This is a genomic window from Sporosarcina quadrami, from assembly GCF_014836615.1.
In the GTDB taxonomy this organism is placed as follows: domain Bacteria; phylum Bacillota; class Bacilli; order Bacillales_A; family Planococcaceae; genus Sporosarcina; species Sporosarcina quadrami.
The window spans coordinates 1-57,671 of the sequence record NZ_JACSQN010000013.1; the positions used below are offsets into that span (position 1 = coordinate 1).

The 57,671-nt window shown below is 40.7% G+C and carries 62 protein-coding genes and 1 pseudogene; 23 read left to right on the forward strand and 40 right to left on the reverse strand.

Features of this window, described 5'->3' with window-relative positions; translation table 11 throughout:
* Positions 1-140: 140 nt before the first annotated feature.
* Positions 141-536 carry a hypothetical protein gene (locus H9649_RS13655; protein ID WP_191695463.1) on the reverse strand — a complete coding sequence of 132 codons (396 nt, stop codon included), beginning with the start codon at positions 534-536 and terminating at the stop codon, positions 141-143.
* Between the two features lie 211 nt (positions 537-747).
* On the opposite strand from H9649_RS13655, the gene H9649_RS13660 reads away from it, so the two are divergent.
* Entirely contained in the window at positions 748-942 is a 195-nt protein-coding gene (locus H9649_RS13660) for a CsbD family protein (RefSeq protein WP_191695464.1), read from the forward strand.
* Between the two features lie 56 nt (positions 943-998).
* Here H9649_RS13660 and H9649_RS13665 read toward each other — a convergent pair whose 3' ends face one another.
* Positions 999-1,481 carry a general stress protein gene (locus tag H9649_RS13665; RefSeq protein ID WP_191695465.1) on the reverse strand — a complete coding sequence of 161 codons (483 nt, stop codon included), beginning with the start codon at positions 1,479-1,481 and terminating at the stop codon, positions 999-1,001.
* Between the two features lie 154 nt (positions 1,482-1,635).
* Here H9649_RS13665 and H9649_RS13670 point away from each other — a divergent pair, with 154 nt between their 5' ends.
* A complete protein-coding gene (locus H9649_RS13670; RefSeq protein ID WP_191695536.1) occupies positions 1,636-1,863 on the forward strand; it encodes a hypothetical protein in 228 nt (75 codons plus the stop codon).
* 112 nt (positions 1,864-1,975) lie between these two features.
* Here H9649_RS13670 and H9649_RS13675 read toward each other — a convergent pair whose 3' ends face one another.
* From H9649_RS13675 to H9649_RS13685, 3 genes are read right to left on the reverse strand one after another with little or no spacing between them, the layout of a single operon-like run.
* Positions 1,976-2,758 (reverse strand): ABC transporter permease, encoded by a 783-nt coding sequence (locus tag H9649_RS13675; RefSeq protein ID WP_191695466.1) that lies wholly within the window; start codon positions 2,756-2,758, stop codon positions 1,976-1,978.
* Positions 2,755-3,657: an ABC transporter ATP-binding protein gene (locus H9649_RS13680; RefSeq protein WP_191695467.1), complete on the reverse strand. Its 903-nt coding sequence runs from the start codon at positions 3,655-3,657 to the stop codon at positions 2,755-2,757. The genes H9649_RS13675 and H9649_RS13680 overlap by 4 nt, the downstream gene beginning before the upstream one ends.
* The gene (locus tag H9649_RS13685) at positions 3,654-3,854 is read right to left on the reverse strand and encodes a PLD nuclease N-terminal domain-containing protein (RefSeq protein WP_191695468.1); all 201 of its coding nucleotides are present in this window, start codon (positions 3,852-3,854) and stop codon (positions 3,654-3,656) included. Before H9649_RS13685 ends, H9649_RS13680 begins: the two co-directional genes overlap by 4 nt.
* 141 nt (positions 3,855-3,995) lie before the next feature.
* Between H9649_RS13685 and H9649_RS13690 the strand changes: the two genes are divergently transcribed.
* The 6 genes from H9649_RS13690 (at position 3,996) to H9649_RS13715 (ending at position 8,337) form a co-directional block, all read left to right on the forward strand.
* Complete coding sequence (locus H9649_RS13690) at positions 3,996-4,904, forward strand: EamA family transporter (protein WP_191695469.1); 909 nt, start codon at positions 3,996-3,998, stop codon at positions 4,902-4,904.
* 101 nt (positions 4,905-5,005) lie between these two features.
* Positions 5,006-5,539: an RNA polymerase sigma factor gene (locus H9649_RS13695; RefSeq protein WP_191695470.1), complete on the forward strand. Its 534-nt coding sequence runs from the start codon at positions 5,006-5,008 to the stop codon at positions 5,537-5,539.
* Positions 5,539-6,276: a hypothetical protein gene (locus tag H9649_RS13700; RefSeq protein ID WP_191695471.1), complete on the forward strand. Its 738-nt coding sequence runs from the start codon at positions 5,539-5,541 to the stop codon at positions 6,274-6,276. Before H9649_RS13695 ends, H9649_RS13700 begins: the two co-directional genes overlap by 1 nt.
* 15 nt (positions 6,277-6,291) lie before the next feature.
* Positions 6,292-6,585, forward strand: a complete 294-nt coding sequence (locus H9649_RS13705; protein WP_191695472.1) for a hypothetical protein — start codon at positions 6,292-6,294, stop codon at positions 6,583-6,585.
* A 134-nt stretch (positions 6,586-6,719) separates the two neighbouring features.
* Entirely contained in the window at positions 6,720-7,079 is a 360-nt protein-coding gene (locus H9649_RS13710; RefSeq protein WP_191695473.1) for a hypothetical protein, read from the forward strand.
* A 64-nt stretch (positions 7,080-7,143) separates the two neighbouring features.
* Positions 7,144-8,337, forward strand: coding sequence for an alanyl-tRNA editing protein (locus H9649_RS13715; protein WP_191695474.1), 1,194 nt, complete (start codon positions 7,144-7,146; stop codon positions 8,335-8,337).
* A 47-nt stretch (positions 8,338-8,384) separates the two neighbouring features.
* Here H9649_RS13715 and H9649_RS13720 read toward each other — a convergent pair whose 3' ends face one another.
* Positions 8,385-9,353 (reverse strand): c-type cytochrome, encoded by a 969-nt coding sequence (locus H9649_RS13720; protein WP_191695475.1) that lies wholly within the window; start codon positions 9,351-9,353, stop codon positions 8,385-8,387.
* 360 nt (positions 9,354-9,713) lie between these two features.
* On the reverse strand, positions 9,714-11,150 hold the full coding sequence (proS, locus tag H9649_RS13725; RefSeq protein ID WP_191695476.1) for a proline--tRNA ligase: 1,437 nt from the start codon (positions 11,148-11,150) through the stop codon (positions 9,714-9,716).
* Positions 11,151-11,564: 414 nt separating this feature from the next.
* Between proS and H9649_RS13730 the strand changes: the two genes are divergently transcribed.
* On the forward strand, positions 11,565-11,903 hold the full coding sequence (locus H9649_RS13730; RefSeq protein ID WP_191695477.1) for a zinc ribbon domain-containing protein YjdM: 339 nt from the start codon (positions 11,565-11,567) through the stop codon (positions 11,901-11,903).
* Positions 11,904-11,935: 32 nt separating this feature from the next.
* On the opposite strand, the gene H9649_RS13735 is transcribed toward H9649_RS13730, so the two are convergent.
* The 3 genes from H9649_RS13735 to H9649_RS13745 all read right to left on the reverse strand — a co-directional run bounded on the left by H9649_RS13735 (position 11,936) and on the right by H9649_RS13745 (position 15,457).
* Positions 11,936-12,739, reverse strand: coding sequence for a cytochrome c oxidase assembly protein (locus H9649_RS13735; RefSeq protein WP_225229897.1), 804 nt, complete (start codon positions 12,737-12,739; stop codon positions 11,936-11,938).
* 125 nt (positions 12,740-12,864) lie between these two features.
* The gene (locus H9649_RS13740) at positions 12,865-14,610 is read right to left on the reverse strand and encodes a GMC family oxidoreductase (RefSeq protein WP_191695479.1); all 1,746 of its coding nucleotides are present in this window, start codon (positions 14,608-14,610) and stop codon (positions 12,865-12,867) included.
* Between the two features lie 16 nt (positions 14,611-14,626).
* Positions 14,627-15,457: a gluconate 2-dehydrogenase subunit 3 family protein gene (locus tag H9649_RS13745; protein WP_191695480.1), complete on the reverse strand. Its 831-nt coding sequence runs from the start codon at positions 15,455-15,457 to the stop codon at positions 14,627-14,629.
* 204 nt (positions 15,458-15,661) lie between these two features.
* On the opposite strand from H9649_RS13745, the gene H9649_RS13750 reads away from it, so the two are divergent.
* Positions 15,662-16,087: a GatB/YqeY domain-containing protein gene (locus H9649_RS13750; RefSeq protein ID WP_191695481.1), complete on the forward strand. Its 426-nt coding sequence runs from the start codon at positions 15,662-15,664 to the stop codon at positions 16,085-16,087.
* A gap of 71 nt (positions 16,088-16,158) precedes the next feature.
* On the opposite strand, the gene H9649_RS13755 is transcribed toward H9649_RS13750, so the two are convergent.
* Positions 16,159-17,049 (reverse strand): LysR family transcriptional regulator, encoded by an 891-nt coding sequence (locus H9649_RS13755; protein WP_191695482.1) that lies wholly within the window; start codon positions 17,047-17,049, stop codon positions 16,159-16,161.
* A 121-nt stretch (positions 17,050-17,170) separates the two neighbouring features.
* Between H9649_RS13755 and H9649_RS13760 the strand changes: the two genes are divergently transcribed.
* Positions 17,171-17,875 (forward strand): YczE/YyaS/YitT family protein, encoded by a 705-nt coding sequence (locus H9649_RS13760; protein ID WP_191695483.1) that lies wholly within the window; start codon positions 17,171-17,173, stop codon positions 17,873-17,875.
* A 262-nt stretch (positions 17,876-18,137) separates the two neighbouring features.
* On the opposite strand, the gene H9649_RS13765 is transcribed toward H9649_RS13760, so the two are convergent.
* The 12 genes from H9649_RS13765 to H9649_RS13820 form a co-directional block, all read right to left on the reverse strand.
* Positions 18,138-19,346, reverse strand: a complete 1,209-nt coding sequence (locus tag H9649_RS13765; RefSeq protein WP_191695484.1) for an MFS transporter — start codon at positions 19,344-19,346, stop codon at positions 18,138-18,140.
* Between the two features lie 11 nt (positions 19,347-19,357).
* Entirely contained in the window at positions 19,358-20,632 is a 1,275-nt protein-coding gene (locus tag H9649_RS13770; protein WP_191695485.1) for a helix-turn-helix domain-containing protein, read from the reverse strand.
* 177 nt (positions 20,633-20,809) lie between these two features.
* Complete coding sequence (locus H9649_RS13775; RefSeq protein WP_191695486.1) at positions 20,810-21,040, reverse strand: hypothetical protein; 231 nt, start codon at positions 21,038-21,040, stop codon at positions 20,810-20,812.
* 573 nt (positions 21,041-21,613) lie between these two features.
* Complete coding sequence (locus tag H9649_RS13780) at positions 21,614-22,159, reverse strand: isochorismatase family protein (protein WP_191695487.1); 546 nt, start codon at positions 22,157-22,159, stop codon at positions 21,614-21,616.
* Between the two features lie 214 nt (positions 22,160-22,373).
* The gene (locus H9649_RS13785; protein ID WP_191695488.1) at positions 22,374-23,156 is read right to left on the reverse strand and encodes an aminoglycoside 6-adenylyltransferase; all 783 of its coding nucleotides are present in this window, start codon (positions 23,154-23,156) and stop codon (positions 22,374-22,376) included.
* 107 nt (positions 23,157-23,263) lie between these two features.
* Positions 23,264-23,683: an RND transporter gene (locus tag H9649_RS13790; protein ID WP_191695489.1), complete on the reverse strand. Its 420-nt coding sequence runs from the start codon at positions 23,681-23,683 to the stop codon at positions 23,264-23,266.
* A gap of 131 nt (positions 23,684-23,814) precedes the next feature.
* Positions 23,815-24,594, reverse strand: a complete 780-nt coding sequence (locus H9649_RS13795; protein WP_191695490.1) for an SDR family oxidoreductase — start codon at positions 24,592-24,594, stop codon at positions 23,815-23,817.
* Positions 24,595-24,729: 135 nt separating this feature from the next.
* Positions 24,730-25,749, reverse strand: a complete 1,020-nt coding sequence (locus H9649_RS13800) for a serine hydrolase domain-containing protein (protein WP_191695491.1) — start codon at positions 25,747-25,749, stop codon at positions 24,730-24,732.
* A 154-nt stretch (positions 25,750-25,903) separates the two neighbouring features.
* The gene (locus H9649_RS13805) at positions 25,904-26,380 is read right to left on the reverse strand and encodes a DinB family protein (RefSeq protein WP_191695492.1); all 477 of its coding nucleotides are present in this window, start codon (positions 26,378-26,380) and stop codon (positions 25,904-25,906) included.
* 20 nt (positions 26,381-26,400) lie between these two features.
* Complete coding sequence (locus H9649_RS13810; protein WP_191695493.1) at positions 26,401-27,174, reverse strand: Cof-type HAD-IIB family hydrolase; 774 nt, start codon at positions 27,172-27,174, stop codon at positions 26,401-26,403.
* Between the two features lie 34 nt (positions 27,175-27,208).
* Positions 27,209-27,619, reverse strand: a complete 411-nt coding sequence (locus tag H9649_RS13815; RefSeq protein ID WP_191695494.1) for a hypothetical protein — start codon at positions 27,617-27,619, stop codon at positions 27,209-27,211.
* A 995-nt stretch (positions 27,620-28,614) separates the two neighbouring features.
* Positions 28,615-28,995, reverse strand: coding sequence for a hypothetical protein (locus H9649_RS13820; protein WP_191695495.1), 381 nt, complete (start codon positions 28,993-28,995; stop codon positions 28,615-28,617).
* A 367-nt stretch (positions 28,996-29,362) separates the two neighbouring features.
* Between H9649_RS13820 and H9649_RS13825 the strand changes: the two genes are divergently transcribed.
* The 7 genes from H9649_RS13825 to H9649_RS13855 all read left to right on the forward strand — a co-directional run bounded on the left by H9649_RS13825 (position 29,363) and on the right by H9649_RS13855 (position 36,187).
* Positions 29,363-30,898: an AbgT family transporter gene (locus H9649_RS13825; protein ID WP_191695496.1), complete on the forward strand. Its 1,536-nt coding sequence runs from the start codon at positions 29,363-29,365 to the stop codon at positions 30,896-30,898.
* 93 nt (positions 30,899-30,991) lie between these two features.
* Complete coding sequence (locus H9649_RS13830; RefSeq protein WP_191695497.1) at positions 30,992-31,444, forward strand: SRPBCC family protein; 453 nt, start codon at positions 30,992-30,994, stop codon at positions 31,442-31,444.
* Between the two features lie 286 nt (positions 31,445-31,730).
* Complete coding sequence (locus tag H9649_RS13835) at positions 31,731-32,240, forward strand: sigma-70 family RNA polymerase sigma factor (RefSeq protein WP_191695498.1); 510 nt, start codon at positions 31,731-31,733, stop codon at positions 32,238-32,240.
* Entirely contained in the window at positions 32,233-33,591 is a 1,359-nt protein-coding gene (locus tag H9649_RS13840) for a hypothetical protein (protein ID WP_191695499.1), read from the forward strand. The genes H9649_RS13835 and H9649_RS13840 overlap by 8 nt, the downstream gene beginning before the upstream one ends.
* Before the next feature lie 197 nt (positions 33,592-33,788).
* Complete coding sequence (locus H9649_RS13845; RefSeq protein WP_191695500.1) at positions 33,789-34,286, forward strand: PH domain-containing protein; 498 nt, start codon at positions 33,789-33,791, stop codon at positions 34,284-34,286.
* The gene (locus H9649_RS13850) at positions 34,286-35,767 is read left to right on the forward strand and encodes a PH domain-containing protein (protein ID WP_191695501.1); all 1,482 of its coding nucleotides are present in this window, start codon (positions 34,286-34,288) and stop codon (positions 35,765-35,767) included. Before H9649_RS13845 ends, H9649_RS13850 begins: the two co-directional genes overlap by 1 nt.
* 129 nt (positions 35,768-35,896) lie before the next feature.
* Complete coding sequence (locus H9649_RS13855) at positions 35,897-36,187, forward strand: hypothetical protein (protein WP_191695502.1); 291 nt, start codon at positions 35,897-35,899, stop codon at positions 36,185-36,187.
* Positions 36,188-36,606: 419 nt separating this feature from the next.
* Here H9649_RS13855 and H9649_RS13860 read toward each other — a convergent pair whose 3' ends face one another.
* The 5 genes from H9649_RS13860 to H9649_RS13880 form a co-directional block, all read right to left on the reverse strand.
* Entirely contained in the window at positions 36,607-37,260 is a 654-nt protein-coding gene (locus H9649_RS13860) for a PadR family transcriptional regulator (RefSeq protein ID WP_191695503.1), read from the reverse strand.
* Positions 37,261-37,279: 19 nt separating this feature from the next.
* Positions 37,280-38,488 (reverse strand): MFS transporter, encoded by a 1,209-nt coding sequence (locus H9649_RS13865; RefSeq protein WP_191695504.1) that lies wholly within the window; start codon positions 38,486-38,488, stop codon positions 37,280-37,282.
* 325 nt (positions 38,489-38,813) lie between these two features.
* On the reverse strand, positions 38,814-39,530 hold the full coding sequence (locus H9649_RS13870) for a class I SAM-dependent methyltransferase (RefSeq protein ID WP_191695505.1): 717 nt from the start codon (positions 39,528-39,530) through the stop codon (positions 38,814-38,816).
* Positions 39,531-39,669: 139 nt separating this feature from the next.
* The gene (locus H9649_RS13875; protein ID WP_191695506.1) at positions 39,670-40,542 is read right to left on the reverse strand and encodes a class I SAM-dependent methyltransferase; all 873 of its coding nucleotides are present in this window, start codon (positions 40,540-40,542) and stop codon (positions 39,670-39,672) included.
* Between the two features lie 116 nt (positions 40,543-40,658).
* Positions 40,659-41,522: an aminoglycoside phosphotransferase family protein gene (locus H9649_RS13880; protein ID WP_191695507.1), complete on the reverse strand. Its 864-nt coding sequence runs from the start codon at positions 41,520-41,522 to the stop codon at positions 40,659-40,661.
* Between the two features lie 551 nt (positions 41,523-42,073).
* On the opposite strand from H9649_RS13880, the gene H9649_RS13885 reads away from it, so the two are divergent.
* Positions 42,074-42,580, forward strand: a complete 507-nt coding sequence (locus H9649_RS13885; protein WP_191695508.1) for an RNA polymerase sigma factor — start codon at positions 42,074-42,076, stop codon at positions 42,578-42,580.
* Entirely contained in the window at positions 42,573-43,514 is a 942-nt protein-coding gene (locus tag H9649_RS13890) for an anti sigma factor C-terminal domain-containing protein (protein ID WP_191695509.1), read from the forward strand. The genes H9649_RS13885 and H9649_RS13890 overlap by 8 nt, the downstream gene beginning before the upstream one ends.
* A 107-nt stretch (positions 43,515-43,621) precedes the next feature.
* Here the strand turns inward: H9649_RS13890 and H9649_RS13895 are convergent, their stop codons facing one another.
* Together H9649_RS13895 and H9649_RS13900 are read right to left on the reverse strand one after the other, a co-directional pair.
* Positions 43,622-44,035 (reverse strand): universal stress protein, encoded by a 414-nt coding sequence (locus H9649_RS13895; RefSeq protein WP_191695510.1) that lies wholly within the window; start codon positions 44,033-44,035, stop codon positions 43,622-43,624.
* Positions 44,036-44,059: 24 nt separating this feature from the next.
* Positions 44,060-45,469 (reverse strand): SulP family inorganic anion transporter, encoded by a 1,410-nt coding sequence (locus H9649_RS13900; protein ID WP_191695511.1) that lies wholly within the window; start codon positions 45,467-45,469, stop codon positions 44,060-44,062.
* A gap of 356 nt (positions 45,470-45,825) precedes the next feature.
* Here H9649_RS13900 and yedE point away from each other — a divergent pair, with 356 nt between their 5' ends.
* The 3 genes from yedE (at position 45,826) to H9649_RS13915 (ending at position 47,507) form a co-directional block, all read left to right on the forward strand.
* On the forward strand, positions 45,826-47,034 hold the full coding sequence (yedE, locus tag H9649_RS13905; protein WP_191695512.1) for a selenium metabolism membrane protein YedE/FdhT: 1,209 nt from the start codon (positions 45,826-45,828) through the stop codon (positions 47,032-47,034).
* A complete protein-coding gene (gene yedF / locus H9649_RS13910; RefSeq protein ID WP_191695513.1) occupies positions 47,024-47,263 on the forward strand; it encodes a sulfurtransferase-like selenium metabolism protein YedF in 240 nt (79 codons plus the stop codon). Before yedE ends, yedF begins: the two co-directional genes overlap by 11 nt.
* A gap of 67 nt (positions 47,264-47,330) precedes the next feature.
* Entirely contained in the window at positions 47,331-47,507 is a 177-nt protein-coding gene (locus H9649_RS13915) for a hypothetical protein (RefSeq protein ID WP_191695514.1), read from the forward strand.
* 75 nt (positions 47,508-47,582) lie between these two features.
* Here H9649_RS13915 and H9649_RS13920 read toward each other — a convergent pair whose 3' ends face one another.
* The 10 genes and pseudogenes from H9649_RS13920 to H9649_RS13960 form a co-directional block, all read right to left on the reverse strand.
* Positions 47,583-48,809: an ABC transporter permease gene (locus H9649_RS13920; protein ID WP_191695515.1), complete on the reverse strand. Its 1,227-nt coding sequence runs from the start codon at positions 48,807-48,809 to the stop codon at positions 47,583-47,585.
* Complete coding sequence (locus tag H9649_RS13925; protein WP_191695516.1) at positions 48,802-49,734, reverse strand: ABC transporter ATP-binding protein; 933 nt, start codon at positions 49,732-49,734, stop codon at positions 48,802-48,804. Before H9649_RS13925 ends, H9649_RS13920 begins: the two co-directional genes overlap by 8 nt.
* Before the next feature lie 21 nt (positions 49,735-49,755).
* Positions 49,756-50,277 (reverse strand): DUF2812 domain-containing protein, encoded by a 522-nt coding sequence (locus tag H9649_RS13930; RefSeq protein ID WP_191695517.1) that lies wholly within the window; start codon positions 50,275-50,277, stop codon positions 49,756-49,758.
* Entirely contained in the window at positions 50,274-50,594 is a 321-nt protein-coding gene (locus H9649_RS13935) for a PadR family transcriptional regulator (RefSeq protein WP_191695518.1), read from the reverse strand. Before H9649_RS13935 ends, H9649_RS13930 begins: the two co-directional genes overlap by 4 nt.
* Positions 50,595-51,290: 696 nt before the next feature.
* The gene (locus H9649_RS13940) at positions 51,291-51,857 is read right to left on the reverse strand and encodes an NADPH-dependent FMN reductase (RefSeq protein ID WP_191695519.1); all 567 of its coding nucleotides are present in this window, start codon (positions 51,855-51,857) and stop codon (positions 51,291-51,293) included.
* 12 nt (positions 51,858-51,869) lie between these two features.
* On the reverse strand, positions 51,870-52,928 hold the full coding sequence (locus tag H9649_RS13945) for an LLM class flavin-dependent oxidoreductase (protein ID WP_191695520.1): 1,059 nt from the start codon (positions 52,926-52,928) through the stop codon (positions 51,870-51,872).
* 14 nt (positions 52,929-52,942) lie between these two features.
* Positions 52,943-53,884, reverse strand: coding sequence for a ring-cleaving dioxygenase (locus H9649_RS13950; RefSeq protein WP_191695521.1), 942 nt, complete (start codon positions 53,882-53,884; stop codon positions 52,943-52,945).
* A 50-nt stretch (positions 53,885-53,934) separates the two neighbouring features.
* Positions 53,935-54,378 (reverse strand): MarR family winged helix-turn-helix transcriptional regulator, encoded by a 444-nt coding sequence (locus H9649_RS13955; RefSeq protein WP_191695522.1) that lies wholly within the window; start codon positions 54,376-54,378, stop codon positions 53,935-53,937.
* Positions 54,379-54,433: 55 nt separating this feature from the next.
* Positions 54,434-54,608, reverse strand: a pseudogene (locus H9649_RS17875) (nicotinate phosphoribosyltransferase); the annotation flags it as partial.
* A gap of 13 nt (positions 54,609-54,621) precedes the next feature.
* Positions 54,622-57,303, reverse strand: coding sequence for a DEAD/DEAH box helicase family protein (locus tag H9649_RS13960; RefSeq protein WP_191695523.1), 2,682 nt, complete (start codon positions 57,301-57,303; stop codon positions 54,622-54,624).
* Between the last annotated feature and the right edge of the window lie 368 nt (positions 57,304-57,671).

The following is a 57,671-nucleotide window of genomic DNA, read 5'->3' on the forward strand; positions in this document are numbered from 1 at the left end:
AAATCATCCGTATATTTAACCACAATAAAACACCCCAAAAGTTAGATTTTCTACTCTAACTTTTGGGGTGCACTTCAAAAATGGATTTCTATGTATACGTAATAGAAAAGGAAGCGGTCAAATTTCTCCGCTTCCTTTCATCATTCCTCAAAACCTAGTATTGGTACACGGTCTTCTAAAACCGTAATTTCATCGAATGGAATTTCAATGTGAAAACCGCCTTTGCCATGCGGGCTTACATTTACCTTCTTTGCCGCATACGGGTTATTTGTCACGAGCGTGATTTTTCCATTTTTCTCATTAAAACTTTCCATTGCAAAACGATAGCCTGATAGAATTGCATAAGGAAAAATCTCGTAAGCATCTTCTAATTCTTCCAGAATGACTTCCTTGAAAAACACATCCTCTCTATCTAAACTTGAAAACCCTTTTTCTATATCATTCTCATTATCTGATTGAAGATAGTATTTTCGTTTTTGGGATACAACAGGATATTCTTTTCCATTCCAAATTGCAAAGCGACCTTTTCTAAACATATTCATCTCCTCCAAAAAATTCATGTCTTTCAAATCATTATAGTAAATACCCGTTTCAAATGAACATATTCGTTTCTTCACATTTACATACTTGTAGACTAAGGCTTTTCTACTTAAATGCATTTGTGAATTAACCTTATAAATTCATTTGGTTTATCCTTTTTACCTATTGGGTATCCAATAACTACTACTAGATGAGGAGGCTATAATTATGAAAGAGAATGGTTACTCAGATAAGGTAAAAGGTGCAGTGAATAAAGTCAAAGGTGAAGCAAAAGATCAGTACGGAAATGCTACTGGTAATACAAAGCTTCAAGCAGAAGGTAAATTAGATAAGATGAAAGGCAATATGCAAGATAAAATTGGTGATTTCAAAGAACGACATAACGACGAAAAATACGATTGAAAGCCCTCTATTTTTGAAAGAGGTTGTCCCAATTAGGGACAGCCTTTTTTTGCACTCTACAAATTATCCGTATTTAAACGCGGCATCGTTTCTTCGGTGTTATCCAGAGTATTACTATCTGATAATAGTTCGCCACTATTTGTCATGGAAGTGCTACTATCTCTGCTTACATCCTCGCTATTAGACAATCCCACAATGTGAGAAACAGGTTCAACATCTTCCACAAACAATGCGATACCTCCATCTTTCATTTCCTGATAGATGTTTTCAGATTCTTCCTTTGAAAACCCCATCTCTTCAAACATATTCTCTCTCTTCAGATCGTTATCCATAAACATACTTGTAAACCGACTATGGAAGTCCTCTTTTTCTCTTCCTTCTACAGGGACAGCAGTCTGTTCCCGCAGTTGCGCCATGTCATCCTCCGTATGAGCTACTGCTGTAATCTGTTTTTCACTATAGCCTTGTGACAGCAATTCCGTGATTTTATACAATGCTGAATCAACGGAAAACAATGTACCGACATAACGATTCTTCATTTGTAAAAACACTCCTATTCTTCATGTCTTTAGTGTACTTTACCCAGAAAGCTAGCATAAAACACATTTTGCAACGCTTGCTGTATATGTTTACTATTCCCTGAAAGCGTGAATATGATGTAGACAAGCTTCATTTAGAAAGGAGATGTTTTCATTGACTGAGAAAAAGCATTTTACGGAAAACGATCGAAAAGATGCACAGGGACCCTTCATGGATAATCCTGAAAATCTACCGACTGACAAAGAAAGCATCTATGATATGCATGAAGATATGCAGACAGTAGATGCGATTCCACTTGAAGATGTTCGGTTGGAAGAAGAAGAGGAAGATCATCATCGGGAAACGAAAAGCTCTTCATCCAGTGAAGAGAAATACAAATAAATAAAAACAGCGTCTCTATGTGGAGACGCTGTTTTTATTTGTCGCTGTTTGTCGATAATTGCCCGGGAAATGACAGATAGTTATATAAGCTTGCAGTAAATACTTTTCTTGATCAAACGGTAGTCTTCGAGGCATTACGTTTTGACATGTATGCTCCCAAGATGAAAAGTAACACGATTAAGACGACCGTAAGTGTAAGGCTCATCCAATATCCAGTTGGAACGGAGTCCCCTTGCAGCGGATATGTCGCATATATCGACAACTTCCACGGAGATACCGTCCAAAACGCACCAATAACTGAATCAAGCACTTGAAAAACGAACAAAATTAGAATCGACAGACCCGCAGCAGCCCCTGTTGAAAGCGAAGCACTTAACGTCAAGACGACTGTGACCGCAAAGACAATCCACAAACTGTATGTTCCAACAAACTTCAAGATGTCACCAAAAGCCACCGGACCGAATAAAATCCTTATATAATACGAGGCAGCAAGAAAACCTGCCCACAGACTGCCAAGTACAATTGCGTTAATAACAATCCACTTGCTAAAAAAGTAACTCACAAATGACATAGGTCGTACATACAGCAGCGTTGCCGTACCGCTTTTCCGTTCACCCGATATCGAACCCATGAACGCAAGGATGATAATGAGGATACCAATCAACTGATATTGCCCCATTAAAGAAACGAAGATGTCTGTACCTTGGAATTGTGGCCACATGAAATCGGACCCTTCCGGCAAATTCCCGACACTTTCCATAATCTGCGGTAGGTAATGATTTGTGACAGGCTCCACTATGCCCAGGATAATGAATACAATCGGTATCCAGTACAGCTTAAAATTCCGGCTATGTTCTCTGAACTCTTTTTGCACGAGTACACCTGTATTTTTCATGACGACATCACCACTTTCATGAAAATTTCCTCTAGATTGGCGGTTTGCCATTCCACTTTTCTTATGCGGAAAGAATCTGCATGCAACGCAGCAAGTACTTCTGTCATTCCTATTTGCTGATGTGAAGGGTCAATGCTTACAAAATTGTTTTTTGAAGCCAATGTCCATGTCGAAATAGACAAAAACCTCGCTGCTTCCTCTACGGATTCAAATTCAATGAGTATTCTTGGATTCGCATACTTTTCTTTTATGGAACTAAGCGATCCATTTTCCACAAGTTCCCCTTTCCTAAGAAACAGTAACTGATCCGTCATTTCCTCTGCATCGTTCAATATATGAGTAGAGTAGAGAATCGTTGTCTGTTGCTGTAGCTCCTTTAACAGATTCATCACTTGCCTTCTTCCTACCGGATCGAGTGCTGAAACTGGCTCATCAAGCAATAGTAGTTTTGGTTTATGAACAACTGCCTGCGCCAAACCAAGCCGTTGTTTCATACCTCCAGAGAAAGTACCAATCCGCTTTTTCATTGCATCGCCAAGCCCGACGAATTCCAATGTCTTCTGTGCCTCACTTTGGACAATTCTCGAATCCACTCCACTCAGACGAGCAGCCATTTCCGTGAATTCAATTGCGGTCAGCCATGGAAAAAACTTTGGATATTGCGGTAAAAAACCAATGGAAGCTCTACTGTCCTTATTTTCTTCCTCTTTAAGAAGAACCGTTCCTTCTGTCGGCGTTACAAGTCCTGCCATCATGGACAATGCCGTCGTCTTCCCCGCTCCATTCGGTCCAATCAAAGCGGTAGACGTCTTTTCTACCAATTCAAACGTCATGGAGTCCACGACTTTATTGTCTCCGTAAATCTTTGATAGCTGACTTACTCGTAGAAGTTCCGTCATGTCTGTCGCCTCCCGAAAACGAAATAGAGAATCGGCCCTATTGTTCCTACCAAAAGAATAATAAGCACCCACATGATTATCGGTCCATTGGTTCTTTTATTTCGAATAACGTCTATTAAAGCTACTACCGCTAAAATTAGTTGAAGCACCAGTATTGGCATGATGAGATTCCAAGGTATGTTTGCCAATTCCTCCATACTATCCACTCCCTTAATTTTTGTTCTATTAAAAGTATAACACATTCTGTTATACATTGTATAGAACATAATGCGAAATTATTCGTCTGTTCTCTAATGTTGTTTATCCATGCTATACTATTTTCAATTGGAGGACTTAACATGAAAAACTGGATGTACCCGCTGTTTGTCATTATCGGGGCAAGCAGCTATGGAATTCTTTCTACGATTATTAAATTGGCCATACTGGATGGGTTTACTGCTGCCCAGGCAGTGACTGGCCAGTATTATATCGGATTTTTACTGGCTGTCGTTCTGTTCATTGTTTTCAAACGAAGACTTCCGAAGTTTGGTGGCGGGTATACGTTGCTCATCGCAGGGTTGTTCACCGCATTAACAGGGACGATGTACGGAAAAGCGGTCAGTTATATGCCAGCCTCCCTCGCCGTCGTTATGCTGTTTCAATTTACATGGATTGGCATGCTTTTCGACTGCATCGCACGCAAACGGTTTCCTCAGCGGATTGAAATTATTTCGCTGTTCTTTTTATTTGGAGGAACGATTTTCGCTGCAGGGGTCATTGATGCTGATTTAAGCGGCATTCCCTGGCAAGGATGGGCGTGGGGAATGGCAGCGGCTGTGAGTTTTTCCGCATTTCTAATGTCGAATTCCCGACAGGTCGAAGGAATGGATATGCTGACGCGTTTGTTGTTCATGTCCTTTTTCGCAGCGATTGCCATCACATTTTTCCAGGAACCACAAATTCTTTGGAACGGCACGTTACTGGATGGGCTATGGATATACGGTTTGATTTTAGGTGTATTCGGCATTGTCCTTCCCATTCTGCTGTTCTCAATCGGCATTCCGAAAGTCGGAGCGGGGACAGCTTCTATCCTGAGCGCAATCGAATTGCCGGTGGCGGTAACGGCCTCCGTCATTTTATTGCACGAGCATATGACGATTTTGCAGATTGTGGGCATTGGGATTATCCTCGTTGGTATGACATTGCCAAGTATCGGACAACGGAAAGGCAAGATGCGCAAAGAGATTTCACACCACCTTAACGGGTGATGTGAAATCTTTTTTTACATTCGCTGAAAACTTTCTGCCGCTTTCGCGGGTATATATAGTGAACAGCGTAAATCGCAGATGCCTTGGAAGGAGTGTAACGCGTGGAACAACATCATTGGGTTGAACAAGTACGGTCAGGCGACCAGTTCGCTTTCCGGCAATTTTACGAAGCGTATGCCAATGGTGCAATCAGGATCGCTTCTGCTATCACCCGCAACCGAGAATTGGCGAAAGATGCCGTACAGGAAACTTTCATACGGGTGTTTCGGCAAATTGACAGTTACAATCCCACATTGCCCTTCGATCCTTGGTTTTATCGGATACTGACAAATGAATGCCTCAGATTGATAAATAAAGAAACTTCACTCGTAAAGGTGGAACCATCGAATCTCGATGATAACCCGGCGCTCGTGGAGAAATCGTTCGATCAACTATCGGATCTGTATGACATCATCCAATCATTGGATGATCTTCACCGGATTCCTCTTATTTTGAAATATATTAAAGGGTTTTCAGAAAAAGAGATTGCGGACATATTGCAGTTGAATCAAAACACACTCAAGTCGCGATTATTCAAAGCACGAAAGCACTTGAAGATGCTACTGGACCCGCATGGAGAGGAGGACGTGACCTGATGAGCAAATTTGATAAACGGATCGAACAGAAGTTGTCCGAGCACACCGAGAAAGATGCACATGCATTGGAAGAGGATATTTGGAAAGGCATCAATGAAGAACTATTTGAAAGGAGGACATTCGAAATGAAGAAGAGGCCGAAGAGATTGATGCCTGCTGTAGCTGTCATCGCCGCGGCACTAGTTCTCGCATTCACATTGCAGACGGAGAGCGGATCAGCAATAATGAAGTCGGTGAAAGATATGTTTGCGCCTGAGAAAGAGATTATTCAGAGTCTCGAGGGACAGGATGAGCATACGAATGTGACATTGAATGAAGGCAAAGACTCTGAATATGTTATTTATGTCGACGAGTCGCGCTATAAGATGGTCAAAGGAGAAGAGGTAGATATTATTACAACGAGCGAGCCGTTGCCTGATGACTTTCCTGAAGTGAGCATGGAAATTAGACAATATCCGGATGAGTTGCCAGATGATCTCGTGAAGAAAATCGAAGCGGAATTAAAAGTTGAATTCCCTGATCTGCGTCCAGTTGAAACGGTGACAGAGCCTGTCGAAGGATACTGGCTACACGGTTTGGCTGAATCCGTCTGGGATGGGAAAGTGATTGATGTGTACGTCGTGAGTAATGGTAAAGAGGGGAGCTTTGTCATTACAGAAAACTATTTCCTTGAAGCGGCAGAAGGCCACGGTGCTCGATTTACTCATATGCTTGAAAGTTTCGAAATTGTAGACTGAACGGACGAAAGGGTGTTGCGTGAATCACCCTTTTTTTGTTTTTGCTTGGTGGATTCGGGCGCAGGGATGCTGTTTGCGGGCGCGGCACGGATGAATACGGGCGCGGGGATGCTGTTTTCGGGCGCGACTCGGATGAATACGGGCGCGGGGGTGCTGTTTACGAGCGCGACTCGGATGAATACGGGCGCGGAGGTGCTGTTTTCGGGCGCAACACGGATGAATACGGGCGCGGAGGTGCTGTTTTCGGGCGCGGCACTCCACCTATACCACATGCTCATTCAAGTCGCGCTAACTGCACTTTACAAATAAATAATTTTCTAATCAACTCCCATCTATATACGGACTCGCATATACTACATTATGCCACTTTTTTTAACGACAATGAATATTTTCTCTCTACATCGGGTATAGATTGTAAAGATAGCTAGTTAGGAGGCTTAGATATGGACACTTTTATGGTCGTCTTGAATACGTTGATTATTATTTCTTATATACTATTAATCGGATTTATTGCTCCTTTTATTATGCGCTTTCTGAAGAACAGGAACTACGATGTATTCATTCAACTAATTCCAATATTCGCAATAAGTCTGCTTGGTAGCATTGCAATCTCTGTTGGACTCGGGGGAATGTCCGAAATATGGTTCTTTAAAGCAGCAACAATCATTTCTGCAGTAATGCTCGTTTCACTTTTATTCCTGACGTTAGCAATGAGGAATTTATGGAAAGACGAATATGATAAGTTGATTGAGCGGATTGCAAGTTTTTTTCAAAAAAATGAACGGAGCTTCTCACTTAAATAGTGGGAAGCTTTTTCTGTTTTGGTGTACACTTAGCGTAAACAAATTACGGATAGGAGATGAAAGCATGCTAAAAGATCGGATTTATTACGAAGATGCTTATCAAAAAACATTCATTTCTCGCATTTTACATACAAGCAAGGATGTACAAGATCGCCCATATGCAGTGCTCGAAAACACCGCTTTTTATCCGACCGGTGGAGGTCAACCCCATGATGCAGGCACACTCAACGGAATAATCGTCATTGATGTGGAGGAGGTGGATGGAGAAATTCGTCACTTCCTTGCAGAAGCACTTCATTCTAACGACGAAGTGGAGGGTCAAGTCGATTGGAATCGCCGCTTTGATCATATGCAACAACACGCGGGACAGCATATATTAACTGCCGCGTTTGTCGAGCTGTTCAGTTTCCCGACAATTAGTTTCCATCTAGGCAAAGGCCTTGTTTCCATCGATCTCGATGTGGAAGATATCTCGCCGGAGCAATTATCGGCTGCCGAACGCTTTGCGAATGAAATTATTCTTGAAAACCGTCCTATCCAAACTAAATTCATTACCGAAGATGAACTGCAACACTATAATCTTCGCAAACAACTTGCGGTGACAGATGAAATCAGGCTTGTCATCATCCCGGAATTTGACTACAACGGTTGCGGAGGAACGCATCCACGTTCGACAGGTGAAGTCGGTTTGTTGAAAATCATCTCGACTGAAAAACAGAAAAGGAAAATCCGTGTACACTTTGTTTGCGGAAATCGCGTGCTGGATCAATTGCACCGGAAACACGAAGAATTATCTACAGCCTCGAAACTGTTAAGTGCACCTGAAGATGGCGTTGCCGCTGCTATCGATAAGTTACTTGAAACGAATCGTGCCACTGAGAAATCACTTGAAGACGCACAAGAAGCACTGTTGATATTCGAGGCAAAAGAATTAATAACACGTCAAACAGATTCTGTTATAAAAGCATCTTTCACTAACCGTACAGTTCAGGAACTCCAAAAACTGGCACGCTTGCTTGTGGGGGAAGGGAATGACTCAATCATTGCACTTCTCACCGCGGAAAACGGAGACAAGATACAATTCGTCGCTGCACGGGGTCCGTCCGCTACAGCAAGCATGAAAGCTGTTTCTGCTGCTGTGTTACCGCTTGTCAACGGAAAAGGTGGCGGTAACGATGCATTCGTCCAAGGTGGCGGAGAAAAGACAATGTCCGCTGTTGAGCTTGCCGATTTGATGGAGAACAGCTTGCAAAAATAAAAAAATCCTCCCGATGTGCAGTAATTGCATCGGGAGGATTTTAGTTATCAGTTTTTACCTAGCACTTCATTCCAATCAATTGTGCCGTCTTTGATGGCGTCGCGCTTGTCTTTCGTCATAATGTCTGTTGGACGTCCACCGTGCGGCCAGTCCTTGTCATGGTTTTTCCATTCAGGACGGTCATGCGATAGAATGAATGCAGCTAAATCACTCGATTCCTGGTCAGTCAACGTACCCGCAGCACCGATTGGCATATTGTGCTGAATGTAACCGGCCATTTTCGACAATCTTGCAATGCCTGCCCCGTCGTTAAATGAACCATCGCCCCATAGAGCCGGTCCTGTGTTAGAACCTGTTCCAGATCCGTCGCCTGCGTGACAAGCGATACAAGACTGCTGATATAACTGTTCTCCATCGGCAATGCTAGGGACAGGAACGTTTTCCATATTGCTTTTGCCACGCCAAGGTAGTTCAGCACCTACAGGAATTCCTTCAGAAATATACGTCAAATAAGCAACCATTGCATCTAAATCTTCATCGTCATCTGCAAATTTCTGGCCATTCATACTTCTTACCATACACCCATTAATGCGTTCTTCGATTGTAACAATTTGGCCTGAACGTCCAATGTACATCGGATAAACGGAAGCCATTCCAACTAAAGAAGATACTTCCTCATCCATGCCTGCTCCTGCGTGACAACTTGTACAAGATAGTTCATTGACACGCGCTTCTCCGTCTTCAGCAGTCGGCGCTTCACTTCTTAACACATTCGACGTGTCATTCGTCAATTCATAACCACGTAAAATGGCTTCTCCCAATGGGCCGTCCGGTACATCATCCAAAGATGGTGGATTATGTACAATGCCCGCTACTTGTGTTGGTGGTTCTACAATTGGTGCATCATTGTTGTTCGTTGCTTCTTTGTTGGCCTTCAGCTGATAAGCCATCGCACCAATCATTGCAAACGCTACAACTAATAGGAATCCTAGAACGAGTGTTGATGTTTTTCTCATTTCTAATACCTCCTCTTCTTATACTTATAGTGTAACTATTAAACTAGTGATTTCTGCATTATTTTCATTTTGTTTTAATTCTGAAACAACTTTGTGGCGAATTAAAGAAATTAAGCAGATTATCCTAGCCATCTATGACTATAAATGTCTCATGTAAGTATATAGACTATGCCCTAATACATGCTTATTTTCATATCACCACTTGTTCATCCTCTATCACCGCTTAACCGGCTTCTATAACCGCTTATCTGCACTCTATCACCGCTCAACCGTCTTCTATCACCACTCGCCCACTTTATGGAAATGAAAAAGCCCCCCACCTAGCCGAACACAGCTAAATAAGAGGCCCCTCTTCAACTTTTAGTAAGCTCTAGCAAACCACACAGTGTGCTTCGAGTCTTTACCACAATTAATGCATGTCGACTTTTCAGCCGGCGGGTTGAACGGAATATTACGTGTTGTAAATTTCGTTTCTTCCTTCACATGCTCTTCACACTCATCGTCGCCACACCATCCAGCAAGTATCCAACCAGGGATTTCACTGTTGTCGACTGAATCAGCAATATGCTTCTTCAACTCGTCCAATGTATCGATATGTGTATGCGAATGCTCTTCGCGGAATGCGCGTGCCTTTTCAAGCAGGCGTGTTTGCATCGTTTGCAGTTCTTGCTCGATGCTTTCGACTAGATTCGATAAATCGACAGCGACTTTCTCATCTGCGTCACGCGCTTTCATCAGCGCCTGTTCATTCTCCAAATCACGTGGACCGAGTTCAACACGGACAGGAACACCTTTGAGTTCCCATTCATTGAATTTATATCCTGGCGACTGATCGGAATCATCCAAACGTACACGAATATCTTTTGCTTTCAATTCTTTGAAAATCGCGTCAAGCCTCTCCATGATGGCAGGGTTCTTCTTCCACGGACCAACTGGAATGAGCACAACTTGTGTCGGTGCTACTCGTGGTGGCAACACTAACCCTTGCTCGTCACCGTGAACCATAATAACAGAACCGATTAGGCGAGTAGATGTACCCCATGATGTAGTGTGAACGAATTCATGTCGGTTTTCTTTCGTCAAATATTTAATGTCGAATGCTTCAGCAAACTTCGTTCCTAAGTAGTGTGATGTACCCGCTTGAACGGCCTTTCCGTCCTTCATCATCGCTTCGATTGAATACGTATCAACAGCACCCGCAAAACGCTCTGAAGGTGTCTTCTGACCGTCATATACAGGAATTGCCAGCAATTCCTCAACAACTTCTTTATAAATGTTCAACATTTGCATTGTTTCTGCACGCGCTTCATCTTCGTCAACATGTGCCGTATGTCCTTCTTGCCATAAGAATTCCGATGTACGGATGAATGGCAATGTTTTCTTTTCCCAACGGAATACGTTCGCCCATTGATTAATCAATACTGGCAAGTCGCGGTAGCTCTTAATCCAATCCGAATACAAATGACCGATCATCGTTTCAGATGTCGGACGGAGTGCTAAACGCTCTTCCAACTTTTCGCCTGCAGCCTCCGTTACCCATGGTAGTTCAGGAGAGAACCCTTCGATATGATCCTTTTCCTTCTCAAAGAACGATTCCGGAATCAACATCGGGAAATACGCGTTCCTATGACCTGTTTCTTTAAAGCGTTTGTTCATCTCGTCCTGGATATGCTCCCAAATTTCGTAACCATCCGGTTTAAATGCAATACATCCACGGACTGGTGTGTAATCCATCAAATCCGCCTTCTGGATCGTATCGATATACCATTTTGAAAAATCGTTTTTCTGATTGCTCATAATAATTTCCTCCCTATACATAATAAAAAGCACATAGTCGTCCCTCAAATAAGGACGTCTTTGTGCTGGATAGACGTGGTACCACCTTCGTTCAGCCTATGATTGTTGACAATCATAAGCCCTCGGACGTTTAGTAACGAAAACGACTCGGTTATGTTTACATAACATCTCCGTGGTAGGGTTCGATGAAAAGCGGTGGTATAGCTCTCAGCAATCACTATACTTTCTGGTTCACAATTTTCATTTACTGGGCCACATCTCTGATTCCATATTGCTTATAATATACCAAAGTTTCGCGTTCCATACAAATTGATTCACTTTTCTTAACACGTCTTTTGCTCTTTTGACACGACTTGGCTTATTCTGTTTATTTGATATAGTAGATAGGAACCTATCGGATGGAGGAATTAAATGATGAGCACACTACCAAATTGTCCTAAATGTAATTCAGAATACACATATGAAGACGGGAATCTGTTTGTCTGCCCTGAATGCGCACATGAATGGACAACAGAATCTGAAGTGGAAACCCAAGAAGAGAAAGTGTACCGCGATTCAAATGGAAACGTCTTGAACGATGGCGATACGATTACCGTCATTAAAGATTTAAAAGTAAAAGGTAGTTCCAATGTTGTCAAAATGGGGACACGAGTGAAAAACATCAAATTGGTCGACGGGGATCATGATATCGACTGCAAAATTGACGGTTTCGGCCAAATGCAACTGAAAACGGAATTCGTTAAGAAAATCTGATTCCAATAAACCGCTGACTTGAGCAAATCAAGTCAGCGGTTTTTCACTCCTTCAAGTTTAACAATCATTAGCAAACTCGCTTTATGCAACCCAAGCATAAGGAATCCAGACAGAGCTTGGTCGTATTTTGTGTTGAATGGCGATGGCAATAAGTCTGAAGATCCTAAGCTCGGCGGCAGACATAGATGCACAGATAGCTGGGTTAGTAGTGGGTTATTTCCCCCATCCATAAATGCGGTCAATATAAATAATAGACAGGCTGGCAAAAGTAAATAACCGCTAAGCATGGCATACCGTTTCATTTCATCCTTAGACAGTCTAGTACTAGGATCTGACGAAACCATCGGCCACCACATACCGAAAGAAAGTATGAATAGCAAGGTTAAGTATGTATTTTGCAACACCGGGATGGACACTAAAACGGACAGCAGGAATGGCAAATGATAGAGTAAAAACAGGATTGCGAATAGGGAAAGTACGACAATAGGGGGGTGCTGAGGAGTAGGTAGACGTTTAATCCGTGAAATCTCTATCAGTTTAACAAAAAATGTTTCTGGAATCCCTAGCAACAAAATCGGCGGAATAATAAAATACAAGATACTCATTTGAATCATATGCAAGCTAAACGAAAGATGGCTGAGTACCGCTAACGGGCTCGCTACTACAATGGATAGCGTGACAGCACTGCTTATAAATAGAATAGGTTGCAAACTACGCAAACTAAGCTCCGTGTAAATTCGTATAGAACGGACATACATAGCGATTACGATAAACACGATGACTATGATTGGCCATTTCCATGTCATTTGACCAGTCAACAGGAATTCAATCGTCATCACTAGCTGTTTGGCCCCCTTTCATATCAACGTCTTGCCTTAGTATATGATATGTAGCCTCATTTATTGCCCATAGTAAAAAGCACACTCATCCTAAGACGAGTGTGCTTTGGTATGTTGTTTCATTACACATGTGTGCTAACTTCTTTACGCGCTACCAATGGACCGCCTTCTTTTAAATACTTCTCAATGCCTTCTGCCGCCCGATAGGCCAGTGCGCCAACTGTTTCCGTCGGGTGATGACCGGCAAATTGGGGGAAGTTAGCTGCTCCGACTACGAAGATATTTTCCGCGTCCCACATTTGTAAATAGTTGTTCACAGCTGACGTCGAAGGATCCGTACCCATGATGACACCACCTGCATAATGCCCGCCGTCATACACATGATCAAACTCTTCAGGTACTTGGTCTTCATCGATAATATCTGCGCCCATCGCTTCTAAAATCTCACGTGACTTCTCAATACCAAACTTTGCGATATTGCGATCCTGATCGGTATATTTAAATGTTATACGCAAAAGCGGATCGCCATAATCGTCCTTATACGTCGGATCCAAGTCTACATAATTATGCCACCACGCCATATTCGCAGATGTATACCAAACAACTAATGATCTGTACGTGTAATGAAGTGATTTTTTCTTATAATCCGCACCCCATCCTGGCGTTCCACTCGGTACGTGATTGCTAGCGATTGCGCCTTTACCGTACTGTCTCATTTCAATTCCGCCGCCGTTGATGAAATCGACGTTCGTATGATCGAAGTTGTCACCTGCATAATCGCCTACAGCTCCACCTAATGCGCCTGCGCCTGCATAATAGTTGAACTTCTTATCCTCAAAATAACCGCGTGCACCGAGGAACGTAATGCCGAATTGCCCATTATAATTTCGCCCGATCACACCTTTTCGTGTTTTCGGATCATATGGTTTACCGATTCCCGATAGCAACAATAGACGGTTATTCGTAAATGTGAACGCAGCAAGGACGACAACGTCTGCAGGTTGTTCAAACTCTTCGCCTGTTAGCGTATTGACATACAAGACACCTGTCGCTTTACCGTTCTTGTATAGTACACGGCGTACATAGGATCCTACTCTTGCTTCGAAGTTCCCGGTCTTTTGCGCTGTCGGCAAAACCGTTACAAGCGGATCCGATTTCGCACCGAAATCACATCCATATTGTGTACAAAACGCACAATACATACAAGCATTCATCACTTCACCATCAGGGTTCGTATACCCCTGCGATAAATTACCCGCAGGTACTTGGAATGGATGCAAGCCCAGTTTCTTTGCGCCTTCTTTAAACAATTTTATCGGTGGTGATTCTTTCATCGGCGGGTTAGGATAGTCACTCGATCGATCAGGACCAAGGGGATCAGGTTCTCCCGAAATGCCGGCCGTCTTTTCCCAACGATCATAGTATTTCTCCATCTCGTCGTATGTGATACCCCAGTCCTGAATAGTCATTCCTTCAGGGATCTTCGCTTTCCCGTAACGTTCAATTGTTTTGCTTCTAATCTCAAAATCATATGGTTTCCAACGGTAGGATGCACCTGCCCAGTGAACACTTCCGCCACCTAAATCATTCCCTGCCATCATTTCTTTACGGGTGCGGACAGGAAGGGCCACTTCGTCGAGATTGTTACGTGATGTAATGGTTTCAGAAGAGAGGTTTTGCATCATTTCATAGCGGTTTGTATAACGCAGCTCATCTTTCACCCCTATGTAATCATCTCTCGTCTGATTCTTCCCACGTTCTAGCGCAACTACTTTATATCCTGCTTTCGCAAGTTCGGCTGATACAACTCCACCCGCCCATCCCGTTCCAACAACGACTACATCCACTTTTTCTAACTTAGTTACCATCCATTTTCCCTCCTAATTAATGACCTTGGTAATTTCGCAAACTCTGCTGATCTAATTTCACGAACTCTTCCACTTCAATTTGTGCAGCATAGCTCGCTCGAGGACCTGGATATTCTTTCATCTTCCAGCCCATCATGTTTTTATTGCCTCCGTACACCGGATCTGCATAAGCACCTTCCAATGTCGTCTGCAAAAGCATATTAAAGAAGTTCTTCGACCCGATGCCTTTCAATTCAACTTTTCCATCTTCAAACATACGAAGCACTTCATCTTGTTGTTCGCCAGTAATCTTGACAAAACTGGCTCCAAACTCTTTTTGTGCAACATTATCCAGTTCACGCAGTCCAGTAACAAAAATTTCACTTCTCGTCATTTTCGTCTGGTAACGAGGTGTGGGTGCTGGTACTTGTGTTTCAGCATTCGGACCTTGTTTGTTTTGGTCTTTTGTAATATTGTGATTACCTGTGTTCGTCGTATAAACCGCAAAAGGCCCCTTCATATATTCTTTTGCATTGACTCCCCACTCTGTACTCAATTGTTTGTCAATGAAGTACGGTACACCAAGTTCAATTGCTCCAGGTCCCGAATCATCTTTTGGATAAATACGTTCCGTAGCCGCCGCTAAAATGTCAAAATCCTGACCACGGCTGAAAAACACGCGTGCATCCTGGATCTGTCCATTGTCAGTTGCCGTCTGGACTTCCGGCTTCTGTTGAAGCTGGTTTGTCAATAGACCGCCAATAAGGCCGCCTCCGACTACTCCACCTGCGACAAGCCCGGTGTTTTTCATAAAAGTACGGCGACTCATTCCTTTATGTTCATGTAAATCATTTGGGTTATCTGCCATTTCAACTTCCTCCTTTTAGTAACTGCCGCTTTCTATTCATAGTTGCCAGAGCTATCCAAATCTATTCAAAACTAACGAGCCCTTCTGTAAATACGTTTAATTGAGTGACCAGAAGTTGATTTTGCACAACAACTCTTCTATACTTTTTACACAAAAGCTTTTGTGACATTTACTTCCTATAGAATCAACGAGAGGAGATTGACTATGTTAAAGACAACTGTGTTTGAACAATTGAAAACAGCTATGAGGGAAAAGGATACACTCTCAAAAGGGGTACTTACTCTTTTAAAATCCGCTTTGGATTCTGCTGAAAAGGAAAAAGGGGAAGCACTTACGGAGCAAGAGGAGATTGCCATCGTCAACCGGGAAGTCAAACAGACGAACCAGTCACTCGACGGCGCGAAACAAGCCCAGCGTGAGGACTTGATTGAGCAGGAAGAGAAGAAATTGGTCTTGCTAAAGACGTTCTTGCCGAAGCAGCTGAGCGAAGATGAAGTGAAAGCCCTGCTCACTGAAGCAGGCGTCACTAAAGGCATGAACATGGGAGAGGCGATGAAAATCGCCAAGCCGGCACTTGCAGGAAAGACGGACGGCGCGACGATGTCTAAGGCTGTTAAAGATTTGATTTAATTTATTTCATACAAACAGCCCACCAAAGCAGAATGCATTGGTGGGCTGTTTTTCGTTTACATGGTTTCACCTTAACTAAAATCCTCAATAGCATGTACCATTTCCCAAAACTGAGAAACTGCTTTGGATACTCTTGTATCTTTCGTTTTAATCATAACCGGCTCCACATGAAAATCGAACTTTTTCAGCTCGTGAATATTTAATTGCTCCATTGGAAAGGCATACGCTACTCTAGGGATGATCGATATTCCCAATCCTCTGCTGACCATGCCGATGACCGTCGTTAAATCCTTACTTTCCAGTACGATAGTCGGTTTGACGTTCTCAGCCTCAAATGCCTTACTTATTTTTTCATAATATGAATGGCCTTCCATTGCACCTAACATAATGAATGGGTAATCGGCTATTTCCTTAAAGGTTACTTTTTCAGATGAAAACACAGGACCCCAACTACGCGGACTTATGACTACATAATCCTGCTTCCCTAATGCCTTCAAATCATAATGGTCAGCTACATTTAGACGTAATAATAGGGCAACTTCAATTTCCTTCTGGGCAAGTTTCTTTAATAGGCCTGCTGAATCGCCTTTTTCGACGCTGATTTTAACGTTCGGAAATCGTTCCCGATACATACTTACATAATCGATGAGTAAATTCAAACAGGAAGATGAAACGCCAATCCGGAGATTTCCTGCCGTACCTTCTTCTATTTCCGTTATTTGCAGCTTAATATCTTTCATTGTAGATAGCAGCTTTTCTGCATAGTCATACAACACTTCTCCCGTTTCAGTCAACTCCCATTTTTGACGGTACCGATGAATTAATACAGTACCTAATTCCGTTTCAAGCTTCTTCAACTGTTGGCTTAGGGGAGGTTGGGCGATATGAAGCACTTCTGCCGCCTTTGAAATACTCTCTTGCTTGACGATTTCACGAAAGTACAAAAGCTGTTTAACATCCATTGCCATCTCTCCATTATACTTATTTCATATGTCGTTAGTGTCAATTATATATTATTCATATCTAACTTCCTATGATAAACTATTCTATACAAGTCCTAAAAACGGAGGTTTAAGCCCATATATGAAGATCATTACGAAACGGCTCACCCTCTATATAGTAGGGTTATTTTTATTGTCATTAGGCGTCAGCTTTTCTATTCAAGCAAGCTTTGGTGTTTCCCCCGTCTCTTCTTTGGCTTATGCCCTATCATTGACCGCAGGATTATCCATCGGCATGACAACCATACTTGCCAACATCCTCTTTATCCTTGTACAGGTCGTACTGAACAAACGAATTGAACTTCGTGAGTTTGCCATCCAGCTGATCATCGTCTTTCTGTTCGGGTTCTTCATGGATACGACCTTACATTTGTTGCAGTTGTTGCCTACCCCTGAAACACTTTTAGGCAGACTTGCCTTTCTGTTAATCAGCTTTTATATCGTTGCTGCCGGTTTAATCGCCTATTTCACAGCCAAATTGCCGTTGATGCCGTATGATGCGTTGACATATGTCATCAGTGACCGCTTCAAGATGAAATTCAGTAAAGCGAAAATCACGAGTGATTTTCTCAATGTCGCAGTCGCCGGCGCAGTATGCTTAGTCTTTATTCACTCATTTGGTTCAATTGGTATTGGAACTATATTGGCTGCGTATTTTATCGGCAAGATTCTTGGTCAATTCATGCCTCGGATCCAGCCTATTCTTCAACATTGGGTGTATAAGGGAAAGATTGATATCACCGTTGAAGAACGAGAAGTACTGGAACCGCTCGAAACGGAATCTTGACACATCAAACTAAAACACCCCAACAAGCGTTAAAGAGACCACTGAAAAAGTCCTTTAATATAGAACGACACTTAAAATGTTGATTTCCGTTCCGAGTGGGCGGTAAACCTCCTCGGTCGCTTCGCTCCACTGTCAGGTCTTACCTATCCCGCTCATCCCACAGTGGAGCCGCTCTGCACTCCACTCAACGGAACGCACGTAAAATAAAAAAACAGCGATCTACCTCCTTTAATCAAGGAAAGAATCGCTGTTTTGATTTATATTAATTCACACTACCTAAAGAAAGCTCCTTCGTTCTACGTGAAATAAAGAGATATAAACACGCAGCTAATAGGAATGCGATGGATGAAAAGATAACGGCAACTGTCTGAAGCGAGTACCACTCAGCAAGTAGGCCTAGCACAAACGTCAATAGAATTTGTAAAATGCTCTGCAGAAGGTCCACCGAACTGCCAAAGCGTCCCATCAATGCAGTTGGAATCGTTTTTTGATACATCGTCGCGTAACCCGTGTTACTGAATGCCATAAAGAAGCCCAATGTTATGAAAATAACGATTGCCAGCCATAGGACGCCAGATGAATAAAACAACAGATAACTGAGCATTGTCATTGAAAATCCTACACCGATATACGTTTGTAATGAGAGTTTTTTCACGAGTGCTGTCGCGCATAACCCGCCCGCAATTGCGCCGATTCCAGCAATACTTACTACGACTCCATAGGTCGCGTCTGTGGTTTGCAAGACATCTTTTAAAAACGTCATTTCCTGAGAATCGAGAGCAAAGGCCAGCATCAGTGCAGGGATATAAAGAGCAAAAAAAGTGAGCAGATGAGGCTTTTTTCGAATATAGTTCCATACTTGCGAAAAATCACTACGGATGACTCCGATTGTGAAGCGATCACTTTCTCCGCTTACTTCATTCTCAATGCGCGGTAATGAAGCGATCGCCCATGCACAAACGAAAAATGTAAACGCATTTACCCACATTGCAACACTAGTATTACTGATAGCAATAATTCCACCGGCAAGTGCTGGTCCGATCATGAAGGAACCGTAACTTAGCGTACTGTTCACAGCGTTGAATCTCAGTTTGTCTTCATCGTTTACGAGCTTCGTAATGACATACGTACTACTCGGTCCAAAGAAGCTACCGGCAATGTTTGCAAGGAAAATGAGACTATAAATGACCCACACCGATGTGGAAAAAGGCATCATGCAAACAATGATTCCACGGACAATATCGCTATACACCATCAGCCGTTTTCGGTCATTCCGATCAATGATGGATCCGACAAAGAAATTACTGAGTATCCGTGCCAGCGGACCTGCAATATAAATTCCAGCCACTGCCGCGGGAGAGTGCGTCAAATGCCAGACAGCCAGATTCAATGCAATCAGATAAATCCAGTTGCCTAAATTGGAAAAGCCCAGTCCACCCAACAGCAGCCCATACTGCTTAAAAAAACTCACGTCATCTCCTCCTAGCTGCCCATCCGCTGACGGACTTTTTCGCTTGCGATAAATGCATATTTAAAGCAAATACTTGCTTGCTTATACGCATGGAGCTCTTCATAAAACCTCGCCCATAATGGTGCATAAAATAGTGTCAATGAGTAATATTCCTGTTGAGAAAAATGAGTTAAAGCAAGCTCTTCAATCTCTTTCAAACCGGCAAGTGTGATGTTCCGTTCGCTTGCATATTTCAACAAAAGCCACTGACACTGATGATGTTCCACCTCAAATCGTTCTTTTGGATACTTGATGAATAAATCATCCAACAGCTTTTCATCCCCATGCTGATAAGTTGCCCGCATCCAATTGATGACCGTATGTAAATCTTCCAAATAACTATTTGCCTGCTCGTAATAGAATACGGCTTTTTTGAACAAACCCTGACACTCATAACAGTACGCAAGATTGTTATAAAGCGAACTCCATTGCCTTGGCGTTTGTATAGTTGCAACGTTTCTCAATAAATCCACACCTGCATCAAATTCTAGCAATGCCTCTTTAAATCGATGGAGCGAATTCAGAATGCCGCCTTTCATGGAATAGAGCTTCAACTGGAATAACGGCTTATATTGGTGGGAGAATGCCTCTTCTGCTTTATTGACATAAACGAGTGCTTGTTGAAATGAATATAAGCGGTGATGGGCAAAAGCCAAATGATAATAATAGTTCGCCTGTTCAAAACGACTGGCCATGTTCATATAGTTACTTACTTGTTGTTGGTCTTCCCGTGCAGCAACTTCTTCGAATTCCTCAAAGGACAGATGAGCATTTGTCGTTATGGCAATATACAATTGAGTCATCCGGTTTTGACGCCATGTGATGAACGGTTCTATTTTCATCAGCAGTTCTCTTGCTTCCTCTAGTACATTGTTTGATAACAAATAGCGGCTAAATACAAGGCCTGCAAGCACATCGACTTCTTGGTGAAAATTATCCTTTTGGAAAGATGACAGCTTCTCTATTTCTTTTTGTGTAAGATCTTCATTCGATAGTAGTTTTTCGTACAGCGTTTCAAGAAACGAGCGTTTACCTTCCAGATCCGCTTTCTCATGAGCTAAGTCAATCCCTAGGCGAGCCAACAACATTTCATATACTGTTTGTTCAGCAATGACCAGTCCATTTTCAATACGACTCAAGTAAGACGGCGTACAAATCCCCACCGCCACGTCATCTTGCTTCAATCCTTGCTGCTGACGATGATATTTTATCAACCGGCCCCAGTTTTTTTCTTCATGATCCGTCACAGCTCCCACCCCCTCAGTTCATTTTATCAAATTTTACGGAGTCATTATTGTGTATATGATAGCAGACTGCAGCAATCAGTCAGCTATTTCTCTGACACTTACACAAATAGAAAAACCATTACTTTGCCCGGCCAACGCGCAAAATAATGGTTGTATTTAAATGCGAAGCAATCCGTATTAAAAAGTGTCCACCCACACTTTAAATCTATCCATCGAACTTTCAGTACGAACAATGAATTCCCCCATCCCAGCAAGCCTAAAAGCTAAGGAGTAAGCTATTTTATAATCCGGTGTGTCGTACCCATCATACAACCGCGCGTACATTTCATTTCCTATTGAGTCAGCCCAGACATCTGCTTCGTATAGGCTATCGAAGAGGATATCTTCTCTTTTCCATTCAACAGTCATCTTTTAACCTCCCTATCCTTGCTTGACTATAGAAATAGTGTCCAAGCGAAATTTCAAGAATCGCGTCCGTTAATGGAATAGCTTAGAAACGTTGATTTGCATTCCAGCCTTACGCTTTCCGGAGGGCGTGGCTTGAGCCAAGCGAACAACGAAGAGTTCGCTTTGCCGTATTTCTGTGCACTTCAGAAATTAAGGCATCATTCCAGGGTCTCAAGGCAATTGCAAAGATATGCTCGAAAAGCTAACGCTTTGTCTCGCAAAAGCCGTTCTTAGTTACGACTTTCGCTAATCCTCCCGGAGTCGAAGGCTTGCACTCCAATCGAATTAGAGTGTAGTACTTAACAAACGCGCCCTATTCTTGAACAGTGTCACACCGTTGATTTCCGTTCCAGACGGACGCGTTCCGGAGGGCGGGCGGTGAACCAACCCGTTCGCTTCGCTACCGTTGGTTGTTTCACCTGTCCCGCTGATCCTCCCAGAGTCGCCGTCTTCCACTCCAATCAACTAAGAGCGTGCTGTGAAATAAAATTGCACGATTGCGGTAGACAAATCAATTATTAATTCCAAGTGAGATTAGGATTTTAATTCAACCTCGACATATTCTTCTACGTATTCTTCATAATTGAGAACATCAATGACATTCGACCAGTAAAGCACTGATCCTACAAAATCACGGATATCTAATCCTGGAAATTCATAGGTACTTTCGTCATTAACTGTAGCCGTTGCATCTTCAATAAACGTAACCTGAAATCCTCTGTCATACGCAGCAATTGCCGTAAATTGAGGACAATACTCTGTATTGAATCCAGTTACGAAAACATGATTAACACCAAGAGATTGTAGTATCTCCTGCAGATTAGTCTTAAAAAAAGCACTCGGTGTACTCTTTTCGATAATATTATCTGCATACTTAACTAAATCCGAATCAATATTTCCTCCTTCAGAACCATCAGCTATTGGACTTTCACTATTTTCATCCTTGTGACGTATAAAAATAACCGGTTGTTTATTACGCCTAAAGTCTTTTGCAAGGTTTTCAACTTTCTCTTTCTCTATATTGTAATCACCCATTTGTAGAAACCCATTTTGAAAATCTATGACCAATAAAGCTTTCATATTAGCACCTCATTAAGTTTTAATTTTTTCAATAAACTGACACACCAGTATATATTAATATACTATACCATTGGAATTCACCTCGTTTATCATTTTCTACAATTACTTCTACCACAATCTGGCCCTATTGTTGAACGAGCGCAATTCTTTTTTCCAGAATTGCGCCCGTTTGATGAATTGATGCAAATCCTTTTCACAGAAAAATGCTCGATAGTTAAACAAAGGACTTCTCTAAAAGACGTTGTAAATCATCGTGCATAGTGTATAAAGAATTCTTTTTTAGAACAGCTTCAAACAACCTAATTAAATCCTTAGAAACACACCCCAAACTCTCCACATTAATTTTTTCAGGGTATGTTTTTAGAAAGTCTTGAATGAAGGAAGGGCTCAGGGTATCGTAAGCCTTAAACTGGTGTAATTTTTTATTCTCGTTCATAGCCTGTATATATAGTGTGTAAGTTCGCATTGTCTCTAGCATACCAAGCGCATAAATTAAATTATTTCTTTTCAAAGCCTTTCCTACACCTATAGCACAGTAAACAAACTCGAAAGGCACATCGAATCCCGCTTCATATTTGACAGGTTCATTTTCAAATTTTTCATTTTCATCAATCATTTTTTCTGTTACCAATCCCGTTTTGTCGTCCACCACTTTCCACAAGGGTGATTTTACAGATAATAATTCGCGTGGGACTATGGAAACGTTAAACTCCAACTTATTTTCTAGTATTACGATAAGGAGAAAGATTTCCTTACTAAATTGCTTTTCTTTTATATATATGGGGTTCAGCTCTTTAAAAAAACCTTTAATAACGTCCTTCGCTATCTGGGAATTATTAATTTCAGTAGATGCTACCATTAAATCAACGTCAGAGATTTCATCGGTAAAGCCAATAACTCCAGACCCTATTTGGACAATACCTTCTACGTATTCCGACGTCCTTATCTTCTCAATCATCTTATTTAAGTACTGATTTCTTTCTTCTTGATCATACATACTACGATCATCCCCTTTACTCAATTAAATGGCCCGTTTGAAGAAGTTAGTTAACACATGTTTTGTCAACATTAGATGAGGTGTAATTAAATCATTAAATCGATTTTTTAATTTGTATTTCTGAAACGTTGAATAAGAAAAGAAATTAAATAAGAAATTATTAAAATCATTCCCATTAAGAAAGCGATAAGGAAACCAAATGTGCCTTGAAAACCTACCCATCCAGTTGTGAATGTAAGAAAAAATAATTCATAACAAAAACCAACCAGTATAATAGCAATAGGAATGTTAAACGGGAATAAACGCTTCCAACTTATTGCTAAAGGAACAGAAATGACCAATATGATGAACAAGATAATAATGTGGAGTGCTCCCCAACGGAATTCTGCACGAGACTGTGCAGCATTACCAAAGGCAGGTGTATTATATAGGTCAAACAGTGTGATAATTGCAGTAATAACCGCCGTCAATACAACTAATATGAAAATACTCCAGTTTATAGTTTTTAAGGTAGTTTTGTTCTTCATTTAATCCCCCTTAACTTCCTCCCGCAATGTCTTAATTGAGTAAGTTACTAAAGTTTTGGAACTCAAATGGCCAGTTTGTGATATAGACGAATTCACTTATAACACAATCGCCCCTATTTGCGATATTTTATTTATCTACCTACATACCCACCTTCAGATTTGATAACTTGACCTGTAATCCAATGAGATTCATCACTAGCCAGGAATCTAATTAATCTTGCAGCATCTTCTGGTTGTCCAACACGACCTGTAGGGAATAAATGTGATAATGAATCTTTTATAGTTTTATCCATCCACCCCGAATCTGTTGGTCCTGGATCAATTGAATTCACGGTAATCCCTATGGGGGCAAGTCCTACTGATAGTGGTTCAGTAATTGCAATTAGCATACCTTTCGAAGCAATATAGGCTAGATTATTGGGGTCTGGCCCTTTTGAGACAAAATTAATGATTCTTCCACCTCTTTTACCGGGAAAAACCACCTCAAACCTTTTAGCAAATTCTGTGCTTAGTAAAATTGTTCCGCTGTTGTTTATCTGATAATGCCTATCAAGAACTTCTGCGTTCATATTGCGGAAGTCAACTGATTTATGATAGGTTGCATTGTTTATTAAGATACTTGCCGTACCAAGAGTTTCTTCAGTACAATTTAAAATCTTTGTTGGTGCTTCTGACTCTGACAAATCAGCCTCCATATGATGGCACCGTACTCCCAACTCTCTTATCTTGTTACTTAAAACATTTGGATAATCTTCTTCCGCACCAATACCTTCATTTTTGTCATAATCGCTCCAATGGGTAAAAAAGATATCGGCACCAGCTTCTGCAAGCATTAAACAAATTGCAGATCCAATACCTTGAGAACGACTTGCCCCAGTTACAATTGCTATTTTACCATTTAAAATACTCATGTTTTCCTCCCTACACACACATATCATCTATATTAATTCGAAAGTCGATTATATGACTGATGGATGAAACGTTTAGAATTTATATGTATTAATGGTACATATCGAAGTACAGCCATTACTCCTTTATAGCACCCGCTAATTTAACAAGCATGTCATTATGGTATCACCAAATGAACGAACATCTGCTAAATAATCGAATCCATTTGGAGAACCGAAACTGTTAAACGCACGAACTGCAACAAGGTCAAATTGAGGAATCACTAATAGAGTAACTCCCGTGTAACCCAAAATTTGATACGAACCTTCAGGCACAAGGTTTCCAATTTCCGATTTGCTTGCAGGTAAATCTTTAACAAACCATAAGCAGCCATTTTGTGGTAGCTCTTTATCTTTTAAATCTGGACTTTGCAATGATGTAGCTATGTTTATTATTTCACTTGAAACAATCTGTTTACCATTTACATATCCTTGTTTAAGATGAAGGTATCCCCATTTCGCCAATTCTCTTACAGACACATACATATTCCGTTCATTCCCAGAAACGCTTTTACCATCGTACCAGTTTGAATTATCCGGATCTCTTATAACATCTACCAGATTTTCTTTCACCTCTGAATACCAGCCCGTTTCGGTAAAGCTCATTTTGTTAAATGCCTGTTCAGCTAGAATTTCTGCAATGCTACTTCCCGTAGCATTTTCAATGACTTTCGTTAGCGTATCAATGCCGATGCCTCGATAAGCCCAACTTTCTCCGGGCAAAAATTCTCTTCGGATTTTCTCCCCATCATTTTTTAATCCATGCGTATGTGTTAAGAGATGCCTAATGGTAACCCCTTCGAAAAGTGCAGATTCATTATCCGAGTGGTATTTAGTGACCAAATCATCGAGTGACTTTATAAATCCTTCATAAACTGCATATGCAACAGCAAAACCAATATAGTTCTTTCTCACTGAAGCAACATGAAATTGGGTGTCTTCTTGAATATGTCTTGCACTAGAACCTTTAGACTGTTTCCCCCAGTATTCCTCTGTTACGATTTCGTCATCTTTTATAATAAAAACCGCTGCACCAGAACAATCAACTATTTCAGAAGTTTTTTTGACATGTGATACAACAGTCTTAAAATCCTGATTTATCTTTTTGTTAATAATCATTTTCCCCCTGCTTTCCCGTTAAATCGTACCCTCTATTGCACGACTTCATTTATTCATTATTGTTCCGTTTGAAATGTTGTAAAGTTTATTATTAAACTATATGACCCAATTGAAGAACAAACATTATCCGTAAACGCCCTGAACTATTCAATCGTTATATTTCAATATCTTTAAATATCAAATCTGTTGAAACTGGTTTCTTTCCAATTTCCCGAGCCCAGACAGATAATTGACCGATATGGTGTATTTCATGAGTAATAATGTGATAAAGAACCTTGTCGTAAGTCAAATGCTTTTTCTCACCACTTTTCAGAGACAAGATGAATATCTTTTTCTCTTTGCTATTTTCATGCTTTTTAATAAAATTCTCGCTTAGTCTTCTCGTTGAATTAGAGAACTCTTTAATTTCTATCAAACTTGTTATCTCTTCAATATCTTTATGAATAACTGGTGTTTCTTGTAGCTGATTAATCCATAGTTGCTCACAATCGATAACATGAAACAAATTATGAAGTATACTTTTCATACCGCCAGTCCGCATCTTACTAAGTTCTTCTTTGGAGAGACTTTCACACCATTTAATCCATTCATCCCTAACTTGCCAATTGTATCTAAACAATTCATATAACATTAGAAGTCCATCCCCTGAAATTAAATTAATTGTAGATATTGTAATGCAAACTCTATACCATCTTCATTTGATTTTTTTGTTACAAAGTCTGCACTCTCTTTTAATTTATCACTACCATTACCCATGGAAATACCATAGCCCACGGTCTCTAACATATCAATATCGTTGTCCCCATCACCAAATGCCAAGGCTTCATCAGAAGTTATATTAAAATATTTTAATACTTCTTTAATAGCAATAGATTTCGACACTTCTTCATGTAGTACATTGACGATATGAGAATGCCATCGATGAAACTTCAAATCCGGAAATTGCATTTCATATTTCCGAATGGTTTCTTCTTCTGCATATAAACACATTAAGTATATCTCTTCATTAATAATTTTCTCATTAATTTTTGGATATTCTAGTAATGAAAGTGTTTCTCTCATCGCTTGAAACGTGGTTGGATTTTGTATTTTATTCATTGTTAATTTTTCCGTAAAGAATGAAAGACTTTGTTTATTTTCATCTGCAAAGTCTTTTACAGTACGGACAATAAGTTTGGGAATTGGTATTTTATGTATCACTTGATCTCGGTGTTTAGTATAAGCCCCATTAGCTGTAATAAATGTGTCTATACCTAAATCTTTTAAAGCATGACACATTGATAACGGTCTACCTGTAGCTGCCACTAATCTGATACCTTTGCTCTTTAATACTTGTATAGCGCTCTTTGTACTTGGAGAAATACATCCATCTTCATAATTTATGAGTGTTCCATCAACATCGAAAAATACTATTTTATAATTCATTCCAAACTCCTTTGTACATTTTTCTCTGTAGAGCCTATTCTTTTTTCAAACTATCTAATAAGACAAAACCAAATACTACTCCAGCTATTGTTTGGATTGTTGGATTGCCAAGATAAATCTGTTGAGGAAACAATTGCAGTATATTTCCAGGTACATAAAAGATTAATACAAACGCTAATGAGATAAACATAGATGGCAAACCGATTCCTATGAATTTAGCCCAATCAAAGGTCCATGGTCTCTTATCTTTAATTTCGTTTATAAGTTTTGGTGACCTGAGTAACATTCCAATAACAATAGGGAATATTGCAGAAAACCAAACGAATGATCCCACTCTAAAATTTTTCATGTATTCTTGTTTCAAAAAGAACTGATATTTAGCACCTAAATAAATCATAATCCCCAAAACAATAGTCCATCCAAAAAAATATAAAAACCTTTTCATAAAATCCCCCTCACATTCAGCTTATTTTGTAACGTACACTTACAAAACGGTATTCCTGATAGTGGCATGGGTTAGTGAAAATGCTAGCGTGTCATTTGGAACGCAAAGTAACATTTACTAATGGCATTATAAATAAGGTAGGATGAGATTCTATCTTTAAAAATGAACCAAACCACGGGATAAATACTACTAAAATAGATATCGCTATGCGAATTGTTAATCATGCCAATAAATTCACTTTTATAAATAACCACCGTTTTGTCTTCGATCATCTTCCATTGTCGGCTGCACATTTCCTTCTGATTTCACATCCGCACGAAAGTTTTCCCGCTTATCCTTGCCATCTTATTTCTCCAATCAACGAGCAAACCTACTGATATAAGTGAAAGAACAGGAATCAATAGTATCCACATGATATATCACACCCCTTTCAAATGGCCGTCTTGATAGGGCCTTTAAATGAGCAACGTTAACGACAACTGAAGATAAAATATACGTTCTATTAAGCCTCCGACCTGAGTTGACTCTCTCTCACTTTCTTGTATCCATTAACAATGTCGAAAATACTAATAACCAATACAATCCATAAGAAGGGGTTCGTTAAGGATAGACCTACTTGGGAAACTCCACCCGCTAAAGTGAGAATAATAATCAATGCAAACAAATATCCGACAGTTATTATTTGCCACTTAAGATTATCCTGTGTGAATTGGTCTTTTTGAAAGCCATTCCTAAAGATGCTTATAAGAACTGTTAGTAACATAAGTCCAATAAGTATTGGTTTGGGGATATACACGGATAAATTTAATCCTGGGAAAAAATCATGAATTATCAATAATGTTAGGAACCCAGTGGCTAGGATGCCATAGAAATCAGTTTTCATTTCGAGTCATCTCCTTAGTAAAGATCCCCTTTTTTACACGAAAATTTACTGTTTAATAAATTCCGCACGGGAAATCTACCATATGATTTTTTTCATACTAGTCGGCAAAGCCTCATTTCGGTATTTCCGAAAAAAACTTGCTAATCTCTATTGGTAATTCTTCAACCGATAGAACCTTTAATTTATTGCCCTTAGGAGCAGTCATAATCATATAAGACTTCATATTGTATTCAAAAAGCGTGAACTGCCCAATACGATTAGGGCTATTATCTCGGAAGAATTGCAAGTCTTCTTTTGTTAGAGTGACATCATAACCATCCAAAAATAACTTCTCTATGTCAGCCATGTCGTCCGTAAATGCCATTGCTTGATATAATTCCAATGAATTCTTGGGCGTGTAAAATAATTTATAATATACAAGTCCGCCAAATACTAGTAGCGCAATAGCTACAATCGTGCTAATTTCTTTTAGCGATTTCTTTTTACCAAACACAATAGACTCGCCTCCGCTACTTGATGATCCAGCTTATATATACCTATCTATATACTAGTACGGAAAAAACTGTTATAAGTTTCAGAATTAGTTTAATTAAATGAAAAATATTTTATTTGAATAAAATACTACTAGATACCGTTTTTACAATTGTCCGCCTAAACAAACTTTACTAGTATTTTTATCACAAACGCTTTATGAATAACCTTGCATAAATATGTAACACTAATGTGATATTTCCTCCTAGTTAGTCATCTCTAAAATCTATTTAACTTTCTAACGGTTTTCATTATACTATGGTTTGGCCTAATAGGTGTTTAATTATCAGAATAATGAGTTGTATTTCAACTAGAGAAAGGGGTTTCCCATGCAAACGAAACGTAAAGGGTTTTTCCAAAAGTTTTTAGATATGATCGAAACGACTGGAAATCGCCTGCCACATCCTGTAACGCTATTTGCATTACTTGCGTTGCTTGTCATTGTATTATCTGCTGTTGTTTCATCTTTTGGAATTAGTGTTCCGCATCCCGGTAAAGAAGGAGAAGCAATTGAAGTTACAAACCTTCTCACTTCAGAAGGTATTCACTATATGATTACGAATATGACAGCGAACTTCATCAACTTCGCACCACTCGGCGTCGTGCTCATTACGATGCTCGGAATCGGATTAGCTGAAGGATCGGGTTTAATTAGTGCATTGCTTCGCGGGTTTGTTATGTCCGTTCCAAAACGATTGATTACCCTAGGACTTGTTTTCGCGGGTGTTATGTCCAGTGTCGCTTCTGACGCAGGCTATGTTGTATTGCCGCCACTAGGTGCCGTTATCTTTGCTGCGCTCGGGCGTCATCCACTTGCCGGTCTAGCCGCTGCATTCGCTGGTGTTTCCGGTGGATTCAGTGCCAACTTGTTGCTGTCGGGTACAGATGCTTTACTAGGTGAGCTGACAATTATGTCTGCCGCAATCTTCGATCCTGCCTATGCAGACGGTATGAACATTGCCATGAACTATTACTTCATCGCGGCTTCGGTTTTTGTTCTAACAATTGTCGGTGCTTGGGTAACCGAGAAAATTGTTGAACCACGTCTAGGCGAATATAACGGAGAATTCCGTGAAAAAGTTGAGAAACTGACGTCTATCGAGAAAAAAGGATTGCTTTGGGCGGGCCTTTCATTACTCGTTGCAGGTATTCTTGTTGCTTTACTCGTGCTACTTCCTGGCGCACCACTTCGGGGAGATGAAGCGGACATGCCGATTATCAAATCACCGTTCATGAAATCACTTGTGCCGATCATCGCGTTCCTGTTCTTTGTTCCTGGGCTCGTGTACGGTAAAGTGACGAAAGAAATCCGAAATGATAAAGATGTCGCAAGAATGCTTTCCGCAACAATGGCTGCAATGGGTACATTCATCGTACTGTCCTTTACAGCGAGCCAGTTCGTCGCATTCTTCTCGGAGTCAAACATGGGACTAGTGCTTGGGGTGTACGGTGCGAAATTCCTTAATAGCATCAACTTGACTGGAATTCCACTCATTCTATTATTCATCGTCATTGCAGCATTCATTAACTTGTTCATCGGTAGTGCTTCGGCAAAATGGGCAATGATGGCACCGGTATTCGTTCCAATTATGATGGAACTTGGCTATTCACCGGAGCTGACACAGATGGCTTATCGTGTTGCCGACTCATCGACGAATATCATTTCCCCACTGATGACATACTTTGCGATCATTATCGCGTTTGCGCAGAAATACGATAAGAAAATGGGTATCGGTACACTGATTTCTGTTATGTTTCCGTATTCAATGTTCTTCTTGTTAGTATGGAGCCTTGCACTCATCGTCTGGATGCTATTCGGTATCGATCTCGGACCTGGGTCTCCAATCCATTACAACGGAAACTAAGACTGAAGCACAACCTGCTTGTTATGGGGTTGTGCTTTTTTATGCTGTTCGTCACTTTTTGGTACACTATTTGTATGAGAGGTTGTGAATGAAATGCCAATTATTCAACATGAAGTCTATATTGAAGCACCGATACAAGTATGCTTTGACCTTGCGCGCAATGTGAGCGTGCATACAGTGACGACAGCTAAGACAAAAGAGCGCGCAATTGGCGGTGTGACGGAAGGGTTAATGCATGAAGGTGACACCGTTACGTGGGAAGCTGTTCATTTAGGACTCAAGCAACGGCTTACGGCTAAAATTGTCAAGATGGATATTCCGTATTCATTCACAGATGTGATGGTTTCAGGGGCGTTTCAATCGTTTACTCATGTGCATACATTTAGAGAAAGTGGCAATGGAACGGTTATGGAGGATTCGTTTACGTATACTTCCCCATTCGGCCCTATTGGCAAGCTTGCGGATTGGCTATTCCTAGAGCGTTATATGCGGAACTTCATCTTTGATCGAGCGCGTGAACTAAAGAAGATTGCAGAGAACAAATAAAAGTATGCAACGGGTTATCGTCCGTAGCATACTTTTTTTGCTAGTGTCTATTTATATATCACTTTTCGAAGCTAGACTTCCCGAATTTTGGATATATCGATTGAATAGCTCATTATATCGATCGGATAATTGTGTATATCGATTGAATAAGGAATTATATCACCATTTCGGGACCTTTTAACTAGTAAGAAACGCCATTTCCCCAAACTTCTCCGCACTTAATTTGCAAAACAACAACCTTTCACGTCTAAGCTCCGTTAACATTAGTAGAAGGGGTGGTGAGAGAATGGATTCGGGGAAAATGGAAGAGATTATTGATGAGCATGGTGCGCATTTATTGAAAATGGCTTACTTCTATCTGAGAGATCGCGAATTGGCGAAGGATATTGTGCAGGAAGTGTTCTTTGCCTTTTACGATTCGTCGAAGTATGAGGAACAAGGCAAATTGCGTGCTTACCTTACACGATTGACAGTCAATCGTTGCAAAGACCATCTAAGAAGCTGGTCGTTCCGCAATCTTTCGTTCAGCAAGGAATGGATTGAAACGATACAGAGAGAGCAAGATCCTTTAATTTTAAATGAAGAAAAAACAGATATTGCGATTGCGATAATGAAACTCCCGATTAAATACCGGGAAATCATCATCTTTTATTATTACGAGGAATACAAAATGAGGGAAATTGCCACTCTCCTCGGGTTATCGGAAAATACAGTGAAAGCCAGAATGGTGAAGGCGCGGAAATTGTTGAAGATCGATCTGCAAGCTGATTATTGGGAGGTGCTTTCAATTGAATGAAGTGAAAAAGAGCTTGAATACCGTTGCCGGGGATATGACAAAAGACAAAGAAGAATTGAAGCAAAGAATCCTTTCTGGTCGCCGCAAAACGAAAAGACGGAATCCTTTTCCGCTAGTTGCCACTGCCATCGTCACAGCTGCAATTCTATTCTTTACGTTCAATGTGTTTCAAGACGGGCTATCCACTTCAGATAAAGATGATTACGAAGTGAATGAATTCATCTATGACTATCAGCTTCAGTTAATGCAAAAAGATGGAAATGACAGCCCTAAACTAGAGCAAGATGTACTCCAGGGTTTACTCCATGTAGATGCTGTCATTGATTATGCCAAATCTCTCGGATATTCGGAAAACACGGAAGCCATCAAAGAGAAAGTGGAGGAAGAAAAACAAACTTTCTTTTCGACTATGGATAATGAACAACAGGAAGCTATGCAAGAAGAGGTATTCGGTATCACGTATGAAGACTATTTCAATAAAATCCTTAAGTGGACATTCCAAAATGCAGAAGCTGTGAATTGGCTGGATCAACACCCGCCAGATGATATAAAGACGCATAGTGAAGTGATTGATTTGTTTCAAAAGAAACATGAACAATCCATTGCCGATTTCATGGACAAAAAAGGGATTCCTTTCTTTGACCCTGCGTTTATGTATAAAGAGTTAGCAGGCACCGTATTAGCAAAGGAAGGGCAAGATATTCTTGTCGCAGAAAGATTAGAAGTCACACCCGTTCCAGCATTGACTGTAGAAGAAATGATAGATGCAGGGTACGCCATTTGGTATACAATCGATGATAATATAGATGCCATCGAGCCGAATATGAAAATTAATCTGACTTATAACTCATTGTCCTACCCAATAACAGAAATAGATCATGCGACTGTTTTTCAAAGAGTAGTTGAATGGGAATTGTCAGATGCAATAGTCCAACCTACATTATCGGAAGAACAAGGATTATTTTACCTTCACGGTTTAACGTTAGGCGATTCGCAATCGGACGTTATCGAACGCTTTGGCGAAAAGTATACCAAAGATGAACAGGTAGACGGTAGCGGAGCAGAATTTGCATTGGATTATAATAACAACGCAAGATTCTACTTCTATCAGGACGAATTAAGTATGATAAGCTTCGAAAATGTGGATCAAAACTATTTTGAACAACTTTTCAAAGAGTATGAGGGTATGAAATCTACTTCAAATGATAGCCGTTATATTTATTCAGAGGAAACTGCTCAAATGATAAAGGCTGAATTCATACCTGATGGTTCCCTAACTATTTCACTTTTCATCGCATGGCCAGATGGTTTCCTTGATTACCAGGAATTCCTAGATGCAATGAAAGAATGACACTGAATGTCAAATGTGATAAAGCGTCCGTTATTGACGCTTTTTTGCTTTCTATTCGTTTTAATTTTATTACAAAATCACCTATCTTTTGTAGATGACAGCAAGGGTGTTTGAGCATCCTCCATCCCATTCATTGAATCTTTTTGTCATTTCAACCGTATTAAGGGTAGAGAGTTTTACTTGAGGAGGGTCATTGCATGTATGCACCTATTGAGGAACCATCAAAAAGATTATCGAAAGAAATCATTCCCGCGATGAGATGGGGCGCTTTAATCAGCGTTGCCATCGAAGTGGTCATCACAGGGATTCTATATGGAGTCAGCATCTATTTCGCATGGCCGGACTGGGTCAACTGGATTCTACTAATTGTTGCTGCCATAATTGTAGCTGGCGCCATCTGGTCGATTGGATTGCGGCCGTTTTTTGTGTTTAAAAACACCCGTTATGAAGTGAGTGAAGAATTTCTCCAATTAAAGTCAGGCGCATTCCACGAAGTGCATGAGCTCGTTCCGATGGCAAAGATCCAGGCAGTGTCAACACATCAAGGACCCATTTTAAGAAGATTCAACTTATATTCGATTGCTATCGAAACGATGGGCTCTACTCACGGAATTGCAGGATTGCCAAAACAGGTGGCCATTGATGTGAGAGACCGGATTGCCCATCTTGCGAAGATTCAGGAGGTGGATGAATAATGAAATTTAAACGTTATCATCCATTAACCATCCTATTTGATTTATATGGCTTCGTGAAAAATGTAGCCATTTTCGCGGTCATGTTGTTTGTCTTTAATTATGGCTCTGACTCTACGCTTGTCCGCATTGGTCGATGGGCTTTATTAGCAGGCGCCCTTTTGACGCTGATCTCTATGCTGATGAAGTGGTTTTCCACCCGCTATGCCGCGGACGGACAGGCATTTCATCTACAAGGCGGTATTTTTCAAAAGACGGAGCGCACCATTTATTATGAAAAGGTTCAGAATGTCCAAAGACGAACATCGTTTTCGCACAAACTGTTCCGCATGACATCCGTGTCTTTCCAAACTGGAGCAACCGGGGTCGACGCCAAAGTCGAATTTAAGGTTGTGACCCAACAAGAAGCTGAACGCTTGGAAATGTTAGTGAAAGAGGCGGGAACAGAATCAGTCGAGATTCCCGATACGGCTGCCGAATCCGAAACGGATAAGTCAGAAGTAAAACGGGTCATCCATTTCACACCTACACGCAGAGACATTGTGAAAGCGTCATTCACTTCCCTCAGTTTCCTATTCCTCATTGTCATTGCCGCTTCCCTCTTCTCCAAAATCAATGCACTATTTGATGTCGAGGAAGCTGTTGAAGGATGGGTCGTTTCGCTATTGACTTCCGGCTGGGTCATTGCCGGCATTGCAACGGTCCTGATCATCATATCGTTTGTCATCGGCTATATAAGAACATTCGTCACGTATGGTAAGTATGAAATCGCTTCAGATGAAACCCGCATTTACATCGCCAAAGGGGTGTTGGATGAGTCTGCATTTTCGATACTGAAAAAACGGGTTCAAGGTATTGAAATATCCCAGTCATTCATGAAACGCTTGCTCGGACTGGCGGAAGTGAAACTGATCAGCGCTGGCAGTCTTGGAAGTGATGATGACGAAGTGAGTACACTCTACCCTTTTCTGCCGGTAAAACGCGCCTATTCAATGATTGAAGAAATGCTGCCAAACTATGAAGTCAGCTCTGAAATGAAACGGCTGCCACGCAAGTCCTTCGTCGTGAGAATTGTGAAGCCTTATTGGTTTTGGCTCATTGTAACAGCGGCACTTACGTATTTCCGGAATGACCTGTTCAGCAAACCGAACCTGTGGTGGATCATTTCAATCAGTCTACTTGCAGTCCTCATGCTCGCACGCATCGCAAACTACTGGAACACGTCTTACGCCATAACGGCCCGCTTTATCCAAGTGAGTGAAGGAACGTTAGGAAAGACTACATACTTGACGCGACGGGATAAAATCGTTGAAGTATCGGTTACACGGACGAAGTTGCAACAATGGACAGGACTGGCGACAATCGGGCTTGTCAACCGCGCGCAACCTGTTCGTCATGAACGTTTGCCTGATGTGACTGTCGAAGAAGCGACCAGGTTTTATAGATGGTATGCATTGCGGGGAGAAGAAGTTCGTGTGGAGTAAAAACGTGAAAAGTACAGGCATATGGAGATTTAGCTAACAGGCCATTTTGTATAACAATCGGATGCCAACCATTTTAAGTTCAAAACCACTTTTAAATAACAAGTATTGATTCTTTCTGGGGGGGATTTTTTGAAAACGAGACATCATTCTTGGAAAAGTTATGTTTTTTTGACTGTTAGCTTAGTAGTTACGATACTTATGTTTTTATTAGACCCAATTGGAGTAGCCACAAAAGAAAAGCTGACAGGGCTTATAATTCTTCTTATATTGGTAGGAAACGTCGTGTCTGTCTTAATGGGTATTTTAACATTTACATCTAAGTACGAACGGAAATTGATTCCTAGTATAGCTGCCATATTCACTTTCTTTAATGTAGTTGTGGTGATTTTCTTTTTCTGGTTTGGTGCAAACTTTGCGTGAGTAAAAAATATTCTTCAAACGGGCGTAATTCTGGAAAAAGGAATTGCGCTCGTTCAACAATAGGGCCGCTATGTAGAATACACAATGTTGCTTTACGCTCCAGACGGCACGCTTTCCGAGGGGCGTGGCTTGAGCCACGCCCTCCAGAAAGCGTAAGGCTGGGACGCAAATCAACGTTTCTAGGAAACTACATTAACCGGCGCGTTTGTGTAGTAATCAATACGCCCTTCATAACAACAAAAATATGCTTGAAGCTCCGAGCGTATTTTTTTCATTATAGATTCGTCATCTAAACATATGCTGTTCAAGCTGTTAGTAATATTGAATTCAGCATTTTTGCCTCTCAACCAAACCCGTTACGAGAGAATTAAATTTTTTTACACAAAACTCGAACTTCTCCTCAGAACATTTGCCTATATTCAATCTTCCTCTAGACCAACAGCTGCGTTAAAGTATTCTTCCATTAAATCCTTAGCCTCTTCAAACGGCAACACAGAATCCAGTGAAGCGTCCGGATCCCATAGTGATTTGCATGCTTCAACTAACTGGATGGTTTCTTCACACCATTTAATGTACTGCACTTCTTGCTCCAATCCTCTACGCAACACAGCAGAAGACATGAGAAGTCTAGGTGTCATAGTTTGCCGCTCCTTAATGGATTTCCAGGCTTCCTGTACGGTCAGTTTCATCTCGTCCAGACGCTTTTGCCGCACTCCCTGGTAGTATTTCAGTTGAAAGATAACCTGATCCACAGAGATATTGTCCATGAAAAATACTTGCATAAGAAAAGAATCTTTGATTTTCGGGATCTCAGGCGGGGATCCCACCCAGTTCGTTATTTCCTCGATGCCGCCATCGGTGATCGAATAAACTTTCTTATGTGGTTTCCCTTCTTGTGGGATAAGCCGGCTTGTGACGAGTTCTTCGGTTTCAAGCTTATTTAACTCTGGATAAATCTGCGAAAGATGCGAATGCCAGAAAATGCTCATGAAATCATCAAATTCCTTCTTAATATCGTATCCCGTTGCATCCCATTTACTTAACAAGCCTAAAATCGCATGCCTCAATGTCATTTGAATTTCATCCCTTCTACTATGTCGAACTTTGGGTGGCTCCCTTTCCTAAACGCGGAAAGACAAAGCAACCGATGATGCCAAGCAATAACAACAAGCCAGACATCACTTGTATCGTGTGTAAGGTTTCGATTCTCCTTAGCAAAAGTCCTGTGACAAGAATGCCAGGCAACGCTACGGAAGTTGTGATCATATGATACAGACTGAATGTCCGCGTGTAATAGTCATTATCCACTTCATCTTGTAAATAAGTAACAAGCGCCACATTAAACCCGCCCAATGCGATTCCTTGCAAGAAGAAAAATGGAAGAATCCATTGCCAGTTTGTAATGAATAAAAGGCTTCCTACACTAATACCTACTGCAAAGAGCGGCGGGATTAGCATCCATTTTCTATCTAGTTTCGGATACAGTTTAGGAGCGAAAAATGCCCCAAGCAAAATCCCCATGAGAGAAGATGCACCTATGAAACTCAGATTTTCCACACCGACAGACAAGCGATCTGTTAAAAATGAGATTAACACAAGGTCGACTGATGTTGCAACGAGCATTGCTAGCGTCAAAAAGAGAAACAACGCTTTGAATTTAGGTTGGTTCCATATATATAGTAACCCTTCCTTCATCATTTGTAGCTTTCCACGTTGAACGGTTTGTTTATTTATGATGAAAGGCTGGACCTTTCGGATAAAAAGAAGCGATAGAAAGAGAAACCCTGCTGCAACGAAAAGCAAAACTGGAATAGGGAACATCAATTTGATAAGAAAAGTCGTGATTATTTGACCGATGATTTTGACCACCGTGAGACCCATTTGAAACAGGCTGTTCGCCTTTGCCCGCTCCTCCATACTAACAACATGCGGAAGCAATGATTGAGTAGCAGGAATAAAAAACAGTTGTAATATGCTCATAATGAGTAGTAACAAGTATGTCCATTGATATGGAGCAAAGTACAGAATCAAAGGGAAAATGCATAATATCGCGACCCGTAAAGCATCAGAAACAATCATCACTTTCTGAAGTGTCCGTCCTTCAATCCAACTACCCACAGGAATACCGAAAATAGCAACAGGTACATAATAAGCAATGAAGAACAGCGTGAAGGAGGTCGAACTACCGGACTGTACCTCTATCCATTTCAATAAGGCGTAGAAAATCATAGCATCTGCGAAGACGCTTAGAAGTCTACCGGCAAACAGATTGCGAAACGAACGGTTTTTAGATAACAGCATAGATTCCACTTCCCTATCTTTTTGATTAGGTGAAGCATATCAAATTAAAACTCATATGTAAATACTTATATATAAATAATTATATAATGTGAGAAGTTTTTTGAACAAGTATAGAGAAGACGATAGATAATGGCATTAAAAATACCAACACAATTAAGATTGTGTTGGTATTTGGCAAGTTACGGATGCTCCTAAGACATGATTGTCTTGGCTATTTGATCGTGTCTTTCAAGATTTCGTACTTTGAAATTTATAAGATTTAACACCTGCCTTTTGTGCATGCTCAACTTACCTAAAATAGCCTGCAATTCATTCCATATACTTTTTATTTAACACAGTGAAAAATAAAAGAGTTAGCTTTCTTAGTTGCCTGTTTGAACTCCCAGTCTTCATATACTTGAATTTGTGAAAAACCTACTTGTTGTAGTGATTCTTGAATTTCTTCTAGAGCTCGAAAATTTAATTGCATTTTTTCTTGAAGCAATACTTCACCTGTTTGTGCATTCTTAACAGTTTCGTAAAAAGTGAAAATACTTCCTTTAAATCCTTCGTATTCCGTCCAAATTTCAAGTGGTTCTCCGGTTGTATGATTCGTTGCAATATCAGGTGTTAGATCTTTTTCCCATTGCTCCCACACTTTTGCTAATGGGTTCCGTGTATCAAAAATCATATGTCCTCCAGGCTTTAATGCACGATATATATCTGAAATAGTGCGTTTCCAACTTTCATCTGTAAGAAATACTTGTGCAACGTTTGCAGTCATTATAACAGCATCAAAAGCCTGTTTTTGTAAATCAGAGCTGTCACCAACAATCCATTTCAATTCATCTGAATGAAATTTTTCTTTAGCACATTCAATCGCTTCTTCATTCGGATCAATAGCTGTAATATGGTATCCCGCTTTGGCAAAATGAGTGGTTAATCTCCCTGTTCCACATCCCAAATCAGCTATTTTTTTTACGTTTAATTTCTTTAATAACGCTAAGAAGAAATCATCATCTTTACCCCATGCATTAACTTGGTCATATACTAATGGAATCATTTATTCACATACTTTCTCTACTAGATTCTTTGATAATCCGGCACGATCGAAGCGCAGCTCCTCATCCTTAACTGCACCCGTTTGCTGAAGACATTGCATAACCTTATTAAAGATAAGTACCCGTTCGAGAATAAAGTACTTATATTTCTCCAAAAGTAATCTTCATGCTAGGTGACCAAACGAATGAGGAATTCGCATGAAAAATCTGCGAAAACAGAAGTTCAGATTCATATTGTTTCTCTGCTTCGTCCAATGTGAGTCCGCGGCTTATCAGACCTTCAATAAATGATTCCCTATTTGTAGGTTTTTCACCTATCCCGTCCTCTTTTAATGAACTATACAGTTTTTCTTGATCTTTTTGATCCACATTCGGATCAAGAAAGTTAACCTTATCGCTAACTCTGCATTCGATGTTTTTCACACCCATCTCCGAAAGATAGTGGGGTAATTTTAAACCAACATTTCCGTCTCTTCCAGTTTGTTTTGCACCCTCTTCAAATAGTTTTTGAAGAATCCCAAGTTGGACGATTTGAGATTGTTCATGCCCGTCAATGTAGTAGGATGACATGCCGGCAATCCAATTTGGTTCAAAGCAGATTACCTTTCCTCCATCGACAACTGAATTAACCATTTTTCGAAGTATTTTTTTTGGGGTGGACATGTGTAAAAGATAGGCGTGGCTAACAGCTATATCATATTTCCTCTCCAACTCAATTTCATTGATATCAGTCAAAATGAATTCAGCTTCATAAGGACTGTTATGAAAAAGCTCTTTTGCTTTACCAATTAAATGCTTTCCTTTATCAACTCCAGTATATTTTGAACCAATCGGTAAATGAGGTAATAATTTCAGTCCTAAATATCCATACCCACAACCAAAGTCAATAATATGAACAGGTTTAGATAGCTTCCAAACATATTTAACTAGAAATTCAATATAATCATCATTGTAGTACAAATCTCTCGTTCTTTTGAGGTATTCAAGTTTAGTATCCCAATAATATTCTTCCATTGGGTTCACCCTCCCCTTCTAAAAGATTAAATTACTTTCGATTCTCTCAGAGTTTCTTCAATAAACCTGCCCGATTGAAGCACACCACGTGTGCAGTTATCTCGCTCAATTATGGCTTATCGTAACACTTTTTTTAGGATTAAAAGATTTTCCTCAAGAAATGTAGCATTCTTTTCAATTCCACGGCGTTTACACCAACCAATACTATTAAAAGCATCAGTAAATTGATAAAAAGGCAATACAACCTCCAAATCAATTAATGGTCTTATCGTGTTATAGCCTTCTTGATAGGAATGATACAAGCTTAGATCAAAGCTTAAGAAATCACGATACAGTTTTGTGAAATCGATTTCTGTTGAGCCAAATCGTACACTTTCAAAATCGATCATGCCTGACACCTTATCATCAACAACAATTATATTTGCTGGACGAAAATCCATATGTATAAAGCTCGGACCATCTGAAGGAGGAAGCTGTAATTTCATATTTTCAAATTTTTCAATGGCCTGTCTGTATAAACTTTCATCCAAAACTTCTTTTACATCCGCAGCAAAACTATAAAATTGTCGTTCCACAAAATTAGACCAATCCGAAAATTCATCTTGTATGCCAGTTAACTGTATCGCAGTAGGCGGCTGAATTTGATGCATAGACGCTTGAAGAACCCCAACCTGAAAAGCTACTGTGGGTAAGTCTTTAATTGTTAACGGTTGCCCTTTTAATTCAGATAGTAAGAACGCTCCGGTACACTCCTCATCACCAGACCAATAATCCAACAATTTAGGAATGGAAACTCGATCTTTTAAGATTTCATAGGCTTCCAACTCTCGCTGCCACTTCAATTTTGTATAAGGTATTTTCAAAAAGACATTTTCCCCGTTAGTCAAATTGCATTTATAAACTGTTGAACTATGGGAATCCTCAACCTCGTTTATTGACAACACATTCAAGTTAAATTGCTGAATGACTCGACTTAACATCCAACCCCTCCTGTTTCTTTAAAGTGTTTGGTACGACGCAGCTATGTTTCGTTACGAACGCGTTACGTTTCGATACTGCGCTTCTACTTTTCGATACGCGGCGTTTACGTTTCGTTGCGACTGCTACATTTCGATACGAACGCGTTACATTTCGATACGGCGCTTCTACTTTTCGATACGCGACGTTTACGTTTCGTTGCGCTCGCTACATTTCGATACGAACGCGCTACGTTTCGTTACGACGCTTCTACTTTTCGATACGCGACGTTTATGTTTCGATACAAAGCAGCACAGCTACATTTCAATACTGTTATCGGACTTATTGAAATTTAGTCAATTTGAATAAGTATAACATTTCATTTACAAAAAACAGGTTTTCACCTTTCTTCATCTGGAAGATATAAACTGGTAAAGAATATGCCACGAGTCTTATATCTTCTCATCTCTAACCAAAAGTGAAATCCCGTATTCATATTTTCTTTTCATATAGTTGTACACTATTTTAATCCAAAAGACTCTTTAGTAGTGAAGGGCGTTAGAAAGGAGGAGCTATGGACTCTCGGTTTTTGTTGGAGGTATATAACAAACAGGCAAAAATGATTTATTTTTACTTAAGAAAGAACGGCTGTAGTCATGAAGATGCGGAAGATATTGTGCAAGAAAGTTATACGAAGTATATCGCTTATAGCAGCGGAGTTCCATCTGACAAAGCCCTCTCCTATATCTTCACCATTTCGATGAATGAATTCAAAAAAACATTGAAAAAGAAAGGAAAAGAACACGTCATTTCAATTGATGACCTTCATTTCTGGAGCAATTTTGCGAATGACCAAGATACTGAGGAAAGTGTTTTACATAATGAGATGAATGTGGAAATTTCACTTGTACTCTATCAAATGAAGGAAGTGTATAGGCAGCTGCTTGTCTTGAAATATGAGCTGGAGCTGAGCTATAAAGAAATCGCCCTATTACTAGGAATGAAGGAAGAAACCATAAGAACTTATTTATACCGCGCACGGAATGAATTTCAAAAGAAGTGGAGGCATTTACATGGATGATTTTACAGAGGATCTTTTTGATGAAAGGAAGATTAAAAAGGCGATAAGAAAAGGGAAAAGCAAGTCAATCATTACAATCGTTTTCGTTTCAATAATAGTATTTGTCGTACTAAGCATAGCTAATTTTGCTATTTCCACCTACTACAGTGAAAAGGCGTATAAGCAATGGGATGCTTACGTTCGCCTTACTACTCCGAATGGTTATATTAGTGAAACGGTGGATTCGAATGGAATAGTAGGTGGCCAGAGTCATTATAAAGTTTCCAAGGATATGAAGATAAAGTCAATCGTAATCGAACAAAGTCAATATTATTATGGTTTGAAATCCGCCTCTTTAATTTCAAGAGGTCATGGTGGCAGTATCGGAATCACTGGCGATGACTGGCAGTTTACATATAAAGAAAATGGATGGCGCGAAATGCTGTTTTTCCATCCAGATGTAACGTATAAAAAATATAAAAACGATGAAGATCTCATTAATGGAATGGAAGGCGATAAAATCTATGAAGTAGCCCTCTCTTTTGATAAGCCCTATAAGTTTAGTGAACTTCCTTTATACGGACTTCCTGAAATGACTTGGTTCTGGTTGAATACCTACAGCGAAAGCCAATTAGGTATCATGCAAGAAGACGCAGAAAACCACGATTGGTCATCGACTTTTGTGCGAGAACACGGAGCTTTAGGTTTCTCAATTAACACTGCAATTCCCTCCCCTAACGACTTTAAAAGTGGATATGCTAACTTTCTAAAGCTTCTGCAGACGAGTGCATATATAGACCATGAGAAAGCCTATAGTAAGATGAAAGATATGAAACCAGAAGATGTAGAAGTATTAGGAATCGTCATTTATGGCACAAAGAGTGAAATAGAAGAGATTATTAAAAAGCCGGTGATTAAAGCAGCTTCCTTAGGTGGTGTCATTGATAATTATTGATCAATGACTTGTGGTAAAGTTGAAAGGCCGCTACTTCATGTGCGAATTAGCGGTCTTTTTTTCGCACTTTATTTAATGAATGAACTACTTACCCAAGTACTTCTCTTTTATTTCACAACCGTCACAGGACAATCCACATGCTTCATCACTTTATGGCTGACGCTGCCAAGCACCATTTCCTGGAACGTACTTAATCCTCGGCTGCCGATTACGAGCTGATCAATCTCTTTGTCATTCACATATTTAATGATTTCAAGACTAGGCGTACCCTTTAACATAGTAACGTCCGCCTTCACACCCGCTTCTGTCGCGAGTTCAAGAATCGGATGCACTTTCTGTTCACGTTTCAATGAAAGGCTTTCCGGACTTTGCGCTAACAAACGTTCATCTTTTGCCTTGTTGTAGTCCGCTACATAGATAATTTCCAAATGGGCTTCCGGTACATATTGTGCAAGTTGTATCGCATGTTTTGCCGCACGCAACGCATTTTCAGACCCGTCAATCGCCACAGCTATCTTCATATGGGTTCCTCCCTGATTGTCATTTTAAAGTAACTTTTTGTATATTTGCTCACTTGAAGAGTTTAATCCTACAATCTTCACTTTCACACCTTTTCCTTCGAGCTTCTGAACCACTTTGAAGATTGCCCCTACCGCCGATTCATCCCACAACTGACTGTCTTCAAAATTAATGACAATATCCTCTTCGGTCACGTTATCAAATGACTGGATGAACTTTGTTGTGGAAGCGAAGAATAATGGTCCTTTGATTTTGTATTGCCCTTCATGACTTGTGACGGTCACGCGCGAAATTTTTGCGACGAAGAACAACGCACTTAAGATCACACCGACGACAACACCAATGGCGAGATTATGTGTGTATAAAATAATGACAACTGTGATGAGCATGACAAGTGACTCCGTTCTTGGTGCCTGTTTCATGAACTTGAACGAACCCCAGTTGAATGTCGTCATACTGACCATAATCATGACCCCTGCAAGAACGGGCATCGGAATCTTCGTCACCAGATCCCCTAGAACAATGATCAAGAACATTAAAAAGACACCTGCTGTAAACGTAGATAAACGTCCGCGACCACCCGATTTAATATTAATAATCGATTGACCAATCAGTGCACAACCCGCCATACCACCGAAAAACCCAGTAATCGCGTTAGCAATCCCCTGCCCGCGCGCTTCCCGGTTTTTATTACTCGGCGTATCTGTCATATCGTCGAGCACTTGTGATGTCAGTAATGATTCTAATAAACCTACTATGGACAACGCTAGAGAGTATGGCAAAATGATCTTCAACGTTTCAAAATTCAACGGTATATCCGGAAAGAAAAATGTCGGCAATGAATTCGGCATCGTCCCCAAGTCACCGATTGTCTGCATTTTCGCACCACTAAACAGCGCAATAGCCGTCATGACGACTATTGCAATGAGTGGCGCAGGAATAGCCGTGAAAAACCTCGGGATGGCATACACTAAAATCAATGTAATCATCGCGAATAGGAAAGCCGTTGTTGTAGACCCGAACCAATAGCCTAATTGGGACATGAAAATCATGATTCCTAACGCATTAACAAACCCGAGCATGACAGAATTGGGAATGAAGCGCATCAGATTTGCCACGCCAAGCCCCCCGAGAATTAGCTGAATGATCCCTGTTAGAATCGTTGCAGCAAGTACATATTGCAACCCGTGATCTGCCATCAAACTGACCAGCACCAACGCCATCGCTCCGGTCGCCGCCGAGATCAGGCCTGGTCGACCGCCTACAAAGGATGTAATAACAGCTATCGTAAATGACGCATATAACGCGACACGTGGATCGACGCCCACAATGAACGCAAAAGCCAATGCTTCAGGAATGAGTGCCAGTCCTACAACGATACCCGCTAGTAGATCTGCACGCACATTCCCAAACCATTGTTGTTTTAAACTATACATATTCCTAAAGTGCCCCTCTCATGATGATTGCAATACTATTTTTTATACCAATAATAGAATGTCATTAGCATAACATTTTTATCCCCTTCAATGATACATTCGATATTTCCCAGCCATTGAAGAATTTATATTGTGTTGCGGCGGTGTTTAATTGCGTTACGACGGCGTTTGATTGTGCTACGGACCCGTTTGATTGTGCTATGGCCCTGTTTGGTTGCGTTGCGCTGGGTTGATTGTGTTGCGACGGTATTGGATTGTGCTACGGCCACATTTGATTGTGTTACAGAATTAGGGACTTGCTTTCTCACTTATTAGGACTAAAATAGAAAAGTACTTTAGATGAGGAGCAACTAGACATGAAAACAATCATTCAACCAATTTTTCAACGCTATTGGAATCCCTATGTTGTATTACTAATTGCAGGGATCCTCAGCGCTCTATACTTTGGCCTAACTTCAACGGTTTGGGCAGTCACTGGTGAATTCACACGTCTCGGAGGAGATCTTCTAAAGCTGTTCGGCGTTGATATTTCAGGTTGGCAATATTATGACATGGTCCATCTACAAGGTTCGACATGGAACCGTCCTGATGGCTGGATTGTCTGGGGAATGTTTGCGGGTGCCCTAATCATGGTGTTATTGAGTAATAACTTCAAGATTCGGCGTCCCCAACAGAAACGCCGTTACGTCCAAGGACTTGTCGGTGGCATTATCGCCGGGTTCGGTGCGCGTTTAGCACTTGGTTGTAACTTGGCTGCATTTTTCACAGGCGTTCCGCAGTTCTCCTTCCACTCGTGGATCTTCATCGTCGCTACTGGAATTGGAACTTATTTCGGCGCAAAACTAACGAAGACACGCTGGTGGAAAGGTCGTCCTACTTTAACAAAAGGCGCCGCGAAACCTTCTACAGTCAAGAAGCGCATCATTCAGCCTTATATTGGCAGTGCAATTGCGATTGTCTACATCGGTCTGATGATATACTTCTTTGCAACCGATCAACAACTGCTTGGATTCGGAGCATTATTTGGACTCGCATTCGGCATTCTGATAGAACGCGGACAGATCTGTTTCACTTCAGCCTTCCGTGACCTGTTCCTTGTAGGACGCAGTGTCATGGCAAAAGCAATCATTGTTGGAATGGCTATCAGTTCCATCATTACCGTCTTCATTATTTCCGTATATGACTTGACGCCCATCACTCAAATAGCTGCATTAAGCACGTTTGTTGGTGGCGTATTGTTCGGGCTCGGCATTGTCATGGCTTCAGGCTGTGAAACCGGAATGATGTACAGGCTAATGGAAGGTCAAGTCCTCTTCTTGCCTGTCTTTGCCGGCAATATTATCGGCGCCACTTTCCTCGCTTATGCATGGGATCATCTAGGTGTGTATAATGTATTGGCAAAAGGCGGAACGAAGATCAACTTGTTGGATTCCATTGGCCCAGTCGGCGCGATTATTGCAACGCTCGCTATGCTAGGCATACTTTACGCTCTAACAATTTTCCAAGAAAAACGCTATCATCGCAACTTGACGATGAAGAGAGGAGTGAAAACACATGCAAGCTGAACAGGAAGCCGATTTCACACTCGATCTGCGCGGAGAATCTTGTCCCTATCCCGTTATCTACACATTAGAGGCACTGCAGGGCATGAATAAAGGGGAACTTTTACAAGTAATCACCGATTGCCCAGGCTCATTCCGCAATGTCCCGGAAGAAGCGATAGCGCATGGCTACACTTTAGCACAAGATCCGGTAAAGAATGGACAGGAATACCTCTTTTATATTTATGCATGAGAAAAAGTAGAAGCAGAACATAATTACAACCCTTAACGTCATATTAGTACGTTAAAGGGGTGAGATTATGGGCTTTTGGTATTTCTTACTGTTATTTGCGGGCATCTTTTTTGTCGGCAAAGGGCTACTTGGAAAGAAAAAATTCGGATGGATATTCGGAGGTCTATTATGTATTTCGTTATCAATCTTTATGTTTTCACCAGGAAGTGATGAGATCATTTCGAAGATATTCAATTTAGGTTGATGTTTATAAAAACCGCTAATTCTTACGAGAATTAGCGGTTTTTTTACATATTTTTATTGACATTTCTCTACTCTATCACGCCCAAAGCCACTTCCAAATCTCTTTCGGCGTAGCATTTTTTCCATACATCAAAATTCCGATCTTGAATATCTTCCCGGCCGCTTTCATCACGAGCCAGATCGCTGCGAATAATACAACTAAGCTAATACCTATCTCGATCCACGGCCATTCTTCCAGTAACGAAAGTCGCATGATCCAGACCGCTGGCGCAGTGAATGGAATGAACGAACCGATTTTCGCGATGATGCCGCTAGGATCACCGATAATTGGTCCGATGAAAATAAGCGGTAGAAACGGAAGCATCATGACTAGACCTTGGAAATTGCTTGTCGATGTCATATCTTCCACTGTTGCACCGATTGCAACGAAAATGGCGGCGAACAACAAGTAGCCGGCAATTGCCAAGATGACTAAAAGCGCTAGCTGCGGTACGAATAAATACTCAATAATTGGTAAGTCACTTTTCCAAGCGAGGATTGGCAATCCAATTCCCAACCAAACAATGACTTGGGTAATACCTAGCACAAAATAGCCAATAATCTTCCCTTGCATCAATTCACCTGGCGTCACAGACGATAAGATAATTTCCGCTACTTTTTCTTTTTTCTCCTGAGAAGCAGACGTAAAGATCATCATTCCTGTCATGACGCTTGAAAACAAGATAATCGCCGCAAATGCGCCTGGTATAATTTGCTTCAACGGATCATTGTCGTCCTCTAACAGTTCTCCACCATTATCTAGCTCTTGCCAATCAGCTTGCTGAACAGAGACTCCTTTTGCAATTACATTTTTCTGTTCGTCAGATAAGTCGAGCTGATCCAGTTGCAATTGACGCAAAGGGGCTTCCAGCATGTACGCTTCAAACAGAAAACTTTCATCGACATCTTCACCCTTATAGACTTGTACGACTCCATCATTCAGTGCCTGTTCAGTGAGCGGGATATATACCGCATTTTCTTCCAAGGCTGCTTGCTGCCCCATTTCATCCTCACTTAAATCGGTTACATGCACTTTCCAATGTAATTGCTCGTCTTTCACTAGCTGTTCTATGTCTTGCGCAACCCCCAGCTCATCTGCAATAAAAACATCAATCATTTTCTTTTCGTCATTGCCACCAAATAATTGGGGTACAAAATAGAATAGCGCAAAGAAAGCTGGTGTCAGCAACAGTGAAATGATGAAGGATTTATTCATCATATTTCTCTTAATCTCCCATTTTGCCACTTTAAAACTATTACGCATGACTAGCACTCTCCTCTTTGATGATATGCCGGTCCGTCGCGATATCGATAAATATTTCATGCAAAGAAATCCGGTCGATGGATAGCTCTTGAATGGATAATGTCTCCGGCAATTGTTTGAGCCACTGTGGGACAACGACCTCCTGATTCAAATAAACGATTGATACATCGCCCTTTTGCTCCACCCGGCTAACATGCGACAGTCGCTCCAATACCGCCGCCTCATTTTCCCCGCGAATCGTACATTTAAAGTTTGCGTATTCGTTTTTCACGTCGATCATCGTTCCCTCTATCACTCTTTGGCCTCGGTGAATCATAAACAATCGGTCACATATTTCCTCAACCATATTCATTTGATGGGAGGATAATAAAATCGCCGTACCACTCTGCGCAAGTTCCTTAATTTCACTTTTGAAGACTTCCTGACTGACAGGATCAAGTCCAGAAAATGGTTCATCTAGTATTAACAATTCCGGTTCATGAATGATGGAACCGATAAACTGCACTTTCTGCGCCATCCCTTTCGATAATTCCTCAACAGAAACTTTTTCTTTTCCTTCAAGACCGAGCTTTGCCAAGTAGTGTAGCGCCCGTTCCTTTGCCTTCTTAATAGGATAATCCTTTAGCTCCGCCAAATATAAAATCATATCCATCACTTTGACATTTTTATAGAGTCCACGTTCTTCCGGCAAATAGCCGATTTTATTTCGCGGAATTTCCCCAGCTTCACATTGATGAAACTTCACTATGCCTTCGTCCGGATAGAGGATTCCCATAATGCTGCGGATCGTAGTTGACTTTCCCGCACCATTCGGCCCGAGAACCGCCATAATTTCTCCTCTTTTGACATTGAAAGAGATATCTTTGACAATCTGTCTTTCCTTAAACGACTTGCCGAGTCCCTCGACAGTTAAAATGGTCTCCACGATGCTTCATCCCCCATTCGTTCATTTTTTTAACTGATGATAAATTGTTGCCAAATATGTCATAACCGAAGGAACCGCAAAGATAAGAGCAATATAAAAGGCAAATTGGCTAACCGTTTGAATCGTTCCGGAAGTGAAATTCATGAGTAATCCAAAAAGAACAGTCGGGACGACAGTATATATGGTCACCGATCTCACAGGAATCGCTAAACGGCTAATTTTATCCCGGGCAGACTCTGCATCACTATAAATCGGCACAGTTCCTTTGCCCGCCTTGAAAACATGCATATTATACTCTGTGCAAACATGTGTCCAACCAGCAATGGCAAACATACCAAAGTATTCGTCTTTTTCATCCGGCTCCAGCAGGCGATAATCAATGCTGTAGATCACGTCTTCGTTATCGCCTTTCTCCAACTCATATCCCGCACAACGAAACCGTTTCAAATGCCATCCTTGCATCGATTCATGTCGTAACTTTTTCATATCGGCTGCTTCTGAAAAAGCCAATCCTGCCGACAATATATATTTTGTCTGGTTCATCCTATACTCCCCCTTTCAAGCCCCTTTTCCGCCATCTCAATCATCACTTTCCGTCGTGCGATATCAGCCTCTAGCGTTTGCCGCCCCACGTCCGTTAACACATACACTTTCCGTCGCGAATCCGACTCATCATGCATCACGATAAACTGCTCCTTCAGCAGTTTCTTAATAATTGTATATAACGAAGCCGGCCCAATTACAAATGCTCCTTTTGTCGTTTCTTCCACTAGGCTCATTACGGCATATCCATGCCGAGGCTCCGTAAGCGAAGCCATTATATAAAAAACAGAATCCGTCAGCGGCTCAAATAGCTTCAATTTGCGCTCCTCCTACTGTATCGCTTTATGATATATCTAATAATGTTATATCATAAAGTGATATAACATTTCAACATGAGATTTTTTCTTTAATTAAATAAATTCATAGAAACAGGAATGCTATAGTTGTAATAGACAATTATAGATAAGAAATTGAAGCAGAGAATAATGGCAGATAAGCATCCTTGATGCGCATGGATGATTACCCTCACAATCGTGAGTCCCCCTCCCCTCCGTTTGACTGTTTATTTTAGGTGCAGGCATCAAAAAAAGAGTGTCCGTGCAAGGAACAAATGTGATTGTTACACATCCACTTTGTTTCTTGCATAGACACCCTATACTGTATTTCAATGCGATTCTTACTCTATCATGTCAATAAACCTCAAAGTAAACTTTCAGAATTGATGCCAATTCCTCTTCCGGCACTTCTTTTTTAATTTCTTTTCGACAGTAAAAAGAGGAAGGACGTTAGATATTTATCATGAATGCTGTGAGTCATATTGTAAAAGTTTGTCCTTTACACTGGGAGCAAAACGGATTAAAATTTCTGTTCTTTACTTCACGCTCGGCATAGCTTCGATGTTCCACGGTTTGTCCTGATGAAAAAGAATTACTGGAAATCTATATTTTGCTCTTTCTAGCTGTTTTCAACATCGAAATAATCATATCAATCTCTTGATCGGTCGATACGTTTCTCTAAAACCCATATTCTTCATCTTTCATTTCTTGAATACTTTTATAAGCATTAACTAGAAGCACCGTATCTTCCGCTAATCGATCCATCCGAAAATGCACATCGTCATTGACAATTTCTTTACGGTAGAAATCTTTTTCTTCTATAAATACGTATGTTGGAACAATATGTGCCTTCATATAGGCTAGAATCGGCTTCAGCTGTTGTTCCACCATCAAATAGTGTTTCGCCGTCCCCGCTGTAACTAACATACTTACTACTTTATCTCGAAATGCATTGACGGGTAGTAAATCAAAAATATTTTTCAATGTTGCTGGTATAGAAGCTTGGAACGTTGGTGTTCCTATAATAATTGCGTCTGCAGCCATTATGGTTTCCAACACAAATTTTGTATCGCCCTCGTATTCCAAATAATTACGTCCATCACTGAAGACCATTTCGAATTCCGCCAAATCCACTAAAGTTATCTCGACATCTGAGTGTTTATCATTCATAATTTTGTGCAAATAGTTCATAGCCGTCCTTGTTTTAGACCCGACATTGGAACCTGATAATAACACGACTTTCATACTGGCACCTCCTTATTTTCCAACTGTATATTTCTTAATTGCCGGCAAGATTTCCGTCGCAATCAACTCAATATTTTTCATGATTTTATCGAATGGCACGCCACCGAAATCTATTTGAGCCATAAAACGTTGTTGGCCATAAAGTTCATATTGATAGAGCAATTTCTCAATAATCTGCTGAGGACTTCCAACCATTAATGCATCCCGATAATCAGTTGACTGAGCAAACTGTTGTTTAGGATAACCCCCACCTCTTAAAGCCTGCATCCCTGTATCTAAATGAGGATAATATTCACGCAGCGCTTCTTGTGTCGTCTCCGCAGTATAAAACAAACTTGTCGTAGCAATTGGCAAAGCCGTTGAATCAAAGCCATTGCGTTGTGCCGCCTCACGATAGGCATCTACAGCTACCTTAAAATTGATAGCTGGTCCGCCAAGTGTTGTAAGCATCATTGGCACTCCTGCATAGCCTGCTTTAATCGCACTGGCAGGTGGTCCACCTACAGCACGCCATATAGGCAAATGCCCATTTTGTGGTTGTGGTAAGATCATAGCATTTTCCAAAGGTGCACGAAATTGTCCTTCCCACGTCACTTTTTCTTCATCGTTTAATCTCATCAGAAGCTCTAACTTTTCTTCAAATAATTCTTCATAATCCTGTACATCGTATCCGAGTAAACTGTATGCCCCTATCCGTGAACCTCGTCCAGCAACAATTTCAGCTCGACCTTTTGATATTAAATCAAGCGTTGCAAAGTCTTCATAGACGCGAACAGGATCTGATACACTTAACACCGTTGCAGAACTAGCAATTTTAATAGTTTTTGTGGCTTGAGCAATCGCCCCTAAAATAACCGTATGTGCTTGTGTTGTAAAATGCGTTTGATGACTTTCACCAACAGCAAATACATCCAGTCCCGCTTCCTCCGCTAGCTTACTTGCCTCAATTATTTCCTGAATACGTTGTTCAGCGCTAATGCCGCTTCCGGTATGCGGATTTATTAGATGATCACCAATCGAATATAAACCGAATTCAAGTCCTTTAGTTGTATCTATACGGTATTTTTCCATTTTCATTCTCTCCTTTAATCTAGAGGTTGTAATTTCTCTTCAATTTCCGCACGTTTCTCTTCTAAAAAAGGTGGTAAATCTAATTTCCCCCCTAATGCTTCGACTGTTGAATCTCTTGTAAATCCAGGTCCATCAGTCGCAATTTCAAATAAAATACCGTTCGAATCACGAAAATATAAACTTTGGAAGTAATAACGATCAACGACGCCAGATGAATCGAATCCACGTTCTTTTACTACGCCCTCCCAATACTTGAGCTCTTCTTCGTTTTTTGCACGAATCGCAAGATGATGAATACTCCCTCGGCCTGGCTTTTCACTTGGACCTTCCTGTTGTTTCAATACAATTTCACCAAATACTTGCCCTTCAATCGACTGATATATTGCTTCCTCCTCCGAATGAACTACTTCTACATAGCCAAAGAGCTCCCGCAACGTTTTAGCCGTACGTTCCAAATAACGCACAGTTATTTCTGTCGTCCCCATACCTAAAATACGATGCTTTTTCTCTACGGCTGAATCTTCCCAAGCGGACCAGAACTTCGGGATTTCTGCGTCTTCGTTATTCAATAAAATAAGACGTAATCCTTCCGAATCTTCAAACGGAAGTGCTGCACGACCCGCATACGTTGTAATTTCACCATGCGTAACATCAAATTGTTCAAACCGTTCTTTCCAATAGATTAGACTTTCAAATGACGGGACGAGTAAGCCGATTTGTGTAATTGCATTTGTTCCATAAACCGTTCTTCCAGCGTTTGTAATTTCAAAAAAGGACAATTCCGTTCCTGCACTTCCAGTTAAATCTCCGTAAAACAAGTGATACATTGTCGGGCTATCTTGGTTAACTGTTTTTTTCACCCGGCGCAACCCTAATACTTTTTCATAGAATTGATTGTTCACTTGCGCGTTTTTTGTAATCATTGAAATATGGTGATGTCCTAGTATTTTATACATAGTAACCCCTCCTAGTTTACTTGACTAATCAAGTGATTGTGCAAAAAAAATTACTCCGGTGGAAATTTTTTTTGCTGACTATGTTTATGCACACGTGTTATTAGCTTGTATAGTTGTTTTTCTTCTTCTTTAGTCAATACATCTTCGAAAAATGAAGATTGAAACATCAGCTGGGCTGGCAAAGCCTCTTCTAAAACTGCTTGAGCCTTCTCAGTCAGACTAATCGTCTTCGTTTTCCATTCTTGTTTACGTACAATATAGCTTTCTTTTTCAAGTCGAGCGAGCATGCGGGAAATACCACCTTGCGTCACAACCACTTTTTCAGCTAATTCACTTTGTGTAATTGGTTGGTATACTTGAATTTGCGCAAGTACATCAAATTGAGCAGTCGTTAAATCAAACCGTTTTAAAAACTCATTCGATAATTGGTTACTTTGATTGGCAAAACGCATTAAACGTAACCAAATTAACGACCCCATCGTATTATTACGCATATTATTTCCCTCCCTACCACTAGCTCTATTATCACTTTACTACTCAATTGATGTATAAGCAAGCTAAGTCGCCACTATTCTAAACGAATCGCATTAAAATTAATACTGTTTCCTAGTTCTTTTGCTACTTGTATCGCTATTGGCATACCAGCTCGTAGCGTATCTTACGTACCCAAAAAAGTGTAGTCTTTATGACGGCGAGCGTATTTATGAAATTTTTTGTATTCATCACAATCGATAGAATCAGCGCCACCCGCTAATTCTATCTGCTTTTGCTACAAACGCTGCAGACAAGGCCTTCATTCGTGCTGATAGAAGTTCTTTTCTGCCTTCCACTGTGCGTGTATAAATGAGTTCACAGTCTCCGAGCCGTCGTTCGCACTCCACTTGGAGATACTGGGCATATTCTTTTTTCCTTCCGATTTCTCCGGGAATGGCATGAATATCTTTTCGTTTTATGAAATTGCCTGTTTTTCGAACGATTAAATATCTAGGATTTTCAATAGGGTCTATAAACTCTTTTAAAGCGTTCATAAATACATTCTTTTCATGTGTTGTACCATCCATAAGCCAGCAAGTATAGTTCCCCATCCTATCTGCCACTACGTGAATCATGCCTTCTTGAAGTGGTGTATGCACAGCCTTAGCATGATAAAGTGACAAATATATAATTTTTCCAATCTCCGCCATGCTTAACTCGACAGAAGGATGTTTCATGTATAATCTTACAACCTTGATAATTGTCGGAAGACCAAACAATATACCAACAATCAAACCTAGTGATAAACCAGTTTTAAGCGGGACACCTCGGAAGTTCGTCAAAAAATTAGTTGCGTCAAAAACTTCACCTATAACGGTAAAAGCCGCGATCCAAGCCAATGCCTTCATTGAATGCGGGAGAAAATAAGGTCGAGGTAAAGAACTTCTTTCCGCAATGAGCTCTTCTGTCATTTCCCGACCTTTTGCAATGGCGAGTTGCCATCGTTCAAACAACTGATCGCGTTTGGAAGCTTTCGCAAAGGTCAACTCATTAATCAAGTTAATTTTACTAGGTGTAAAAGGTGCTTTTTCTAACTCAAGTCTCGCCATGCCAGTTTCAATAACGTCTTCTTTTTCGCTAACACCAACAAGTGAACGAAAACGGCGAGCAAGCAAATTATAGTCATAGCCCGGGTCTTCTACATCCCGGTCCACACAAACGAGATGCCAAATAGACGATGTTTTACTAGGATTATTCCGGTCTATTCTGATTGCCCTTCCACGCATTTGGTTCGATTGCATGAACGAACCAACATAAGAGGCCATGATGAGCGAGTTAACACATGGTGCATCCCATCCTTCCCCAAGCAACGCAGCTGTTCCAACAAGGACATCCACTTCACCAGAAGAAAATACCTCTGTTATGACTGAAACCATCTTTTGCCGATTGACAGCAGTCAAATCAGCCCGAATATAAGACGAATCATGCGCCAACGTATTCCATTGCATTTCAATGGAATAGCGTTTTGAGATTTCATCCACAAGAGTTTGTTCGCTTGTCGGCAGGATAACAAGTGATCCTGTAAGAACTGCGACTTTAACATGCAAGCCGGCATCTCGCCTGATTTTCTCAAAAATCGGCACTACACCTATACGAACGAGCGGTAATTCATCGCCTGCTTTTACAGGTAAATCCAGAAGACGAATATAATCTGTCAGGATCACCATCCGCAGCTTCTCTTTTAGCAGCCCTTTTTCAAATTTCACAATCTCACAAATGCTGTTTAACTTTGACATACTATGTGTCAATTTCCGATTCATTTTTTCCGTTGAAAGCAGTCTGACTTTCCGTCGTTCAATTGCCCCTATTTTTGAAAGCCGGCTTTTCAGTTCATTTCGCAGTTTCAAGTCATCCGTTATTCTTTCATCAGAAAACAAAATGCCAGTTAAAAGTTCTTCAAACGACTCAATTGTGAAGGCAGGCAATGTGTGTTCCGGCATTCCTATAATTGGTAATGCCTCTTTATAAAGATTACTGCCTATATGTTTGAGGTAAATTAACATACTTGAAAAATACGCTGGATCATCTAATATTTCAGGAATGTGTTCCATGGGGTTTTTCATCCACGGATGATTTTCGAGCAGTTCTTGAAGGCGCCTGTCGCCAAGACTCTCTAAAACAAATCGATCCGTCTCTTCCCGGAAGTGAAGAATCATGCTCAATTCTTCTCCTTCAGGAACCGAAAAGTGAACATAATCTTGGTGCGGACAAAGTTCTTTCTCTTTCACAAGTTCAGGAACACTTATTTCAAGGTCAATTGAGCCGCATAACTGGACATATCGTTGCCATTCCCCCGTGGAGACATCGAATGGTGGTGTAGCTGTTAAAGCAACTACGATTACATCCGAAAGAGTTTCCTTGAGACTTATCATCGACTGCCACCAAGCCGTACGTAAATGATGTGCTTCATCCAAAATAAGCGTACCAAATCCTAACCTGACAATCTCTTGCTGGATTCGAGCACTTTCCGACTTTGTAACCTCCTGATATTTCTCAGGCTCAAAGTCATCTATAGTTTCATTTTCACTATCTCCGGAAATTTCACTTTCTTTATAAATACTATGTAATGATTGGTAGGTCGTTACCGTAATAAACTTCGGTTGCGTAATATCCATGGATATCCATTCAGGCTTCCCTTCTTGCAAAAACAATTCAGTGAAGCGGTCTTTCCATTGTTGCTTTATCGCTAAAGTAGGCGCCACGATTAATGTCGGTCTATTTATTCTCAACATAATTTCAAGCCCTAACACAGTTTTTCCTGAACCAGGCGGCGCAACAAGGTGAAATTGGCCATTTGCAATATGATCATTCAACTCTTGAAGAATACGGGACTGGTACGACCGCCATTCATAACAAAACTTAATGCCTTTCGGGAATGCATTCATCTAGTCGCCACTCCTTTATTGTGTATTTTTACAACTCGCTTCTTTACTCTACGCGTTGAATGTCCTCGAAGTTTCAATCCATCGAGATGCTTTGAATTAATCATAAAGGGTTGCAGGGATTGGAAAAGTACCAAGTGTCATAATGCATATAGAGAATTTGACTTGGGGACTCCACCAATGGTTTGAATGGTAACAGGCATTATTTAAGTCGCTGGTGCTGCACTACTAATCATTGGATATTGGGTACCAAGCTCGGCACTAATTGGGGCACATCTACTTGGTATTACAGGAATCGGGGCATTATAACGCATGTTCGTATAAAGGATTCATTTAAAGATACAGCAATGATTTTATTACTTGCAATTCTA

What these genes read in the sequence shown, in the direction of transcription:
- H9649_RS13870 (WP_191695505.1), bottom strand. Translation starts at nt 39,530, where the DNA reads ATGATTCCATTAGTATATGACCAAGTTAATGCATGGGGTAAAGATGAT.
- H9649_RS13810 (WP_191695493.1), bottom strand. Translation starts at nt 27,174, where the DNA reads ATGAATTATAAAATAGTATTTTTCGATGTTGATGGAACACTCATAAAT.
- H9649_RS13875 (WP_191695506.1), bottom strand. Translation starts at nt 40,542, where the DNA reads ATGGAAGAATATTATTGGGATACTAAACTTGAATACCTCAAAAGAACG.
- H9649_RS13955 (WP_191695522.1), bottom strand. Translation starts at nt 54,378, where the DNA reads ATGCGTAATAATACGATGGGGTCGTTAATTTGGTTACGTTTAATGCGT.
- H9649_RS13755 (WP_191695482.1), bottom strand. Translation starts at nt 17,049, where the DNA reads ATGGATGTTAAACAGCTTTTGTACTTTCGTGAAATCGTCAAGCAAGAG.
- H9649_RS13950 (WP_191695521.1), bottom strand. Translation starts at nt 53,884, where the DNA reads ATGTATAAAATACTAGGACATCACCATATTTCAATGATTACAAAAAAC.
- H9649_RS13795 (WP_191695490.1), bottom strand. Translation starts at nt 24,594, where the DNA reads ATGAGTATTTTAAATGGTAAAATAGCAATTGTAACTGGGGCAAGTCGT.
- H9649_RS13745 (WP_191695480.1), bottom strand. Translation starts at nt 15,457, where the DNA reads ATGGCAGATAACCCAAATGATTTACATGAACATAAAGGAATGAGTCGC.
- H9649_RS13860 (WP_191695503.1), bottom strand. Translation starts at nt 37,260, where the DNA reads ATGACATTGAGGCATGCGATTTTAGGCTTGTTAAGTAAATGGGATGCA.
- H9649_RS13945 (WP_191695520.1), bottom strand. Translation starts at nt 52,928, where the DNA reads ATGGAAAAATACCGTATAGATACAACTAAAGGACTTGAATTCGGTTTA.
- H9649_RS13760 (WP_191695483.1), top strand. Translation starts at nt 17,171, where the DNA reads ATGAAGATCATTACGAAACGGCTCACCCTCTATATAGTAGGGTTATTT.
- H9649_RS13750 (WP_191695481.1), top strand. Translation starts at nt 15,662, where the DNA reads ATGTTAAAGACAACTGTGTTTGAACAATTGAAAACAGCTATGAGGGAA.
- H9649_RS13890 (WP_191695509.1), top strand. Translation starts at nt 42,573, where the DNA reads ATGGATGATTTTACAGAGGATCTTTTTGATGAAAGGAAGATTAAAAAG.
- H9649_RS13730 (WP_191695477.1), top strand. Translation starts at nt 11,565, where the DNA reads ATGAGCACACTACCAAATTGTCCTAAATGTAATTCAGAATACACATAT.
- H9649_RS13665 (WP_191695465.1), bottom strand. Translation starts at nt 1,481, where the DNA reads ATGAAGAATCGTTATGTCGGTACATTGTTTTCCGTTGATTCAGCATTG.
- H9649_RS13680 (WP_191695467.1), bottom strand. Translation starts at nt 3,657, where the DNA reads ATGACGGAACTTCTACGAGTAAGTCAGCTATCAAAGATTTACGGAGAC.
- H9649_RS13960 (WP_191695523.1), bottom strand. Translation starts at nt 57,303, where the DNA reads ATGAATGCATTCCCGAAAGGCATTAAGTTTTGTTATGAATGGCGGTCG.
- H9649_RS13800 (WP_191695491.1), bottom strand. Translation starts at nt 25,749, where the DNA reads ATGATTATTAACAAAAAGATAAATCAGGATTTTAAGACTGTTGTATCA.
- H9649_RS13825 (WP_191695496.1), top strand. Translation starts at nt 29,363, where the DNA reads ATGCAAACGAAACGTAAAGGGTTTTTCCAAAAGTTTTTAGATATGATC.
- H9649_RS13805 (WP_191695492.1), bottom strand. Translation starts at nt 26,380, where the DNA reads ATGTTATATGAATTGTTTAGATACAATTGGCAAGTTAGGGATGAATGG.
- H9649_RS13785 (WP_191695488.1), bottom strand. Translation starts at nt 23,156, where the DNA reads ATGTATGATCAAGAAGAAAGAAATCAGTACTTAAATAAGATGATTGAG.
- H9649_RS13900 (WP_191695511.1), bottom strand. Translation starts at nt 45,469, where the DNA reads ATGTATAGTTTAAAACAACAATGGTTTGGGAATGTGCGTGCAGATCTA.
- H9649_RS13880 (WP_191695507.1), bottom strand. Translation starts at nt 41,522, where the DNA reads ATGTTAAGTCGAGTCATTCAGCAATTTAACTTGAATGTGTTGTCAATA.
- H9649_RS13920 (WP_191695515.1), bottom strand. Translation starts at nt 48,809, where the DNA reads ATGCGTAATAGTTTTAAAGTGGCAAAATGGGAGATTAAGAGAAATATG.
- H9649_RS13895 (WP_191695510.1), bottom strand. Translation starts at nt 44,035, where the DNA reads ATGAAGATAGCTGTGGCGATTGACGGGTCTGAAAATGCGTTGCGTGCG.
- H9649_RS13850 (WP_191695501.1), top strand. Translation starts at nt 34,286, where the DNA reads ATGAAATTTAAACGTTATCATCCATTAACCATCCTATTTGATTTATAT.
- H9649_RS13835 (WP_191695498.1), top strand. Translation starts at nt 31,731, where the DNA reads ATGGATTCGGGGAAAATGGAAGAGATTATTGATGAGCATGGTGCGCAT.
- H9649_RS13740 (WP_191695479.1), bottom strand. Translation starts at nt 14,610, where the DNA reads ATGGTAACTAAGTTAGAAAAAGTGGATGTAGTCGTTGTTGGAACGGGA.
- H9649_RS13775 (WP_191695486.1), bottom strand. Translation starts at nt 21,040, where the DNA reads ATGACTGTTGAATGGAAAAGAGAAGATATCCTCTTCGATAGCCTATAC.
- H9649_RS13710 (WP_191695473.1), top strand. Translation starts at nt 6,720, where the DNA reads ATGGACACTTTTATGGTCGTCTTGAATACGTTGATTATTATTTCTTAT.
- H9649_RS13660 (WP_191695464.1), top strand. Translation starts at nt 748, where the DNA reads ATGAAAGAGAATGGTTACTCAGATAAGGTAAAAGGTGCAGTGAATAAA.
- H9649_RS13720 (WP_191695475.1), bottom strand. Translation starts at nt 9,353, where the DNA reads ATGAGAAAAACATCAACACTCGTTCTAGGATTCCTATTAGTTGTAGCG.
- yedE (WP_191695512.1), top strand. Translation starts at nt 45,826, where the DNA reads ATGAAAACAATCATTCAACCAATTTTTCAACGCTATTGGAATCCCTAT.
- yedF (WP_191695513.1), top strand. Translation starts at nt 47,024, where the DNA reads ATGCAAGCTGAACAGGAAGCCGATTTCACACTCGATCTGCGCGGAGAA.
- H9649_RS13865 (WP_191695504.1), bottom strand. Translation starts at nt 38,488, where the DNA reads ATGCTGTTATCTAAAAACCGTTCGTTTCGCAATCTGTTTGCCGGTAGA.
- H9649_RS13675 (WP_191695466.1), bottom strand. Translation starts at nt 2,758, where the DNA reads ATGAAAAATACAGGTGTACTCGTGCAAAAAGAGTTCAGAGAACATAGC.
- H9649_RS13915 (WP_191695514.1), top strand. Translation starts at nt 47,331, where the DNA reads ATGGGCTTTTGGTATTTCTTACTGTTATTTGCGGGCATCTTTTTTGTC.
- proS (WP_191695476.1), bottom strand. Translation starts at nt 11,150, where the DNA reads ATGAGCAATCAGAAAAACGATTTTTCAAAATGGTATATCGATACGATC.
- H9649_RS13690 (WP_191695469.1), top strand. Translation starts at nt 3,996, where the DNA reads ATGAAAAACTGGATGTACCCGCTGTTTGTCATTATCGGGGCAAGCAGC.
- H9649_RS13655 (WP_191695463.1), bottom strand. Translation starts at nt 536, where the DNA reads ATGTTTAGAAAAGGTCGCTTTGCAATTTGGAATGGAAAAGAATATCCT.
- H9649_RS13780 (WP_191695487.1), bottom strand. Translation starts at nt 22,159, where the DNA reads ATGAAAGCTTTATTGGTCATAGATTTTCAAAATGGGTTTCTACAAATG.
- H9649_RS13815 (WP_191695494.1), bottom strand. Translation starts at nt 27,619, where the DNA reads ATGAAAAGGTTTTTATATTTTTTTGGATGGACTATTGTTTTGGGGATT.
- H9649_RS13790 (WP_191695489.1), bottom strand. Translation starts at nt 23,683, where the DNA reads ATGAAGAACAAAACTACCTTAAAAACTATAAACTGGAGTATTTTCATA.
- H9649_RS13685 (WP_191695468.1), bottom strand. Translation starts at nt 3,854, where the DNA reads ATGGAGGAATTGGCAAACATACCTTGGAATCTCATCATGCCAATACTG.
- H9649_RS13830 (WP_191695497.1), top strand. Translation starts at nt 30,992, where the DNA reads ATGCCAATTATTCAACATGAAGTCTATATTGAAGCACCGATACAAGTA.
- H9649_RS13940 (WP_191695519.1), bottom strand. Translation starts at nt 51,857, where the DNA reads ATGAAAGTCGTGTTATTATCAGGTTCCAATGTCGGGTCTAAAACAAGG.
- H9649_RS13845 (WP_191695500.1), top strand. Translation starts at nt 33,789, where the DNA reads ATGTATGCACCTATTGAGGAACCATCAAAAAGATTATCGAAAGAAATC.
- H9649_RS13715 (WP_191695474.1), top strand. Translation starts at nt 7,144, where the DNA reads ATGCTAAAAGATCGGATTTATTACGAAGATGCTTATCAAAAAACATTC.
- H9649_RS13735 (WP_225229897.1), bottom strand. Translation starts at nt 12,739, where the DNA reads ATGACGATTGAATTCCTGTTGACTGGTCAAATGACATGGAAATGGCCA.
- H9649_RS13700 (WP_191695471.1), top strand. Translation starts at nt 5,539, where the DNA reads ATGAGCAAATTTGATAAACGGATCGAACAGAAGTTGTCCGAGCACACC.
- H9649_RS13930 (WP_191695517.1), bottom strand. Translation starts at nt 50,277, where the DNA reads ATGAACCAGACAAAATATATATTGTCGGCAGGATTGGCTTTTTCAGAA.
- H9649_RS13885 (WP_191695508.1), top strand. Translation starts at nt 42,074, where the DNA reads ATGGACTCTCGGTTTTTGTTGGAGGTATATAACAAACAGGCAAAAATG.